Origin of the sequence: Neptunicoccus cionae, assembly GCF_002860325.1 — a bacterium.
In the GTDB taxonomy this organism is placed as follows: domain Bacteria; phylum Pseudomonadota; class Alphaproteobacteria; order Rhodobacterales; family Rhodobacteraceae; genus Amylibacter; species Amylibacter lutimaris.
The window spans coordinates 1134954-1192624 of sequence record NZ_PKOJ01000001.1 but is presented as its reverse complement, the minus strand read 5'-3'; the positions used below and the strand labels follow the sequence as shown (position 1 = coordinate 1192624).

At 56.0% G+C, this 57671-nt stretch carries 52 protein-coding genes and 2 tRNA genes (2 of these 54 cut by a window edge); 22 read left to right on the top strand and 32 right to left on the bottom strand.

The genetic code is table 11. The annotated features are described in order from the left end of the window. From C0U40_RS05760 to C0U40_RS05750, 3 genes are all read right to left on the bottom strand, one after another. Positions 1–1382, bottom strand: partial view of an SLC13 family permease gene (locus C0U40_RS05760; protein WP_286134798.1) — the 5' portion only. It extends 397 nt beyond the left edge of the window; the window shows 1382 of its 1779 coding nt (coding positions 1–1382); it begins with the start codon at positions 1380–1382; the stop codon falls past the left edge of the window. 91 nt (positions 1383–1473) lie between these two features. Beyond that, on the bottom strand, positions 1474–2289 hold the full coding sequence (locus C0U40_RS05755; RefSeq protein WP_101654726.1) for a TIGR00282 family metallophosphoesterase: 816 nt from the start codon (positions 2287–2289) through the stop codon (positions 1474–1476). A 38-nt stretch (positions 2290–2327) separates the two neighbouring features. After that, entirely contained in the window at positions 2328–2891 is a 564-nt protein-coding gene (locus C0U40_RS05750) for a 5-formyltetrahydrofolate cyclo-ligase (RefSeq protein WP_101654725.1), read from the bottom strand. A gap of 377 nt (positions 2892–3268) precedes the next feature. Between C0U40_RS05750 and C0U40_RS05745 the strand changes: the two genes are divergently transcribed. After that, complete coding sequence (locus tag C0U40_RS05745) at positions 3269–3721, top strand: MmcB family DNA repair protein (protein WP_101654724.1); 453 nt, start codon at positions 3269–3271, stop codon at positions 3719–3721. A 220-nt stretch (positions 3722–3941) separates the two neighbouring features. Here C0U40_RS05745 and C0U40_RS05740 read toward each other — a convergent pair whose 3' ends face one another. From C0U40_RS05740 to C0U40_RS05675, 14 genes are all read right to left on the bottom strand, one after another. Further along, entirely contained in the window at positions 3942–5585 is a 1644-nt protein-coding gene (locus C0U40_RS05740) for an FAD-binding dehydrogenase (protein WP_101654723.1), read from the bottom strand. Positions 5586–5686: 101 nt separating this feature from the next. Continuing rightward, positions 5687–7822: a calcium-binding protein gene (locus C0U40_RS05735; protein ID WP_101654722.1), complete on the bottom strand. Its 2136-nt coding sequence runs from the start codon at positions 7820–7822 to the stop codon at positions 5687–5689. A 206-nt stretch (positions 7823–8028) separates the two neighbouring features. Continuing rightward, positions 8029–9216, bottom strand: a complete 1188-nt coding sequence (locus C0U40_RS05730) for a type III PLP-dependent enzyme (protein WP_101654721.1) — start codon at positions 9214–9216, stop codon at positions 8029–8031. Positions 9217–9508: 292 nt separating this feature from the next. Next, complete coding sequence (locus C0U40_RS05725) at positions 9509–10288, bottom strand: succinate dehydrogenase iron-sulfur subunit (RefSeq protein WP_101654720.1); 780 nt, start codon at positions 10286–10288, stop codon at positions 9509–9511. A gap of 113 nt (positions 10289–10401) precedes the next feature. Beyond that, on the bottom strand, positions 10402–10731 hold the full coding sequence (locus tag C0U40_RS05720) for a hypothetical protein (RefSeq protein ID WP_101654719.1): 330 nt from the start codon (positions 10729–10731) through the stop codon (positions 10402–10404). Next, complete coding sequence (locus C0U40_RS05715; RefSeq protein WP_145991890.1) at positions 10728–11015, bottom strand: hypothetical protein; 288 nt, start codon at positions 11013–11015, stop codon at positions 10728–10730. Before C0U40_RS05715 ends, C0U40_RS05720 begins: the two co-directional genes overlap by 4 nt. A 28-nt stretch (positions 11016–11043) precedes the next feature. Then, entirely contained in the window at positions 11044–11358 is a 315-nt protein-coding gene (locus C0U40_RS05710) for a hypothetical protein (protein WP_145991889.1), read from the bottom strand. 6 nt (positions 11359–11364) lie between these two features. Further along, on the bottom strand, positions 11365–13170 hold the full coding sequence (gene sdhA / locus C0U40_RS05705) for a succinate dehydrogenase flavoprotein subunit (RefSeq protein ID WP_101654716.1): 1806 nt from the start codon (positions 13168–13170) through the stop codon (positions 11365–11367). 15 nt (positions 13171–13185) lie between these two features. After that, the gene (gene sdhD / locus C0U40_RS05700) at positions 13186–13566 is read right to left on the bottom strand and encodes a succinate dehydrogenase, hydrophobic membrane anchor protein (protein ID WP_101654715.1); all 381 of its coding nucleotides are present in this window, start codon (positions 13564–13566) and stop codon (positions 13186–13188) included. 12 nt (positions 13567–13578) lie between these two features. Then, complete coding sequence (gene sdhC, locus C0U40_RS05695) at positions 13579–13965, bottom strand: succinate dehydrogenase, cytochrome b556 subunit (protein ID WP_101654714.1); 387 nt, start codon at positions 13963–13965, stop codon at positions 13579–13581. Positions 13966–14278: 313 nt separating this feature from the next. After that, positions 14279–15313 carry a MaoC family dehydratase gene (locus C0U40_RS05690; protein WP_101654713.1) on the bottom strand — a complete coding sequence of 345 codons (1035 nt, stop codon included), beginning with the start codon at positions 15311–15313 and terminating at the stop codon, positions 14279–14281. 1 nt (position 15314) lies between these two features. Beyond that, positions 15315–15518: a DUF1737 domain-containing protein gene (locus C0U40_RS05685; RefSeq protein ID WP_101654712.1), complete on the bottom strand. Its 204-nt coding sequence runs from the start codon at positions 15516–15518 to the stop codon at positions 15315–15317. Next, positions 15515–16087: an NnrU family protein gene (locus C0U40_RS05680; RefSeq protein WP_101654711.1), complete on the bottom strand. Its 573-nt coding sequence runs from the start codon at positions 16085–16087 to the stop codon at positions 15515–15517. The genes C0U40_RS05685 and C0U40_RS05680 overlap by 4 nt, the downstream gene beginning before the upstream one ends. Before the next feature lie 12 nt (positions 16088–16099). Continuing rightward, positions 16100–16972 (bottom strand): HpcH/HpaI aldolase/citrate lyase family protein, encoded by an 873-nt coding sequence (locus tag C0U40_RS05675; RefSeq protein WP_101654848.1) that lies wholly within the window; start codon positions 16970–16972, stop codon positions 16100–16102. Positions 16973–17323: 351 nt separating this feature from the next. Here C0U40_RS05675 and C0U40_RS05670 point away from each other — a divergent pair, with 351 nt between their 5' ends. Beyond that, positions 17324–17635, top strand: a complete 312-nt coding sequence (locus tag C0U40_RS05670; RefSeq protein WP_101654710.1) for a hypothetical protein — start codon at positions 17324–17326, stop codon at positions 17633–17635. A gap of 276 nt (positions 17636–17911) precedes the next feature. Beyond that, positions 17912–18874 (top strand): malate dehydrogenase, encoded by a 963-nt coding sequence (gene mdh / locus C0U40_RS05665; protein WP_101654709.1) that lies wholly within the window; start codon positions 17912–17914, stop codon positions 18872–18874. Positions 18875–18993: 119 nt separating this feature from the next. On the opposite strand, the gene upp is transcribed toward mdh, so the two are convergent. Further along, entirely contained in the window at positions 18994–19623 is a 630-nt protein-coding gene (gene upp / locus C0U40_RS05660; protein ID WP_286134795.1) for a uracil phosphoribosyltransferase, read from the bottom strand. Positions 19624–19781: 158 nt separating this feature from the next. Between upp and C0U40_RS05655 the strand changes: the two genes are divergently transcribed. Continuing rightward, positions 19782–22193 (top strand): GcvT family protein, encoded by a 2412-nt coding sequence (locus C0U40_RS05655; RefSeq protein ID WP_101654846.1) that lies wholly within the window; start codon positions 19782–19784, stop codon positions 22191–22193. Positions 22194–22305: 112 nt separating this feature from the next. On the opposite strand, the gene C0U40_RS05650 is transcribed toward C0U40_RS05655, so the two are convergent. Further along, positions 22306–22494, bottom strand: a complete 189-nt coding sequence (locus C0U40_RS05650; protein ID WP_101654708.1) for a hypothetical protein — start codon at positions 22492–22494, stop codon at positions 22306–22308. Between the two features lie 240 nt (positions 22495–22734). Here C0U40_RS05650 and C0U40_RS05645 point away from each other — a divergent pair, with 240 nt between their 5' ends. Continuing rightward, a complete protein-coding gene (locus C0U40_RS05645) occupies positions 22735–23736 on the top strand; it encodes a TauD/TfdA family dioxygenase (protein ID WP_101654707.1) in 1002 nt (333 codons plus the stop codon). Positions 23737–23991: 255 nt separating this feature from the next. On the opposite strand, the gene C0U40_RS05640 is transcribed toward C0U40_RS05645, so the two are convergent. After that, positions 23992–24825: a helix-turn-helix domain-containing protein gene (locus C0U40_RS05640; RefSeq protein WP_101654845.1), complete on the bottom strand. Its 834-nt coding sequence runs from the start codon at positions 24823–24825 to the stop codon at positions 23992–23994. 116 nt (positions 24826–24941) lie between these two features. Here C0U40_RS05640 and C0U40_RS05635 point away from each other — a divergent pair, with 116 nt between their 5' ends. Continuing rightward, positions 24942–25865, top strand: a complete 924-nt coding sequence (locus C0U40_RS05635) for a fatty acid desaturase (RefSeq protein WP_101654706.1) — start codon at positions 24942–24944, stop codon at positions 25863–25865. After that, positions 25862–26593: a phosphate/phosphite/phosphonate ABC transporter substrate-binding protein gene (locus tag C0U40_RS05630; protein ID WP_219619768.1), complete on the top strand. Its 732-nt coding sequence runs from the start codon at positions 25862–25864 to the stop codon at positions 26591–26593. The genes C0U40_RS05635 and C0U40_RS05630 overlap by 4 nt, the downstream gene beginning before the upstream one ends. Here the strand turns inward: C0U40_RS05630 and C0U40_RS05625 are convergent, their stop codons facing one another. Further along, positions 26594–27076: a PaaI family thioesterase gene (locus tag C0U40_RS05625; protein WP_286134794.1), complete on the bottom strand. Its 483-nt coding sequence runs from the start codon at positions 27074–27076 to the stop codon at positions 26594–26596. It lies immediately after the preceding gene. A 73-nt stretch (positions 27077–27149) separates the two neighbouring features. Continuing rightward, positions 27150–28037: a methylenetetrahydrofolate reductase [NAD(P)H] gene (gene metF, locus C0U40_RS05620; RefSeq protein WP_286134793.1), complete on the bottom strand. Its 888-nt coding sequence runs from the start codon at positions 28035–28037 to the stop codon at positions 27150–27152. A gap of 88 nt (positions 28038–28125) precedes the next feature. Between metF and C0U40_RS05615 the strand changes: the two genes are divergently transcribed. Then, entirely contained in the window at positions 28126–29040 is a 915-nt protein-coding gene (locus C0U40_RS05615) for a LysR family transcriptional regulator (RefSeq protein ID WP_101654704.1), read from the top strand. Between the two features lie 75 nt (positions 29041–29115). After that, positions 29116–29910 carry an inositol monophosphatase family protein gene (locus tag C0U40_RS05610; protein ID WP_286134792.1) on the top strand — a complete coding sequence of 265 codons (795 nt, stop codon included), beginning with the start codon at positions 29116–29118 and terminating at the stop codon, positions 29908–29910. A gap of 15 nt (positions 29911–29925) precedes the next feature. Here the strand turns inward: C0U40_RS05610 and ygfZ are convergent, their stop codons facing one another. Continuing rightward, positions 29926–30678, bottom strand: coding sequence for a CAF17-like 4Fe-4S cluster assembly/insertion protein YgfZ (ygfZ, locus tag C0U40_RS05605; RefSeq protein WP_101654703.1), 753 nt, complete (start codon positions 30676–30678; stop codon positions 29926–29928). A 93-nt stretch (positions 30679–30771) separates the two neighbouring features. Here ygfZ and C0U40_RS05600 point away from each other — a divergent pair, with 93 nt between their 5' ends. After that, positions 30772–31455, top strand: coding sequence for a TIGR04283 family arsenosugar biosynthesis glycosyltransferase (locus tag C0U40_RS05600; RefSeq protein WP_101654702.1), 684 nt, complete (start codon positions 30772–30774; stop codon positions 31453–31455). A 75-nt stretch (positions 31456–31530) separates the two neighbouring features. On the opposite strand, the gene C0U40_RS05595 is transcribed toward C0U40_RS05600, so the two are convergent. After that, positions 31531–33402 carry an ABC transporter ATP-binding protein gene (locus C0U40_RS05595; RefSeq protein ID WP_101654701.1) on the bottom strand — a complete coding sequence of 624 codons (1872 nt, stop codon included), beginning with the start codon at positions 33400–33402 and terminating at the stop codon, positions 31531–31533. Positions 33403–33586: 184 nt separating this feature from the next. Between C0U40_RS05595 and C0U40_RS05590 the strand changes: the two genes are divergently transcribed. The 6 genes from C0U40_RS05590 (at position 33587) to C0U40_RS05565 (ending at position 41779) form a co-directional block, all read left to right on the top strand. Beyond that, positions 33587–34786 carry a pyridoxal-phosphate-dependent aminotransferase family protein gene (locus tag C0U40_RS05590; protein WP_101654700.1) on the top strand — a complete coding sequence of 400 codons (1200 nt, stop codon included), beginning with the start codon at positions 33587–33589 and terminating at the stop codon, positions 34784–34786. Positions 34787–34946: 160 nt separating this feature from the next. Beyond that, positions 34947–37241: a xanthine dehydrogenase family protein molybdopterin-binding subunit gene (locus tag C0U40_RS05585; protein ID WP_286134791.1), complete on the top strand. Its 2295-nt coding sequence runs from the start codon at positions 34947–34949 to the stop codon at positions 37239–37241. 62 nt (positions 37242–37303) lie between these two features. After that, the gene (locus C0U40_RS05580; RefSeq protein WP_101654699.1) at positions 37304–38401 is read left to right on the top strand and encodes a DUF2235 domain-containing protein; all 1098 of its coding nucleotides are present in this window, start codon (positions 37304–37306) and stop codon (positions 38399–38401) included. Between the two features lie 91 nt (positions 38402–38492). Further along, positions 38493–39149 (top strand): protein-L-isoaspartate O-methyltransferase family protein, encoded by a 657-nt coding sequence (locus tag C0U40_RS05575; RefSeq protein WP_101654698.1) that lies wholly within the window; start codon positions 38493–38495, stop codon positions 39147–39149. A 46-nt stretch (positions 39150–39195) separates the two neighbouring features. Next, complete coding sequence (locus C0U40_RS05570; protein WP_180957625.1) at positions 39196–40611, top strand: TolC family outer membrane protein; 1416 nt, start codon at positions 39196–39198, stop codon at positions 40609–40611. Positions 40612–40681: 70 nt separating this feature from the next. Further along, complete coding sequence (locus C0U40_RS05565; RefSeq protein WP_101654696.1) at positions 40682–41779, top strand: hypothetical protein; 1098 nt, start codon at positions 40682–40684, stop codon at positions 41777–41779. A 51-nt stretch (positions 41780–41830) separates the two neighbouring features. On the opposite strand, the gene C0U40_RS05560 is transcribed toward C0U40_RS05565, so the two are convergent. Next, positions 41831–43294: a cobyric acid synthase gene (locus C0U40_RS05560; RefSeq protein WP_101654695.1), complete on the bottom strand. Its 1464-nt coding sequence runs from the start codon at positions 43292–43294 to the stop codon at positions 41831–41833. Between the two features lie 498 nt (positions 43295–43792). Between C0U40_RS05560 and C0U40_RS05555 the strand changes: the two genes are divergently transcribed. Further along, a tRNA-Cys gene (locus tag C0U40_RS05555) sits at positions 43793–43866 on the top strand. Between the two features lie 61 nt (positions 43867–43927). On the opposite strand, the gene C0U40_RS05550 is transcribed toward C0U40_RS05555, so the two are convergent. The 3 genes from C0U40_RS05550 to C0U40_RS05540 all read right to left on the bottom strand — a co-directional run bounded on the left by C0U40_RS05550 (position 43928) and on the right by C0U40_RS05540 (position 48853). Next, positions 43928–44938: a tyrosine-type recombinase/integrase gene (locus tag C0U40_RS05550; protein WP_101654694.1), complete on the bottom strand. Its 1011-nt coding sequence runs from the start codon at positions 44936–44938 to the stop codon at positions 43928–43930. Further along, positions 44925–45149: a hypothetical protein gene (locus C0U40_RS05545; protein ID WP_101654693.1), complete on the bottom strand. Its 225-nt coding sequence runs from the start codon at positions 45147–45149 to the stop codon at positions 44925–44927. Before C0U40_RS05545 ends, C0U40_RS05550 begins: the two co-directional genes overlap by 14 nt. A 719-nt stretch (positions 45150–45868) precedes the next feature. After that, positions 45869–48853, bottom strand: a complete 2985-nt coding sequence (locus C0U40_RS05540) for an RNA-directed DNA polymerase (protein WP_101654692.1) — start codon at positions 48851–48853, stop codon at positions 45869–45871. Between the two features lie 485 nt (positions 48854–49338). On the opposite strand from C0U40_RS05540, the gene C0U40_RS05535 reads away from it, so the two are divergent. Continuing rightward, positions 49339–50124, top strand: a complete 786-nt coding sequence (locus C0U40_RS05535) for an HAD-IIB family hydrolase (protein ID WP_101654691.1) — start codon at positions 49339–49341, stop codon at positions 50122–50124. Between the two features lie 10 nt (positions 50125–50134). Continuing rightward, positions 50135–51352: a glycosyl transferase gene (locus tag C0U40_RS05530; protein ID WP_101654690.1), complete on the top strand. Its 1218-nt coding sequence runs from the start codon at positions 50135–50137 to the stop codon at positions 51350–51352. Between the two features lie 27 nt (positions 51353–51379). Here the strand turns inward: C0U40_RS05530 and C0U40_RS05525 are convergent, their stop codons facing one another. Both C0U40_RS05525 and hemE read right to left on the bottom strand, forming a co-directional pair. Then, positions 51380–53128 carry a sugar phosphorylase gene (locus C0U40_RS05525; RefSeq protein ID WP_101654689.1) on the bottom strand — a complete coding sequence of 583 codons (1749 nt, stop codon included), beginning with the start codon at positions 53126–53128 and terminating at the stop codon, positions 51380–51382. Between the two features lie 189 nt (positions 53129–53317). Then, the gene (hemE, locus tag C0U40_RS05520) at positions 53318–54358 is read right to left on the bottom strand and encodes a uroporphyrinogen decarboxylase (RefSeq protein ID WP_101654688.1); all 1041 of its coding nucleotides are present in this window, start codon (positions 54356–54358) and stop codon (positions 53318–53320) included. A 115-nt stretch (positions 54359–54473) separates the two neighbouring features. Here hemE and hemC point away from each other — a divergent pair, with 115 nt between their 5' ends. From hemC to C0U40_RS05505, 3 genes are all read left to right on the top strand, one after another. Beyond that, positions 54474–55400 carry a hydroxymethylbilane synthase gene (hemC, locus tag C0U40_RS05515; RefSeq protein ID WP_101654687.1) on the top strand — a complete coding sequence of 309 codons (927 nt, stop codon included), beginning with the start codon at positions 54474–54476 and terminating at the stop codon, positions 55398–55400. Between the two features lie 68 nt (positions 55401–55468). Continuing rightward, positions 55469–55554 (top strand) — tRNA-Leu (locus C0U40_RS05510). 181 nt (positions 55555–55735) lie between these two features. Beyond that, positions 55736–56185, top strand: coding sequence for an H-type lectin domain-containing protein (locus C0U40_RS05505; protein ID WP_101654686.1), 450 nt, complete (start codon positions 55736–55738; stop codon positions 56183–56185). 121 nt (positions 56186–56306) lie between these two features. On the opposite strand, the gene C0U40_RS05500 is transcribed toward C0U40_RS05505, so the two are convergent. Together C0U40_RS05500 and C0U40_RS05495 are read right to left on the bottom strand one after the other, a co-directional pair. Continuing rightward, positions 56307–57143, bottom strand: coding sequence for an NAD-dependent epimerase/dehydratase family protein (locus C0U40_RS05500; protein WP_435673787.1), 837 nt, complete (start codon positions 57141–57143; stop codon positions 56307–56309). A gap of 78 nt (positions 57144–57221) precedes the next feature. Continuing rightward, positions 57222–57671: the final stretch of an NAD(P)/FAD-dependent oxidoreductase gene (locus C0U40_RS05495; protein ID WP_101654684.1), read on the bottom strand. 777 nt of this gene lie beyond the right edge of the window; 450 of the gene's 1227 nt are visible here — the last part of the coding sequence; the start codon falls outside the window, past its right edge; its stop codon occupies positions 57222–57224.

Genomic DNA, 57671 nt, shown 5'->3' with positions numbered 1-57671 from the left:
ATCCCGAGCATGGCAAAGATCAGCGCCAGCAAACGGCCGTCAATCGAGCCGAAGGCCTCGTCCGCATCAATGCAGCGCAGCATCAGAACAACAGCAACCGCGACAACGGACAGCGCAAAGATCGGGGCAACACCAAGGGCAGAGAGGATCACCACACCGGCAAGCATGAGGATCACGATGGGCGCATAAGCACGGCGGAAAGGCCGCGCTTCGGGCATCGCCAGATCCACCAGCTCCATCTCCTGTGCCAGACGCTGGATGTCATTCGGGGCGCCTTCCAGCAGGATGGTATCGCCAACTTCCACTACAATATTCCCCACCTCGCGGCCAAGGTTCTGGTTCCGCCGGTGCACCGCCATCGGGTAAACCCCGAAGCGGCGCCGCAGGTTCAAAGAGGACAACCGCCGCCCGATCATCCGGCATCCCGGTGTAATCAGCGCCTCTACGGTGGTGGTTTCGCGGTGGGAAACCTTGTCAGCAAGGATCACTTCCTTGTTTTCCTTCAGGCCGAGAAGTTCGGTTATACGCGTGCGCAGCACAACGCGGTCCCCAGCCTCCAGAGTCACGTCGGGAAACTGGAAGCGCAGGGTATTGTCATTGCGCAGCACGTCGATCACGCGCCCCCCGTCCCGTTTGAAGGCATCCACCTGTAGCGGGTTCTCCCCGATGAGTGCGCTCTCCTCGGGAACAACCACTTCCGTGATGAACTTCATGTTGGTCTTGTCCCGCAACATCTCGGCCATCGTTTCACGTTCGGGCAGCAGGCGGGGGGCCATGATGCACAGATAAATCGCACCATAGATCGCAAGGATGACCGCCATCGGAGTAACTTCGAACAGGGAAAACGGCGCAAGCCCGTTGGCCCGTGCCACGCCGTCAACCAACAGGTTGGTCGAAGTACCGATCAGTGTCAGCATCCCGCCAAAAATTGCCATGTAGCTTAGCGGAATGAGAAGTTTGGAAGCTTTCACCTTCATCATTCGCGCCATCTGCAAAGCGACGGGTATCAGCACAACCACCACGGGGGTGTTGTTCATGAACGCACTGGCAAGCACCGTGAAGACGCCAAGTCCGGCCAATACGGTTTTAGGCCGGGTGGCCCCCACCGTTGTGACCCAATTTGACAGGCTGTAAAGCGCACCCGTCCGCACCAACGCACCGGACAGAATAAACATCGCCGCAATAGTCCAGGGGGCCGGGTTTGAGAAAACCTCTATGGCTGTCGCGTAGGGAAGTGCCCCGGTAAGCAACAGGAAAGCAACACCACCAATGGCAACCACTTCAGTGGGATAGGTTTCCCGCACGAAGAGGATGAACATGACCACGACAACCCCCAACGAAAGCCATGCGTGCCAGGCCTGCGGGATGAATTCTTCTAGCATATGTTAAGCCTTTAAACTGCTGCAAAGCAGTGTGACCGAAGGGGGCAATCCGCTCAAGCCTGTTCTTTGGGCAACGGACAAATGCCGCCGATCAGACAGGCACGGACTGGGACAGGGTTCCGCCTACGCGAATCTGGCATACTTTGGTGGCAGCACCGGTACGATCATCCGTTTCGACATAGACGCCGGACAGGGTCGCTTCGTCATTGGCAGGGGTGAAGCGCTCCTTGACCATTCCCGTCACAAACCGGCGCAGGGGTTCGGTTTTCTCCATCCCGATCACCGAATGATAATCGCCACACATACCCGCATCGGATTGAAAGGCAGTGCCTTTGGGCAGGATCATCGTATCGGAGGTTGGCACATGTGTATGTGTCCCCACCACCAGAGAGGCCCGACCGTCGAGCCAGTGACCCATGCCCATCTTTTCCGAGGTGGCTTCGGCGTGGAAATCCACAATCACCGCATCGGCCATCCCGCCCCGCGGCGCAGTCTTCAGCGCCTGATCCAGTGCGGAAAACGGGTCGGCAAAGGGTTTCTTCATGAACACCTGACCAAGCGCCTGCGCCACGAAAACCTTTCGCCCGTTCTGCGCCGTAAACAGCCTTGCGCCTTTACCAGGTGCCTGTGTTGCATAGTTCAGGGGGCGGATGATGCGGGGTTCCTGTTCGATGAAGGACAGCATTTCCTTCTGGTCGAAAGCATGATCCCCAAGGGTCAGGCAATCTGCCCCTGCATCCAGAAGCGCACGGGCATGGGCGGCGTTCAGCCCTGCCCCGCTGGTTGCATTCTCGCCGTTTACCACAACGAAATCCAGTTTCCAGTCGGACCGCAGACCCGCCAGCCGTTCCAATACGGCCCGGCGTCCCGCACGGCCCATAACATCGCCTAAAAAGAGTAGTTTCATAAGGCTATGCGATACTGCCAGTACACCGTAAGTGCAAATTAAAAACGCAGCACTTCGGACTCTGTTACAATGGCATCGAGCCGGTAATCTGTCGGCTCGACAGGCACTTCGCTGACGTGCTGGGCACTATAGGCGAAACCGATCCCGATTACTGGTTTTTCATTACGAAGCGCCTCGAACGTACGATCATAAAAGCCGCCTCCATAACCGAGTCGGTAGCCGCGGGAATCAAACGTCAGCAGCGGAGAGATTACCAGATCGGGCAGCAGACGATCTCCGTCCGCCGGTACTTTAGCCCCGAATGTGCCGTCCACCATTTTTGCATCCGGCGTCCATTCCACGAACACCAGCGGCCTGTCCGGACCTTCGATCACCGGCACACATATCCGCTTCCCCTGTTCGAACAAGGCGTTCATCGCAGCCGCCGGATCAATTTCCGTGCGCATGGCCATGTAGGCGGAAACAACACCCGCTTCGGGATAGCGGGCGATTTCATCCAGCAAGTTCCGGTTCGCGGCGTCATCAAGTCCGGTGTTATGGACGTTCGCCCGCGCCGCGAAGGCCGCTTTACGCGCCTTTGCCTTGATCTGTGAAATATCCATTGGCCCCTCGTTTCAATGTTCCCGAAATACTCTCGCCGAAGGCGCACGTCTGCACCAAAAACGAAAACCGGAAGGGAAAAAGCGGCGGGCCCACTAGACCGCAGGGCGGCACAACCGTGGAAGGATGGGTATTCCCGAGAGCCTGTACAAAACAGGTGGGCACCGGGTGCGATAGACCAGGGTCAGTCACAGAGCCAGCTCCCTCAAGAAACTTATCGGCCACTGGAATAGATCTTCAGCACGAGAAGGGCAGAACCCGCCTCCACACAACCTAGGTCTTCCGCAGCGGGGGGACAAGGGCCATCGGAAAATAAACCGGCAGGCGGCAATTCCGCGCCCTCTTGACGAAATGTTCACGTATTGTTCATACTGGCGCAATGGAATCGCTCCCCCCTCTTCAGGCCGGTCAGTTGATCGCCCGCGGCACAGCCCGCCACCTGCGCCAGCATGATTTCTTGTGCATTGAGGAATTCGTGCCGGTGTCCGGTTTGCGGGTGGACCTTATGGCCTTGGGGCCGAAATCAGAGCTTTGGGTAATCGAGTGTAAATCGAGCCGTGCGGATTTTATGGCGGACAGCAAATGGCAGGGTTATCTGGAGTGGTGCGATCGGTTTTTCTGGGCGGTGCCTCCGGATTTCCCCATTGAACTGTTGCCTCAGGAGACCGGCCTGATCATCGCAGACGCCTATGACGCCGAGATCATCCGCCCCGCCCCCGAAACCAAACTGGCGGCGGCGCGGCGCAAGAAGATGGTGCTGAAATTTGCCCGCAATGCAGCGGACCGTTTGCGCCGCTACGTGGACCCGAAACCGGGCCGGACTTTTACCTGAAACCTTTAAATATCCGACTTGTGGCAGAGCGTCAGGCTTGTCTTTGGCTTGGTCAAGGTAATAACTGGTGCGTCCGCTCCGATCCCGATCACCCTGTATTTATGAAGCTTCATATAAGAAGCTTGTTTATAGAAGCTTCATTTAAGAAGCTTCATACATGCAGTATGTTAATCCGGTTATCCATTTAGCTTCAATGGCTTACAAATTCTCACGAAGGCACTCAGGCATTTTCACCAGCCAGTTTACCTGAAAAGATACAGCCCCCCAGAAACGTTCCTTCCAGAGCGTTATACCCGTGATATCCGCCCCCGCCAAAGCCGCACACCTCTCCTGCGGCGTAAATCCCGTCGATCACCTGTCCCTGCCCGTCCAGCACCTGCGACTTCAGGTTGGTGTGCAGCCCCCCCAGCGACTTGCGGGTCAAAACGTTCAACCGAACTGCAATCAGCGGACCGGCTTCCGGGTCAAGGATCCGGTGCGGCTTTGCCGTCCGGATCAGTTTATCCCCAAGATACCCCCGCGCGCCGTGGATCGCTGTTATCTGCGCATCCTTGCTGAATTTATTCGCTATCTCGCGATCCCGCGCTTCGATCTGTCTGCGGATTTTGCGCCCGTCCAGCGGCACATCAGGGGTCAGCGCGTTCATACCGTCGATCAGGTCTTCCAGTGAATCCCGCACGACAAAATCCGCACCATGTTCCTTGAAGGCTTCAACCGGCGCTGTAGCCCCCTTGCCAAGGCGGGACTTCAGGACTTCCCGCCACCGCCCGGAGGTAAAATCGGGATTTTGCTCTGAACCGGATAACGCGAATTCTTTTTCGATGATCTTCTGGGTCAGGATAAACCAGCTGTGTTCATGACCGGTGGACAGGATCCGTTTCAGCGTGCCAAGCGTGTCAAACCCTGGTAAAAAAGGCGCCTCCATACGCTGCCCCAGCGCGTCAAACCACATGGAAGACGGGCCTGGAAGGATACGAATGCCATGATTGGGCCAGATCGGATCCCAATTCTGCACGCCCTCGCAATAGTGCCACATCCGGTCACCATTGATCAGGCCTGCTCCGGCTTCTTCGGCCAGCCGTTGCATCTGCCCGTCCACATAATCGGGCACACCGGCCACCATTTTCTGCGGCGGCGGGCCAAGCCTGTCCTGAGGCCAGTACCGGCGCACGGCGTCGTGGTCGCCGCCGATTCCACCACTTGTTATGACGATGCTCTCGGCACGGGCTGTGAAATCGCCCACAACCTTGCGCGATGTGGACACGCCTCGGGGCGCGTCTGTCGGTTCCAGAATCTCGCCGTTCAGCGTTTTCGCCTTCAGGTCAATGCCGCTGACACGGTGCCGGAAGCCAAAAGTGATTTGCCCCCTGCTCTGGGCCGCAAGACAGGCGTTTTCGAACGGCGCCACAACGCCGGGTCCGGTTCCCCACGTAAGATGGAACCGGGGCACAGAATTGCCATGCCCGTCAGCCTGTCCGCCGCCACGCTCGGCCCAGCCGACAACGGGAAACCAGCGCATTCCCAGACTGTAAAGCCACGGGCGCATCTCGCCAGCTGCGAAATCCAGATAAGCTTGGGCGAAAGCTTCGGGGTTAGCATCCTCCGGTCGGTCAAACCGGGCAGAGCCGTACCAGTCCTGTTCCGCCAGATCGCGGCTGTCGCGGATCTTCATCCGGCGCTGTTCGGGTGTATCAACCATAAACAATCCGCCAAGGGACCAAAAGGCCTGCCCCCCGATGGATTGCGCGCCTTCCTGATCCAGCACCAGCACCTTGCGCCCGCGCGCCGCCGCTTGAGAGGCAGCGACCAGTCCGGCCAGCCCGCTGCCAATCACGATCACATCCGTCTGATAGGTTTCGCCCATAAAATTCCTCCCGCTTCACAGCAGCCTAAAAGCAAGCTGTCTGTGAAGAAAGAAAAACCGAAAGCGCCCTAACGTCAGCTTGGTGTTCTTAGAAGCTGCGGTCAGACAAACTGGATGTCATCTACCAGTGCGTTCAAATCAGTAACGCCTTGTAACGTCAAAGTATCCGATCCAAACGTGAAGACCACGTCCGTTCCAACGACCGCCGCGTGATCATCGATCACCTCTTTTTTGGTCTTACTGCCGGACCAGAGGTCCTCATCAAGTCGCAGCTTCTCGCGCGCAAGGGCGTTGAAATCGGTGATCACGTCATCGCCGGATCCCTCCATAAAGACGAAGTGATCGTTTCCGTTCTGGCCGCTCATCGTATCATTACCGCTCCCACCATCCAGAACATCCCGACCGCCGCCACCCCTGAGCAGATCAACGCCAGAACCGCCTGAAAGGCTGTCACGCCCGCCGCCACCGGAAAGAAGGTCTGCCCCGCCACCGCCGCTCAGAGAGTCGCTTCCGCCGTTGCCGTCAAGTGTATCGCCGCCTCCGTTGCCCGTCAGTGTATCTTTGCCCTTGCCACCGCCCAGATAATCGCTCCCTCCTCCGCCGAACAACGCGTCAGAACCTTCCTCTCCCCACATGCTGTCTGCGCCACTGCCACCTTCAAGGCGATCATCCCCCAGAACACCGAACATCTGGTCCCTGCCAGCACCTCCGAAAAGCGCGTCATCGGAAAGCCCGCCATCAATAAAATCGTCACCGCCCTCGCCGAATACGGTGTCCCGACCGCTGCCGCCTTCCAGCGTGTCAGCGCCCTTTCCGCCACTGATGACATCCTTGCCGGTCCACCCGCCCAGAAAATCTCCGGCTTTGGTGCCCTCCATCCGGTCGTTTCCAGCGGTGCCGATTGTGGATACATCAAGCCGCTGCATATAGACGCCATTGCCGGATCCGTCCTGAAAATTGGACTGCCAGGTAACAATTACATCGCCGTCATCGCTAACGGCGATCTTGGGGTCCAACTGAGCATTTCCGGTGGTGGTATTGACCGGATATTCCACCTGAGACGGCGGGCCGACCGGTGTGCCATCTTCGGCATGGCGAACAATCGCGATATCGAGCGCAGTGCCATTACCTGTCGTGAATGCGGTCACAAAGCCGCCTTGTGGAAGAACGTGAACTTCGGGAAAATTCTGTGTGCCGGCTGTTACGGAATGGACCAGTCCCGTGTTTACCGTACTGCCGTCAGCTTCCAGTACGCGGTAATGCAGATCGTTGCCAAAGCTGCCCGGACTGACCCAAACCACCACGTAGCGGTTGTCCGGCAGGGCCACCAGATCAAATATCATATTGTTCTGGCTGCCAACACCTTCGGAGATATGAGCCAAGCTTGAAGGAACTTCCGCGCCTGTGTTGATAAACGTTTTGGCATAGACTTCCTGACCAGCGAAATAGGCTACGACAAACCCGCCGCCGCTGAGAGCGACAATCTGCGGTCGGGTTTCGTGAATACCCACCTCATCCGCGACAGTGATGTCGCTTCCCACAGGAGTTGAAGTGTTTGAAAAGTTCCTGAGGTAGATCCCTTGTTCGCTGACTGTGCCAATCTGCCCCTGGCTCTGGAACGCCGTGAAGACCGTTCCGCTGTTCAACTCTGCCGTATCCGCGTTGCGCTGACCGCCATCGGTCTTGTCATTGACGCGGAATTCTTCCCACTCCTTGATACCGTTAAACATAAACCGTTGCGCGTAAACGCCGACACTTGTTGTGCCGAGCGAGGCATCACTGGCCTCCCACGTAACGATAAAATCGTCGGATGCGAATTTTGTGATCTTGAAATTCGATGCAGACACAGTTTCGTTGAGTTGCAATTCCCCAACCGGTGAACTGCCGTCTTCTTCAACAATCCGGTACCAGATGTCTCCCCCCGCCCTCCAGACCACCATCGCCCGACCGTTATCGAGCGCTACGACTTGTGGATCGGACTGGTCCCCCGACGTCGTAACATTCATCCCGAGATCACCGGTCAGTTCAGTACCGTCTGCTGAGAAAAGCTTGGCAAACACCCCCAGTCCCGATCCATCCTGAAGGTTGGATTCCCACGTGACGATCGTGTTTCCGTTGGTCAGGGTTGTGACCTTGGCTTCGTGCTGGTTGGATGCTGTTTCGGTGTTGACCCGGGTTTCGACACCCAGATCGACAAAGCTTCTAATATATCCTCTTTGGGCAGGATATGCTGGCATGGCCTTAATCCTCCTTAAAAAATATCAACCAACATGAAGCAAAAATGGCAAAAAATCAATAAACTTGAACACTGCGGATCGCACAGTCGCCTTGCGGCGTCACGAGTTTCAGTAGAAGTTGATTTTTTTCAAAGTGTTGTGACAAACTAAAAACAGCGGCCCGAAAGCCGCTGTTCTGCTTATCTTCCCGCTTTGATTGCGGTGTATCAGATCACCACAACGTCCAGTGGGGGAAACCCGTTAAAGCCGATGCTGGCATAGGTTGAAGTATAAGCGCCGCAGTTGCGAATGATGAAACGGTCGCCGGATTTCAGACCCAGCGGCAGGTTCACAGGGCGTTTTTCGTACAATACGTCGGCACTGTCACAGCTTGGCCCTGCCAGAATACAGGGGCCTGTTTCCTCGCTGTCGCGGTCGGTCAGGAACTGGTAGCGGATCGCTTCGTCCATGGTTTCGGCCAGACCGGAGAATTTACCGATATCAAGGTAAACCCAGCGGTGCATGTCACTGTCGGATTTGCGCGATACCAGCAGCACTTCGGCGGCAATCATACCAGCCGCAGCAACCAGACCACGGCCCGGTTCGGCCATCAGGCGGGGTACAGCGCCAAAACGGGCACGGATCAGGTCCATCACACGGGCCGCATATGGGGTCGCTGCTTCGATTTCTTCACCGTAAAAGGCTGGAAAACCGCCACCGATGTTCAGCAACGACAGGTCGAACCCCTGCGCGCGTGCCATGTGCCAGATGCCTGCGATCTGGTCGAGTGTAGTGGTCCACATCTCTGCACGACGGGTTTGAGAACCAACATGGAAAGAGAACCCAACTGGATCCAGCCCCAGATCACGGGCATAGCCCAGCAGCGCCAGCGCCTTGTCACGGGCGCAGCCGAATTTGCGGGACAGCGGCCAGTCGGCCTCGGATGCGTCCACGATCAGACGGATGTATACCTGCACGCCGGGGGCATGTTCTGCAATTTTTTCAAGCTCTTCTTCCGCATCGGCCGCGAAGAGGCTGATGCCCGCGCCATAGGCGAAAGCAATGTCAGAGGCTTTCTTGACTGTGTTGCCAAAGGAAATCCGCGCAGGGTCTGCACCGTGGGACAGACACATTTCGATCTCGGCCCGCGAAGCCGCGTCAAAACCGGATCCAAGCTGCACCAGCCGCGCCAGAATAGCGTCAGCCGGATTTGCTTTGACAGCATAATGGATGTGCGCATCGCCAAGACCGGCGGCCAGTGCGTGATACTGGGCTTCGACCTGATCAATATCAAGAACAAGGGTCGGGCGCTCGAACCGCGCGGTGCGCAGGAAGGTTTCCAGACGCAATTGTCGGTGAACAGAAGGGGCAGTTACAGGTTTAGCGACCGCGAAGTCGGCGACAAAAGCATTCATGATGCATCTCCACTAGAACCGGCCATCTATGGCCGCTCATTTCCAAAGGAGACGTTACCGTCGCTACATAACCGTGCGGTCAGACCATCGTGCCAGAGGCGCGTGCGTTGGCGTCTTAAACGCGCATATGGGGCCAAAATTGAGTCTTGACAAGAAAAAATTTCAGCCAGCTTAACTTTTTTCTGCGCCTTCCTGACCACCCTCAACCAAGCCTTTGTATTAAATGAAAAAAGGGCTGCCCCATATGGGAAGCAGCCCTTTCAATCCGGTCCGTAACGGGTGTCTTCCCCTGTTACATTGTGCGTTCGACCATAAGTTTTTTGATCTCGCCAATCGCTTTGGCAGGGTTCAGACCCTTCGGGCAGGTCTGGGCACAGTTCATGATGGTGTGACAGCGATAGAGCTTGAATGGATCGTGCAGGTCGTCCAGACGCTCTCCGGTGGCTTCGTCACGGCTGTCGATGATCCAGCGGTAGGCGTGCAGCAATGCTGCCGGCCCGAGGTATTTGTCGCCGTTCCACCAGTAGCTCGGGCAGGATGCAGAGCAGGAGGCACACATCACGCATTCATACAAACCGTCAAGTTTCTTGCGGTCCTCGATGGACTGGCGCCATTCCTTCTGGGGACGGTTGGTCTTGGTTTCCAGCCATGGCATGATGCTGGCGTGCTGGGCATAGAAATGGGTCAGATCGGGGATCAGATCCTTTACAACCGGCATGTGGGGCAGCGGATAGATTTTGACCTCGCCCTTTACCTCGTCCAGACCATAGATACAGGCCAGCGTGTTGATCCCGTCAATGTTCATTGCACAGGATCCACAAATCCCTTCACGACAGGAGCGACGGAAGGTCAGGGTCGGGTCGATCTCGTTTTTGATCTTGATCAGCGCGTCCAGAATCATCGGGCCGCAGGTGTCCATATCAAGGTAATAGGTATCAACGCGCGGGTTCTCTCCGGTTTCCGGATCGAAGCGATAGATTTTGAACGCCCGCACATTGGTGGCGCCTTCCGGTTTTGGCCATGTTTTGCCAACAGTCATTCGGGAATTCTTGGGAAGGGTGAGTTCTACCATTTTATACGTCTTCCTAACTGCGCGTTCGATCTTCGCGTGCGTGTCGTTATTTTAACATTTTGGCTGGGAAGGGTTCCAGTCCGTCTTCATTGGTCTTGTTCAGGTCAGGTCTACTAGCCATAGGCCGGCAGGCTGGGAATGTCATCCGGCACAGGCGCGCTCTTGGCAGGGCGGTTGCGGAACTGGGCGCGGTAACAGTCTTTATAGTATTGGTTCACAGCATCCTGATCCGGAAGCACTGCCTGCAACCCGATCTGGATTCGCCCGGTCTCATCTGCAATCACCAGCGGCCGTCTGGCATAGTTTTTTGCTTGTTCGGTGCAATAGGCCTGAACCTGCGCCTGTTTCTCGGCTTTAGAAGCGTCCGGTGTCTGGTCCTGTGTTACCGGAGTACAAGCCATCCCCAGAGGAACGAGGGCTACCGCCCCAAAGAATCGCATCATTTTATCAGGTTCCTTAAAACTGTGGGAGCAGGATCGCGGTATTCCACCGGCGCGTCCGGATATTGCTTGGCATAAGCCCAGACACAGGCACGGTAGTCACTTTGTACACGATAGGGCGGCGGTTCGTCTCCAAACAATCCCCAGGGTTTCCGTCCGAACTTCACAGCCCGTTCGGTACAAACTTCGACAGCTTGCTCCAGCGTCATTTGCGCCTGACGGGCTATTGCCCCCTGCCCTGCGCCAAGGACCACACAAAGCAGACCGGCGGTCAGTGACTTTTTCATCCCGTTTCCCATACGATCAAGCATCCTGTCAGTCCCGCACCACGATACCCAGCGTTGCCGATCCCGAAATCCGCAAACCCGGTGCCACTTTGGGCTGCGGCGGATATTGGCCGGACTTTGCGTAAACGCAGGTCCGGTAGTGGCGGTTCAGCTTTTCACGGGACGGGGTATTCGCCCCGCCATCCGCAAGCTGGCGGCTGTAGCGCAAGGATTGCGTGTCACATTGTGCAATCGCGGCGCTCAGAGGTATCCGCTGGCGGGACTCCGCCATGCTGGCAAGTCCGAGGCTCAGGCAAAACCCGATCCCCAAACTGCGCAATACTGGATACCCTTTGCCCACCATATACTCCTAGTATACCCGCGCTTTAGGCGCGATTTTCTTGAGATCGATACCACCGTCCTTTTCAGAGGTCAGCGGATCGACGTGCACATTACGATAGGTCAGTTTCACTTCATTACCAGACACCCGCGCCAGCGTATGCTTGCGCCAGTTCTTGTCGTCACGATCCGGATAGTCCTCATGGGCATGCGCGCCACGGCTTTCCTTGCGGGCTTCGGCGCCGACAATCGTTGCCAGAGCGTTTGGCATCAGGTTGTCCAGTTCCAGCGTCTCCATCAGGTCGGAGTTCCAGATCAGCGAACGGTCGGTGACTTTGATGTCATCCATCTTGGCCGCAACCGCTTTCATCTTGTCCACACCTTCGGCCAGTGTTTTGTCGGTTCTGAACACCGCCGCATCCGCCTGCATGGTCTTTTGCATCTCAAGACGCAAATCCGCTGTCGGGATCGACCCGTTTGCATTGCGCATGGCATCAAAACGATCCATTGCCTTTTCAACCGAAGCCATGTTTAGCGGGCGGTTGCTTTCTTTCGGATCAACGATCTCACCCGCTTTGATAGCGGCAGCACGGCCAAAGACCACAAGGTCGATCAGGCTGTTAGAACCAAGACGGTTCGCCCCGTGAACAGACGCACAACCCGCCTCACCCACAGCCATCAGGCCGGGGAAAATCTTGTCGTGGTTGCGGCTGGTCGGGTCGAGCACTTCGCCCCAATAGTTGGTCGGGATACCGCCCATGTTGTAGTGTACGGTCGGCAGCACCGGAATCGGTTCTTTCGTCAGATCAACACCCGCAAAGATACGTGCGCTTTCCGAAATACCGGGCAGACGCTCGGCCAGGGCTTCGGGTGGCAGGTGGTTCAGGTGCAGGTGGATGTGATCCCCGTCCTTGCCGATCCCGCGCCCTTCGCGGATTTCCATAGTCATACAGCGGGACACAACATCGCGGCTGGCAAGGTCTTTATAGGTGGGCGCATAGCGCTCCATAAAACGTTCGCCTTCAGAGTTGGTCAGATAACCGCCCTCCCCCCGTGCGCCTTCGGTGATCAGACAGCCCGAGCCGTAGATGCCGGTCGGGTGGAACTGAACAAATTCCATATCCTGCAATGGCAGCCCCTGACGGGCCACCATACCACCGCCGTCACCTGTGCAGGTGTGCGCAGAGGTGGCGCTGAAATAAGCCCGACCGTAACCGCCCGTGGCCAGAACAACCATCTTGGCGTTGAAACGGTGGATGGTCCCGTCGTCCAGTTTCCAGGCCAGCAGCCCCTGACAGGAACCGTCTTCAGCCATGATCAGATCCAGCGCGAAATATTCGATAAAGAATTCCGCATTGTTCTTCAGCGACTGGCCGTAAAGCGTATGAAGGATGGCGTGGCCGGTGCGGTCAGCCGCAGCACAGGTGCGTTGCACCGGCGGGCCTTCGCCAAATTCGGTAGTGTGGCCGCCGAAGGGGCGCTGATAGATTTTACCCTCTTCGGTACGGGAAAACGGCACACCGTAGTGGTCCAGTTCGTACACCGCCTTGGGGGCTTCACGGGCGAGGTATTCCATCGCATCCGTATCACCCAGCCAGTCAGAGCCCTTAACAGTATCATAAAGATGCCACTGCCAGTTGTCCGGCCCCATGTTGGACAAGGAGGCTGCAATGCCGCCCTGCGCTGCAACCGTGTGGGAACGGGTCGGAAATACTTTGGTAACACAGGCTGTCTTCAAACCCTGTTCAGCCATGCCAAGCGTGGCACGCAGGCCTGCGCCGCCAGCGCCGACAACTACGACATCATAAGTGTGGTCTACATATTCATAAGCGGACATAAATTCGGTCTCCGATCAGCCGGCAAAGGCGATTTTGGCAACAGCAAAGGCACCAGCGGCCCCAAAGAAGTAACAGATCAGGCGGGTTGCAACCAAAGAGATTGTAAGTGTCGCCTTACCGTGGACATAGTCGAGCAGGATTTCCTTCAGCCCGTCAGCAAGGTGTTTGAACACCACCAGCAGGAACAGGATCACGACGATCGCCTTGAACGGGTTTTGGAAAGCCGCAACCACGGCACTGTGGTCCTCGCCGATCAGCGGACCGACAACCCAAAGAAACAGAAGCGTCAGCGGTACAAGAGCAACAGACAGAACGCGGCCGGAAAACCATTCGTGCACGCCCTCATTGGCGGCCCCGAGACCGATAACACGGCCAAGATCAGTTTTGTATGACATATCGTGCGCCCCTTAGATGAAACAGAACAGGCTGATGACGGTCAGCACAAAGCTGCCAATCACAACGCCCCATCCGGTGGAATTGACGGTTTTCAGCTCGTATCCGATGCCGAAATCCATCACCAGATGGCGCAACCCGCCAAGGAAGTGGAACCAAAGTGCCCAGAGAGACCCCACGAGAATCAACAGCCCCAACCAAGAGGTCAGGAACCCGTTAGCCATCTCGTAATATTCGGGGCCCGAGGCCGCGGCCATCAGCCACCACACAACCAGAATAGCGGCCAGCACCATGCCTGCCCCTGTAATCCGGTTCGCAATGGACACGAACATGGTAATGCTTAGACGATAGATGGATAGATGTGGGGATAGCGGGCGATTGCCACGGTTCACGTCTGCCATGAGGCACCTCTTGATCAGCTTGCTGGGGCTTTGTTAGCAAAGAATTCTGCAGAGTCATAGGGAAGCGCGCAATTATTTGCGCTTGTGCCGTGCGGTTTTTTGACCTTTTGCCACGGTTTTCGCGTTTTTGTGATCACAGCAATATTTTCGTGATCACAAACCCGACTCCCTGTGCCGCACGGTCGCGCATGCGCCTTCGGCGAGGATATTTGAAGAAAATGGAACCCTGCCGACTCTGTTACGACCGGCAGGGCTCTTTTTGGGGAAAATATCCAAATCCCGACCGTACCCCGTGCAGAGCCGGTGCGGGTCTTCAGGATGGCATCAGCGCCCAATAATCCAGATCAAGCAGCACGTCGGGACGGTACTTTCCATCTGTGTCGCGAAGTTCCATATCCGCGCTGTCGCCTTTGGTAGCAACCAACCGCAGGCGGATTGCGCTGGCCCCTTTTGCAGAGGTTTCGGATTTATCCAGCACCTCGGACCATGCACGGATTGTATCCCCTGACAGACAGGGGTTGGCATGGGCGCCTGCGTTGATCCCGGCGATCATCTGCGCATTGGCCAGACCGTTGAACGAAAGGGCGCGGGCCATGGAAATCACGTGACCGCCATAGATCAGCCGCGTACCATCCGGTCGGGCCGATGTATCGAAATGCACCTTGGCCGTGTTTTGCCACAGGCGCGTTGCGATCATATGTTCGGCTTCCTCGATCGTGACGCCATCCACATGGTTGATCTTCTCGCCCACCTTATAATCCGCAGCGCGGTGGGGTTCCCCCGCAAGGGCATAATCGTAAGCGCTGAAATCCAGCCCCTCCGGAATGGTCAGATCGTCCGCATCAATGACACTGCTCAGTTCAGGCAGGACGGTTTCGGGCGCTGCGGCATCCAGATCCCGTTTGCGCACCATCACCCAACGTTTGTAGTCGATTACAACCTCGTCGCGCTGGTTAAAGCCTTTGGAATGGACCCAGACAACACCGCTTTTGCCGTTGGAATTCTGCTTGAGCCCGATCACCTCGGATGTTGTGCGCAGTGTGTCGCCAGCATAGACCGGCTTCAGGAAATGCCCCTCTGCATAGCCAAGATTGGCCAGCGCATTCAGGGACACATCCGGCACGGTTTTGCCAAAAACAACGTGGAAGGCTGCCAGATCGTCCAGCGGCGCAGCGGGCAGACCGCTGGCGCGGGCAAATTCATCCGAAGAATAAAGCGCATGGCGGGCCGGATAGAGCGCGTGATACAGTGCGCGTTCCCCCCCAGAAATCGTGCGGGGCACAGCGTGCCGGATGGTTTCCCCGACAGTGTAATCTTCAAAAAAGCGGCCTGCGTTTGTCTTCACCATCTTACGCCTGCCCCAGTTTCATGTCCGGCGAGTATTCCTGATCGCTTTCTTTTGTGACGGCCTGCGCACAGCGCATCACGCCATTTGCGCCGTCAAACGCATAGGAGGGAGAGCCATGTAGCGACCAGCCTTTGGACAGGGCCTCGGTCACGCGGTGGCAGAATTGCGAGGTGTCATCCTCGGTGATCAGACGGTAAACAATCATGCGTAAGTTCCCAGAAACGGATTGTGGCCCAGTGCAATGTGAATGCCGGCAATGATGGCATAAAGCACGAGCGAGATGACAAACAGGCGGATGTCGCCCTTGATCGGTCCGGGTTCAGGCCGGGACCAGGTCGGTTCAGCGCGGTTGATGAGTATGATTTCGGCCACAGCCCAAAGCGCCATAGACCCGAACAGCACTACAGAGGCGTAATCGCCATTCACCAGAAGGTGGGCAAAGGACCAGACGATCACGCCCAGCAGCATCGGATGCCTGAACCAGCTGCGCATTTTTCCTTTGGAAGATCCGGCCCCCAGTAGCATCACGGCCGCAATCATCAGCAGATTATTCAGATGGCCCATACCTGCAATCGGTGCATAAACCGGATCATAGGGTTCGGCGCGATAGCCGATTACCATCAACGCAATGGAAATAACCAGCAGAACAGCAATTACCCCTTTCGCAGGCCCCTGCCCCATGGCGCGGTCCATCCCCGAACGTGCCTCCGGTGCGATCCGCTTGAAAAAATGAACCAGAATCCAGATGGCGATGCCAAGGTAAAGAAGCGTCATTGCGGGTGTCCCTCAGGTTTCACTGGCTGCGATGGCATCCGCTTTGGCCAACAGCGCGCGTGCGGTTACGATATGCAGATTCTCTACTATCTTGCCGTCCAGCACCGCAATGCCTTTTCCGCTTTCTTCCGCTTCCTTGAAGGCCGCCATCTGGCGTTTCGCCAGTTCGATCTCTGCTTCGGAGGGACGGTAGGCCGTGTTTGTAGGGGCAAGCTGGTCCGGGTGCAGGAGCGATTTTCCGTCAAACCCCATCAAGCGACCGTGGTCGAGCTCGACCTGCAAGCCTTCAACATCGCGGAAGGCGTTATAGACTCCATCTATACAGATCAGCCCGTAGGCCCGCGCGGCCAGCAAACACAGACCGATAGATGCCGCAAGCGCCGTGCGCGCCGGATCGGTCTGCGCGCCCAGATCCTTTATCAGATCGTTGGACCCAAGCACCATTCCCGCCATACGCGGCGCGGCGGCAATTTCGCGCGCGTTCAGCATGGACAGGGGTGTTTCCATCATCGCCCAGATCTTTGTGTGGGCGCAGTTCTCTGCCCCGTCCAGAATTTTCGCCAGTTTCTCGATGTCAGCCGCGCTGTAGACTTTGGGCAGCAGGATCGCTTCGGGACCGGCAGGCAGGACCGCATCCAGATCATCCATCGCCCATTCGGTTTCAAACCCGTTGATACGCACCAACAAGGCGCGGTTACCGTAATCCAGATCCCGCAGGGCGTCCGCCACATGGCCCCGCGCTTCGGCCTTGGCTTCTGGCGCGACTGCATCTTCGAGATCAAAGATAATGCCGTCTGTTGGCAGGGTCTGGGCTTTCTCAAGGGCACGGGTTTTGGAGCCCGGAATATAAAGAACAGAACGGTACGGGCGGTTTAATGGATCCATTTGGGCAGCTCCGGTCAGATGTTGCGTCGTTTTCCGCATCAGGATCAAGCACAGTTGACCGTCTGGCGCAACGGCTTGCGCAATAATAATACCCGAATGCGCCATTGTTACGCAGCATTCTTTCGCGCCCACCTTTAGCATTATCGAAAGACCGGCACGTTAACCATTAATTCTCTCTTTGGCTGGCAGACTGTTTGCACATCTTCACAGGGGTACGGGCTGGCCGGTTGGCCGCCGGATAACGGACCGGAAGCAGCCCTGTGATCACATCTGACCATTTTCGGGTCGTCGGCGTGGATCAACAAGAACAAGGCCGGTTTCGCCACCCCGTTGAAAGAACGGAGAACACATATGCAAAAGATCCTTTTCGCACTGTCGCTGGGGTTCCTCGGTGTCATTCTGGCCCATAGCGCAGCTCATTCCCAACCGGCCAGTTGCGCACAACGCCCGCAGGTGGTGGAACGGCTTGAAACCAAATATGGTGAAACGCGCCGCTCGGTCGGGCTGGCTTCCAACAGCGGCATCGTAGAGGTCTTTGCCAGTGAGCGAAGCGGCAGCTGGACGATCATAATCACCCTGCCAAACGGCATGACCTGTCTGGTCGCAGCCGGCGAATCCTATGAAGCAATAAGTGACGCTGCCCCTGATGGCGAAAAAGCCTGACAGGTGCATGACGCAGAGCCACTCCGGCCGGCGCCGGACGGCTCTGCCGGCTGGAATTGCCTAATTTCGAATCAAATGTATACAACGGCATGCAGGACACTCCCCCAACAGCCGCAAGCACCCTAGCCCTGCATTTACAGAATGTCCCTTGTAGATCAACACCTTACCCATCTACGTTAAGGATAACCCCGTCGAAGCAGCCCAAATGTGCCTTGCTCTGCCCCCCCATTGGCGGTAGCACACGGTCGAGTTTCACATCACACGGGAGTTTGAAACATGGCGAGAGCAAAGATTGCATTGATCGGCGCAGGCCAGATCGGCGGCACATTGGCCCACCTGGCAGCCCTTAAAGAGCTGGGCGACGTTGTCCTTTTCGACATTGCCGAAGGTATTCCACAAGGTAAGGCGCTCGATATCGCTGAAGCCGCACCGGTTGACGGCTACGACGCGGCCATGAGCGGCGCAAACGACTATGCAGATATCGCTGGCGCAGATGTGTGCATCGTAACAGCCGGTGTTGCCCGCAAACCCGGCATGAGCCGTGACGATCTGCTGGGCATCAACCTGAAAGTCATGAAATCCGTTGGCGAAGGCATCGCGAAACATGCACCGAACGCCTTTGTGATCTGCATCACCAACCCGCTGGACGCCATGGTTTGGGCGCTTCGCGAATTCTCTGGCCTGCCGAAAGAAAAAGTCTGCGGTATGGCAGGCATTCTGGACAGCGCCCGTTTCCGTCACTTCCTTGCTGACGAGTTCAAAGTGTCCGTTAAAGACGTAACTGCCTTCGTACTGGGCGGCCACGGCGACACGATGGTGCCGCTGACACGCTATTCCACCGTTGCGGGTATTCCATTGCCGGACATGGTGAAAATGGGTTGGACAACACAGGACAAACTGGATGCGATCGTACAGCGCACCCGTGACGGCGGTGCGGAAATCGTTGGCCTGCTGAAAACCGGTTCTGCCTTCTACGCACCTGCGGCATCGGCTATCGAAATGGCCGAAGCCTATCTGAAAGACCAGAAGCGCGTCCTGCCATGTGCAGCAAACGTCGAAGGTGCTTACGGGCTCGACGGTATGTATGTTGGCGTCCCGACCGTAATCGGCGCCGGTGGCATTGAAAAAGTCATCGAAATCGACATGAACAAGGAAGAAAAAGCCATGTTCGACAAATCCGTCGACGCGGTCAAAGGTCTGGTAGAAGCCTGTCAGGGGATCGACTCCTCTCTCGCCTAAGTTCTGCGAACACTAAAGAAAAAGCCCCGCACACTATTGCGGGGCTTTTTTTATGGAAGGTGCCTCCGGCAGGAGTATTTCGGGAACATTGAGGGGGGGGGGGTATTCCCCCCGGCCTTTTACTTTGTGCCGAACATCCGGTCTCCGGCGTCGCCGAGGCCCGGAACGATGTAGCCCTTCTCGTCCAGCCGCTCGTCCAGCGAAGCAGTCACAATTTGCACGTCGGGGTGGGCTTCTTTCATCCGGGCAACACCTTCAGGTGCCGCCAGAAGGCAGAGAAATTTGATGTTTTTCGCGCCGGATTCTTTCAACAGGTCAATCGCTGCCGCAGAGGAATTGCCAGTGGCGAGCATCGGGTCCACGGCGATAACCATACGCTCGTCCATACCTTCTGGTACTTTAAAATAGTACTGAACCGGCTCCAGTGTTTCTTCATCGCGGTAAAGCCCGACAAAGCCGACGCGGGCCGAAGGGATCAGTTCCAGAACCCCGTCCAGCAGACCGTTGCCCGCGCGCAGAATCGAAACCAGAGCTAGCTTCTTGCCGTCCAGCATCGGCGCGTCCATCGCACAAACCGGCGTCTCGATACGCTCGGATGTCATAGGCAGGTCACGTGTTACCTCATAGGCCAGCAAGTGGCTGATTTCACGCAACAATTGCCGGAACTGGTTGGAAGGCGTAGACGCGCGGCGCATCACCGAAAGTTTGTGTTGAACAAGGGGGTGGTCGACAATGGTGAGGTGGTTCATGACAGCTGCCTTTCGCGATTTGCCCCCTTTTCCCATTCTGCGCAAAGTTTCACAAACAAAAACCGCATCCATCGGAAAATCGAAAACTGTCAGTGGACGTTGACGCAGACGACACGCTTTGGCCTATCTACAAAAAAGTTGAGACGGAAGAGGTTCCCATGAAATCCACCACCCGCGTTGTTGTAATCGGCGGCGGCATTGCCGGTTGTTCGACTCTTTATCACCTGACCCAAGAAGGCTGGAGCGATGTCGTTCTGGTAGAGCGGGATGAACTGACATCCGGCACCACATGGCATTCGGCGGCGCAAGTGACGAACTTTGGCATGAACCAGACCATGATCGGGCTGAAAAGCCACTCCATCGCGCTGTATCAGGAATTGGCCAATGATCCGGATTATCCAATCAACTACCATCACGGGGATGGTGGTATCCGCCTTGCCAATACTCAGGCGCAGATGGACGGCTACGCCCATTTCCGGAGTGTTGCCAAAGGCATGGGCGTGGACTTCGAGATCATCGACGCAGAAGAGTGCGCCCGCCGTCATCCGCTGATTTCCACTGACAACCTGCTCGGCGGGCTGTGGGATCCGATGGACGGGGACATTGATCCGGCACAACTCTGTCAGGCGCTGGCGCGACGGGCGCGCAAGGCCGGTGCCGAGGTCTATCGCAACACGCCGGTGACAGGGTTGACCCAGCACAAGGATCACAGTTGGACCGTGCACACCGAGAAAGGCGATATCGATTGCGAAATCGTGGTGAACGCCTGCGGGTATCGCGTGAACGAAGTGGCGTCCATGATGGGGGTGCAGCATCCCGTGACCTCGATGGAGCACCAGTATTTCCTGACCGAGGAAATCCCCGCGATCAAAGAGGCCGGCCACAGGATGCCGCTGCTGCGCTGTCCGATCAGCGATTACTACTGCCGTCAGGAAAAGAACGGGCTGCTGGTCGGCTTTTACGAACAGGACTGCAAGACATGGGGTATGGAGGGGATCGACCCGAAATTCGTCAATGCGCTGTGTCCGGATGATCTGGACCGCGTGACAGATGTGCTGGAAGGCGCATTTGCTCGGATGCCAGCGCTGATGGAAACCGGAATCCACACGGTCGTGAACGGGCCGATCACCTATACGATCGACGGTGCGCCGCTAGTGGGGCCGATCCCGGACAAGCGCAACGCATTTTGCATTATCGGCCTGCGGGCCGGTATTGGCGAGGGCGGCGGCCACGGCTGGCTGCTCGCCCAGCAGATCGTGCATGGTGCGGCCTGCTATGACACATGGTGCATCGACCCGCGCCGCTTTACCGGCCATGCAAATGTGGAACTGACTGCATTGAAAGCAATTGAGGATTACCAGAACGAGTTCCGCTTCCATTTCCCCCATGAACACCGCCCCGCCGGCCGTCCTGCAAAGACTACGCCGCTGACCCCGATCCTCGCCAGCGAAGGCGCGGAGTTTACAGTGGTGAACGGATGGGAGCGGATGGACTATGTAAAGCCAACACCGGATTTCAAAGAGACCCACGGCTATCATTTCAATGAAACTTTTGATGTAGTCGCCGCCGAAGTCAAAGCCGTACAAACCAGCGTTGGCCTGACGGAAGTCAACGGATTCAACCGGTTCGAGCTTTCGGGCAATGATTTGCGGGCGTTTCTGGACCGGATGTTCTGCGGCAGGATCACTGCGAAGGCTGGGCGCGTCGGGCTCGGCTATCTGCTTGACCATCAAGGCAATGTGAAGGGCGAGGCAACCATTGCAAACCTGCCGGACGAACGGGTTTGGTACGGCTCTGCCGCCGCCTCCGAATATCACGATATGGACTGGCTGACCCAGAACATTGCCGAGGGAGAAGATGTTCAGATCCGCAGCCTGACCAACGAGCACACTATACTCGTTCTTGCAGGTCCCAAAGCACGGGATGTGCTTGGCGATGTGTCCCGCGGCGACTGGTCAGCCGAAGCCTTCCCATGGCTGTCAGTGCGCAGCGCTTTTATCGGTTTTGCCCCCGCAGTGGTGATGTCTGTCAGCTTTTCCGGCGAACTGGCCTATGAAATTCACGTTCCGAACGCCCAGCTTTACGCCGCCTATCTTGCGCTGCGCAAAGCGGGTGAACAACACGGGCTTACCCTGTTTGGCGCCCGAGCGGTGGACAGTATGCGGATGGAGAAAGGGTATCGCCACTGGAAAGCCGACCTGATCACCGAGTTCGACCCGATTGAATCTGCACTGGAACGCTTCGTAAATCTGAAGAAAGAAGACTTCATCGGAAAAGCTGCGGTAGAGGCACGTACAGCAACCGGCCCGCGCCGGAAATTCGTTACCCTGACGCTGGATTGCACCGATGCCCCTGCGCAACCCGGCGATAGTGTGATGCAGGGTGGCAAGGTCGTCGGTACCGTGACCTCAGCGGATTGGGGGCACCGGACCGGCAAGAACATCGCGATGGCGTTTATTAAACCGGATCTTACCGGCGCGCTGGAAGTGGAGGTGATTGGCAAACCGGTCGGCGCAACTATCGTTTCCGCCTGCCTTTACGATCCCGAAAACACCCTGCCACGCTCCTGACTGCTCTTTTTGGCGAAATATCCCCGCCGGAGGCATCGGACCCTCCGGCACCTCGAAACCCTTGCAATCCTGCGGCGCTTTCCCGTTTTCAACCGGCTCGACAGGGGAGCGATTACTTGTTCTTTGCCTTGTACTCGTCCAGCAGCGCAGCGATTTCCGCAGGGCTTTCACGTACATCGTAAGTAATCCCTCCACCCAGAACGATCAGTGCTCCGGTACCCGTCGCGCCTGTGATTGCCGCCTGCAGGCTGGTCACACCGACCATGATTGTTTTGCCGTTTTCCAGCGTCAAATTGATCATCTTGTCTGTCCTGTCCGTTTTTCCGACATAGAGCGTAAAGCGGACGTGCCGGTCAACCCCGACAGGGGCGCGAGTACGGTAGGACTCTGCAATTTGCCATTGAAATGCAGCCTGTCTGTCACACTCCTGCGATGTAACTGCGCTACAAGGGGGGCAGTTTTGATCGCAAGGCGGCCGAAGTCGCCACAGATCGAACGAGGCAGGATTTGTGAAAGTCTCAGTTTCAAGAGGAGGCCGGAGATGGACGGCATTGTAACAGTATCGGCAACAGGGGATCACCTGACGCTCCGCTTTCCGGATGGGGCGCAGCATCGTTTTCACGCAGTGTGGCTTCGTGACCATATTCCGGACTCTGCGAGCCAGCAAAGCCTTTGCGATGTTCCGGTTGATGTGCGCATCCAGTCAGCCAGAGCGCTGGACGGAGAAGTAAGAATTGACTTTGCACCGGACGGTCATTCCGCAACCTATTCTGTTCTCTGGTTAAAGCGTTATGCTTACGATGCCGATCAGGGAACCGGATTCCACCTGCCGGAAGAGGTTTTCACATGGGATAAATCATCCACCGATTTGCATCGCCATGCGCAACTGTCCGACAGGGAAAGAGCAATCCGCCTGAAGCATTTGGGCGTAGCTTTTGTGCAAGACGGCTGGAACGGCTCAACCGATGATCTGCCTTCGGCCGCGCCTGGAACTGTGCCTTATACCGCGCAACCCTATCTCGCCAGCCCGCCGCGCTACAGTGTGGTTCACCTGCCTGAAACCGCGACAAAACCGGCAACCCTCCGGCTTGTGGATGGATTCCGTCTGGCCGAAATGCAGCGGGACAAATCCCTTTCAGGGTTCAATCTGTTAACCAAATATCCGCTGCGCTATCGCGGAGAGCAAGAGCAAACACACGGTGCATCGGGCCCGCTGTTGCGGATCGCACCGGACGGGCAGCTCCGTTCCATCCGCTATGACAGTCGCCACATCGCTCCGGTGGTGGACGTTCCGTTCCCGAGACTCCTTCCTTTTTACACCGCTTACCGGCAATTCCTTGATCTGGCAGCACGCCCGGATTTTGCAGTTGAGATCACCTTGCAACCGGGGGAAGGCGTGTTGCTGGACAATCACCGCATCCTGCGCTCTCAGCAACCGGCGGAACAGGGCGCCAGTCCGCATCTGACAGAGTACCAGCTGGGCAAAAGCGATTTTAACGGACAGAACCCCGAACCGCAGAACTGGCTCCAAGCCGCCGAGTAACTGGATGACGGCCAGCAAGCTGACTGTAAGGGGATTGAACAACCCGAGTTAACGATACGCACTCTACGTTCCCCCCGAGGGTACAAGTGTGCATTAACATACATTTACCAATCGGAAACGAGATTAATTTGAATCGGGGTATTCCTTGCCTTTAGTGCAGTCGCCTGACTGTTTCCAGACCAAACCAGTTGGCGGGCGAATTCGAGCGGGCGGCGTTTAGGCAACCGTGGATCACCAAAGGAATGTTTACACCTATCACCGCGCAAGATTGGATACGAAATCAGCTACTTCATGGGCGTGAACTTCGGCTGCGCGGACGAGATTGTCGAAATGCCCGACCATCGTGGTGATGGTGTGGGTGGCGTTCAGCAGCAGGTAGATTTCTCCGGCGTAGATCGCCACGCGCTGATAGCCGAAGATGGTGTAGGGCATGGAAAATCGCGCACTACCGTCAAACAGGTACAAACGGAAACCCGGATAAAGTTCCCGCAGTAATTGTTCCATATGGTCAAGCTGGCCTTGCCGTTGGTCTCGCGCCAACCCCGACCAGATGCCGTGACCTGCTGCAAAACTTTGAAGGGTTTGCAACGGCATGGCGACTTCCATGTCAGTTTCCGGCAAGCGGGCATAGTCGCGGCGATAACCGTCCTGCAGCTCTTGCGTGGCTTCCTGCACCACAGTGGCGCGATGTTCGTATTGTGCAATCGGACCATCACGCAGCAAGTCCGGCAGCCCCGCCGGAACATAGCGGATTTTGGTGCCCCGCGCCTCCTCGTGCCACTTCACCAAAGGGGATCGGTCGAGACTATCGGCGCCGCCAGCGATCTCGAGCATGTCACGGGTTTCAGATGTGACCCCGCGATCTTCGGACAGCCCCAGAAGCCAGTCCACCGAAACCTGATGAGTGCGCGCCAGCGCGACCAGCGTGTCCGCACGGGGCAACCGCGCCCCTGCCCCGCCGAGCAGTTGCGACAGCGCCGACCGGTCGATCCCGAGCTCTGCTGCAAAGGCAGACTGGCGCAATCCGCTCTGGCGCTGGAGTTCGCCAAGCCGTGCGCGGAATATGTCTGATGTTTCCCTGCGGTCCATGATTACATTCAACAGGTTTGTTTACAAAATACAACAAAACTCTTTCTTTGTTACCATTCTCGCGTTGCCCGCTTCCTCGGCTCCGATTTAAATGGGGCAAAAACAAGAGGTTTCAGATGCCCACCAAATCTTCCCGACATAACGCCCGAATAGAATGGCAAACGCTTTGCCTGATCCTGCTCACCTACGGTCTATGGCTGTTTATCGGCGCAACAGTCTACCCGCTTTACCCGGCTACTGCGCTGTTTTTGCTCGCAATTCTTAATGCACTGCATTCGTCTGTGGTGCATGAGGCACTGCACGGCCACCCGACCCGAAGCCGCATTGTGAACGAACTGCTGGTGACAGTGAACCCCGGACTGATCTGGCCCTACCGCCGGTATCGCACCATGCACCTGCGCCATCACGCGGACGAGCGGTTGACCGATCCGTTCGATGATCCCGAAAGCTACTATCGCGCACAAGGATACTACGCAGGTTTGCCCCGATGGGTGCAGCGCGTCTTGGGCTGGTCCAACACATTACTCGGGCGATTGATCTTCGGGCCGCCTATGTCTGCCTTTGCCCTGATCGCAGGTGATCTCAAGGCGCTGCGGGAAAAAGAAAATGGCGTGGCAAAAGCGTGGGTTTTACACGGGCTCGGACTGATCCCCGTCCTGTTCTGCCTACACTTCGTTTTTCAGATTCCGTTGTGGCTGTATCTTGTGACAGCCTGCTGGGGCGGTGCGGCGCTTATTTCCCTGCGCACCTTTGCAGAGCACCAATGGCATGAAACGCCCGAAGGGCGCACCATCATCGTAGAGAGATCTCCGTTCAGTTTTTTGTTTCTGAACAACAACCTGCATCTTGTACACCACAAACACCCGACGGCACCATGGTATCAGTTGCCTGCACTTTATGCGCAGGACAAGGCGCGCTGGAACCAACTGAACCACGGGTATGTCTTTCCAAATTACTGGAAATTATTCCGAACCTATGCTCTGATAGCCAAAGAACCCGTCGTCCATCCCGCCTGGCACCGGAGCAAGGAGGCAGAGTGACCCGATACCGCGCAGCCCTACCAATGTACGATCTGCCTGAATTCAGGGCGGAAACGGATGCGCTCTGGCAGAACCTGCTGGCGGGGCTTCACAAACGGGGTGCGGATCTGTTGGTGGATTTCTACCGTCCCGGCACGGATCACGACGCGGATGAATTGCTGGCCCATCCCCGCCTGCTACTGTCCCAGACCTGCTGGGGACCGATCTCCTGTGGGGTTGCGCCGGATCTGCATATCCTTGCCCAGCCGGATTATTCCGATTGCACCGGTGGACAGGGGCCATTTTACCGTTCTGCTGTGATAGCGACCGGACAAGGCACAGACGCCTCTCCGCCCGAGGATCGCAAGGCAGCACTGCCGGTTGAAGCGCTTGGAGGCAAACGACTGGCATTCAACGATCGCGCCTCCCTATCGGGCTATTTGTCGATCACTGCGGACATGACCGCTGCCACCGGCCAGCGCAAGGCGTTTTACAGCCACGGCGAACACTCCGGCAGCCACCGCCATTCCGTGCAGATGGTGGCGGAGGGCAAGGCCGATATTGCCGCAATAGACTGCCGCAGTTGGGCCATGTTGCAAAGCTGCGAACCTGCCGCGAAACAGGTTCATGTGATCGGCTGGACGCAGGCGCGCAAAGGGCTGCCCTATGTGTGCAGCCCCAAGATCGCGCCGGAATTGCAGGAAATCCTGTCAGAGAGTTTGCAAGAACTCGGCGCTCACGCCGCCTGATTAGCTGCCCACCCGCAGACAGGTGGTTGAGCCTGTTGCATAAAGTTTTCCATTTTCCACGCCGCGCAATTCCGCATCAGCCACCCCTGTGGCCCGGCCGACGTGGCTCGCCACGCTGACCGCTTCAACCTCCATGCCTTCGGGCACGGGGCGGATGATATTCACCTTATATTCCAACGTGGTGTAAAGCTCGCCCTTCCCCGTTTTGGACATGATCGCACAGGCCATAGCACTGTCTAGGATTGCGCCGTACCAGCCGCCGTGGGTCGTGCCACCGGGATTAAACGCGGCGTATTGCGGAATACCACGAAACACAGCACGCCCGAATTCGACAGCTTCCAGCCGGAAATTCATCAATCCGGCGATTGGCGGTGCTGCGACCTCGCCCGCCAGTGTCTTTTGCAGGTATTCCAGCCCCGTCCATTCCAGTTGCTCCGGTCCGGGCAGATCGTCAGGGGTTTTCGCATATTTCAAATCGCGCATGGCAAAAGGCTCTCCGGTTGATTGTGATCAAACCGTAGAGCCTTGAGAACCAGTGCTTCAAGCGTTCAACCGCTCAGGCAGAGGCTTGCAGTTCCAAATGACGTGGCGTTCTTCCGATGGCGCGGCAGACATCTGCTGTCAGGGTCGGGTCATTCAACGTGTAGAAGTGCAATCCGTCCACACCCTCCCGCAGCAAGGTATCGCAAGCCTCGGTGCAGATGGCGGTTGCGAACAGGCGTTCTGTGTCTGCTGCGGCTGCATGGCGGAAGCCTTCCTCCATCCAGTAAGGGATCGGGATCGCGCAAGGCGCCGCAAACTTTTTGGTTTTCGCCCAGTTTTCAATCGGCAGAACCCCCGGAATGATCGGCTTGGTAATGCCTGCTGCCACGCAACGGTCACGGAAGCGCAGGAAATCTTCAACCTCGAAAAAGAACTGCGTGATAGCACGATCGGCACCCGCGTCGAATTTAGCTTTAAGATGGTCCACATCGGAAGTGTCGCTGGTGGCGTCAGGGTGGCGGTTCGGGTAGGCCCCGACCGCAATGTCAAATCCGCCCAGATCGGCAAGCGCCTTCACCAGTTCGACTGATCCGGAAAACCCGTCTTTTACAGGCTGGAAACCTGCTTCGGGATCAGAGGCATCCCCGCGCAGGGCGACCACGCGGCGCACGCCTTTGGCGGCATAGCCGCGGGCCACGGACAGGGTTTCTTCACGGGTGGCATCCACACAGGTCAGGTGCCCCGCAACGGGCATACCGTAGTTCTGGGCAATCACGCCCGCCGCAGAGCAGGTGAGATCCCGTGTCGAACCACCGGCGCCATACGTAATGGACACGAAATCGGGGTCGAAAACTTGCAGGGTTTCCACTGCAGACCACAGCCGAAAACTGGCCGCCAGAGATTTTGGCGGGAAAAATTCAAAGGAGAGATCGAATTCTTTGGTCATCACAGGTGCTTTCATTTGTGTTCCTCCTTAAGATAGGAGTTTGCAACTTGAAGCAAATTCATATTTCTAATAATAATAACGCGGATCATTCATGTAGGCTGTCATGTACCTCGAATTTCGCCATCTCCGTTCTATCCGCGCCATTCACCAACAAGGCGGGCTCGCCCGTGCAGCGGAGGTGCTGAACGTTACCCAATCCGCCCTTTCCCATCAAATCAAGGCGCTGGAAGAACAGGTCGGGATGGAGCTGTTCCTGCGCCGGTCCAAACCGCTGAAACTGTCCAAGGCCGGGCACAAGCTGCTGCAACTCGCGGATAAGGTTCTGCCCCAGATTGACGCGCTGGAACAGGATTTTGCAGAACTGATCACGGGAAAATCGGGGCGGATGCACATCGCGATTGAATGCCACGCCTGTTTTGAATGGCTGTTTCCGGTTCTGGAAGATTTCCGCAAAAGCTGGCCCAACGTAGACGTGGATATCCGTCCCGGTCTGGCGTTTGATGCCCTGCCTGCCCTGCAACGGGAAGAAGTCGATCTTGTGGTTTCAGCAGATCCGGAAACTATTGACGGCGTTGAGTTTATTCCCCTGTTTGACTATGCGCCCACTTTTGTCTGTGCGCGCTCACACCCGCTGGCTGCCAAGCCGTTTATAGAGGCCGAGGATTTCCGCGAAGAGGTTCTGATCACCTATCCGGTGGACAAATCCCGCCTTGATGCCTTTACCCAACTGCTGACACCGGCGCGGGTTGAACCCCGCTCCATCCGGCAGGTGGAACTGACTGCGGTAATCATGTTGCTGGTCGCTTCGGGACGCGGTGTCAGCGTGTTGCCTGACTGGGTTATTGCCGAGGAAAAATACGGACATGACTTTGTCGCCCGCCCGATAACAGAGCACGGGTTGAACCGCAGGCTTTATGCGGCAATCCGCACCAGCGAGGTGGACAACGCCTATATGCGGGATTTCGTGATGATCACGCGGGACAGGCAGGCCGATGCCAATAATACGCAAGTGGCCTGAAAAACGTCCGAATCCCCTTGGCAATAAGGAAACCAGCGCCTAAACAGCAAAATTCCACCACCAAGGATGCACCCCATGTCGCAAATGTCTGCCAATATGAACATTATGATCAAAGCCGCCCGCCGGGCCGGCCGGTCCCTGATGCGCGATTTCGGCGAGGTGGAACATCTTCAAGTCAGCGCCAAAGGTCCCGGAGACTTTGTGTCCCGCGCCGATCTAAAGGCAGAAGAAATCCTAAAGGAAGAGCTGACCGAGGCCCGCCCGAACTATGGCTGGATGGCCGAGGAAAGCAAGGTAATCGCCGGTGAGGATCCGACCCGCCGCTGGATCGTTGATCCGCTGGACGGCACCACCAACTTCCTGCACGGCCTGCCGCACTGGGCGATCTCCATCGCACTGGAACATAAGGGTGAAATCGTCGCTGCGGTTATTTTCAATCCTGCGGGCGAAGAACTGTTCGCGGCAGAAAAAGGGGCCGGTGCATGGCTCAATGACCGTCGCCTGCGTGTGTCTGGCCGCCGCGAGATGATCGAAATGATTTTCGCCACCGGCCTGCCCTTCGGTGGCCGTCCGGACCTGCCGGATACATTGCAGGATCTGGCCCGCATCCTTCCCGGATGTGCCGGTGTCCGTCGCTGGGGTGCAGCTGCGCTTGACCTCGCTTATGTGGCAGCCGGACGTTACGACGGCTTCTGGGAACGCCGCCTGAACGCATGGGATGTAGCCGCAGGCATACTGTTGGTGAAAGAGGCCGGTGGCTTCGTGCAAAGCATCAATCCCGAGGCCAACCCCGTAACGGATGGTTCTATCATCGCCGCCAACGATCAGGTGTTCGACCGTTTCGCCAAACTGGTACGCAACAACAAATAAGATGCGAAGCGGGGATTACCCCGCTTCCGGCAGGGTGACAATCGCGTCACCCGCTTGCATTTCGCCCTTCACCCGATCAAACCGCAGATAGGCAATGCCCTGTCCGCCGCTTTGGGTGTAAAGCGTGCCAGCCGCCTTGCCATCAATGTACAGGTCAGTCCCGACAGGCGCCGAGCCGTCCACATTTACCGTGGCCAGCCCCTTACGCAGCTCGGTTTTGTGCTTCATCCGCGCAGTCACTTCCTGCCCCACATAGCACCCCTTGCGGAAATCGACACCGTTAAGCCGCTCAAAACCGCATTCCAGAATGAATGACCCATCCGCAATCAGTTCAACATCTGTTTCCGGTACGCAATGGGCCACACGCAGAGCGTCCCAATCCACGGTGTCCGCTTCTTGTGGTGTTTCTGAATACATGCGCCAGCCAAGGGCTGGGTGGCGCGGGTCCGCCATTGCACCGTCTGGGAGCTCGCCGATCCCGCGATGCACGAAAAGACCGGCATCCGCGATCCCTACATCTGCCCGCAGCTTGTACATGCTCAACCGCTGCACCAACCCGTCAGCACGCCCCGCGTCCACATCCAGCAGGATGCTTTCGCCGTCTGCGGCCAGAAAGAAATCAAACAGGTATTTCCCCTGCGGCGTCAGCAATGCGGCATAGACAAGACCACTCTCTAGGCCCTTCAAGTCATTCGTCACCAGATCATTCAGGAATCGCGACCGGTCGGCCCCGGTAATACGCAATACGCGGCGTGTTTCCTCACTCATGGCATCACATCCTTCAATTTTATTCGCCCTTTGGCGGTTAACAGTTTATGTAGCCTGCGAACCCGACCGTGACCAGAACCATTCCGACACACCATGACTGCACCGATTACCGTTATCATCCCGACCCTGAATTCCGCCCATACACTGGGCCCGACACTGGCGAGCCTCTTTGACGGGGTGGCCGCAGGGCTCGTGCATCAGGTCATCTTTGCGGACGGCGGGTCCACGGACGGGACTGATCACATCGCGGAAGAGACCGGTGTCGACTTCCACCCTTCTGCCCCAGGCCGTGGCATCCAGATGGCGGGTGCTGCGCGTACCGCCACAACCCAGTGGCTTTTGTTCCTGCACAGTGACACGGTGTTAAGCGAAGACTGGACATCCGCAGTCCGCTCCCATGTGGAATCCCGCACCGGTGCCGCATACTTCCGACTGCGCTTTGACAGTAGCGGCCCTGCCGCAACACTGGTAGCCGCCTGGGCGAATCTGCGCGCAAGCCTGTTCGGACTGCCCTATGGCGATCAGGGTTTGCTGCTGCCCGCCAGCCTTTACAGCAAGACCGGCGGCTTCCCCGAGATCCCGCTTATGGAAGATGTCGCGCTCGCCCGAAAATTACGCGGCCAGTTATCCGCACTTGATGCTACGGCAACGACAAGTGCCGTGAAATACCGCGAACAAGGCTGGCTGAAACGGGGCACGCGCAACCTGACCACCCTTGCGCTCTATTTTCTGGGCATGGCACCTGAAAAACTGGCACAGCGCTACGCGCGCCGCTGACCGTACCTTCTTCTGGCCCGAAATATCCCGGGGGGACTGCGCGCAGCGCAGGGGGGCAGCGCCCCCGCTCCGCACCTAAAGCGGGTTGTTCTGGTTGCCCATCCCGACAAAGCGGCTGACCATTTCCATCAGCCCCCGCTTGCGCTTGCGGGCAGCAAAAGAGCGGGGCCGCTTACGCTTGCCCCCTTCGGCTTTCATATCGAATTGAAGGTTGAACAGATCGGCGTAGATACCGCCCCGTTTCAACAATTCCTCATGGGTACCCTGATCCACGATGCGCCCCTGATCCATTACAACAATCTGGTCCGCATCAAGGATTGTGGCCAGACGATGCGCAATCACCAGCGTGGTTCGGCCTTTGGACAGGGCATCAAGCCCCTTGCGGATCGCAGCCTCGGATTCCGCATCCAGCGCAGAGGTCGGTTCGTCCAGCAGCAGGATCGGTGCATCCCGCAACATGGCACGCGCAATGGACAGGCGCTGGCGCTCGCCTCCGGAAAAACTGGATTTGGACGGGTCGATCCGCGTGTCATAGCCCTGTGGCAACGCGCTGATGAATTCATCCGCAGCGGCGGCTTTGGCGGCTTGGATACAGGCCTCCCGTGTCGCGCCTTCCCGCCCGAAACCGATGTTTTCCAGAACTGTGCCGGACAACAGCACACTGTCCTGACTGACGACTGAAATCTGGTTGCGCAGGGATGTGATCTGATGTTCTGTCAGGTCATGCCCGTCGATCAGGATATGGCCTTCGCTCGCGTCGAAAAGGCGCGGCAACAGATTGAAAATAGTTGATTTACCGGCACCTGAACGCCCGACGAATGCAAACGTCTTACCTGCCTCGATGTCCAGATTGATGTCATGCAATGCTGCATAGCCGTCAGGATAGGTGAAACCGACATTCCGGAATTCGATATGGCCTTCGGGCTTGCTGCCTTCCGGATAAGTGAAATCTCCGTCCGAAATATCATTCTTGGTGTCAAACAAAGCGTAGACACGCTCCAGTGCAGCCATGCCCTGCAGACCTACCGCATAGGCGCCGCCCAGTTTGCGAGCCGGATTTGTTGCAACGCCCAGCGCAGTGATCAACCCGATGAAACCGGCAAGATCAATCGCACCCGATTGCATACGCCAGGCCACCAGAAACAACAGCACAGCAATAGCAATACCGGCCAGGACCTCAATCATTGGCGTAATCAGGGCCTGCCATTTTACCAGTGAAATCCGCAAACCCACCAGCTTGTCGAACACATGGTTCGAGGTTTTCTTCAGCGATTCCTCCAACTGGTAGGTCCGCACCATGCGAATACCGGTCAACCCTTCGTTAACCGCTTCGGTCATATGCGCAATTTCGCTCTGGGTGCTTGCCGAAATACGCCGGATGCGTGCACCGGCGATGCCAATGGGTCCGAAAGCCAGTGCAAAGACCAGCACCAGCCCGATGGCCATAGCCCAGTCAATGGACAGCATGACGATGATTGCTGCAATCAGGGTCAGCACATCCCGCACCGACCCAAAAACCGTGATCGAAGCCTGCCGCACCAGTTCGATGTCCGCCGAAAAACGTGCCGCCAGTGCCGCCGGCGCCTCGGCCAGCAGATAGGCCAGATCCATGTAAACCAGCCGGTCATACATGAATTTCTGCATTTCCGCCTGTACGCGGCTTAGCACACGGTTTTGCACGACTTGTTGCAGGTAATGGGCGATGCCCTTGCTCAGCGTGAGCGCGACAATCCCTGCAGGCCCCCACCAGATCACCGAGGCATCCTTTACCTCGAGCGCGGAAATGACCCATTCCATAAATTTTGCATAGCCCGCTGTTGCCAGCGCAACGATCAGCATGAAAAACGTCGCCAAAAGCATTTTGGGCCAGTGGGGCGCCAGCCACTCCCGCCAGAGGCGGCCATAGGCGGCACGTGCATTCAACTGCGGTGTATCAGTTTCGCTCATAGAGACCTTTGCATGTTGCGGCCACTGGCCTGCGGGCCGACCTTGTACCATCTACACCCCTGCTGTCCATGCCCTGCTTGCATTGCCCGATTGTAGCGCGCTTGGCTGGGGGCAATTTGCTTTTGACCTTTCCCGAAGGCAGGAGTACGCCTTGTGCCGAATACTCCAATGGAAAGCTCTCTATATGTCGCTCAATTTCGGCCGCGCCCAACTCTCCATTCCCGGTCCTTCCGTCATCCCCGACCGAGTGCTGAACGCGATGCACCGCGCCTCCCCCAATATTTACGAAGGGGAGCTGATCGACATCACCGCCAGCCTTTACCCGGATCTCAAAGCCGTTGCGCGCACGAAACACCACGCTGCGATCTATATCGCCAACGGGCATGGCGCATGGGAAGCTGCACTGGCAAACACCTGTTCACGGGGGGACAAGATACTTGTACTGGTCACAGGTCGGTTCGGTCAGGGCTGGGCAGATGTGGCAGGTCGTACCGGCATCGAAGTGGAAACGATGGATTTCGGGATGCAGGACGCGGTTGATCCGCAACGTCTTTGCGACCGGTTGAAGGCGGACAACACTCACGAAATCAAGGGCATCCTAACAGTACAGACCGACACGGCTTCATCCGTGCAGAACGATATCCCCGCGATCCGCAAAGCCATTGACGACGCGGGACATCCGGCTCTGTTTTATGTGGATTGCATCGCCTCTCTCGGGTGCGACCGGCACGAAATGGACGACTGGGGCGTTGATGTGATGGTAACGGCCTGCCAGAAAGGTTTGATGACTCCCGCAGGCATGTCTTTCGTTTTTTTCAACGACAAAGCCGCTGCCGCTCAGGAACATGCGGATCTGGTGACTAACTACTGGGACTGGCATCCCCGTGCCAATCCCAAACAGTTTTACCAGCAGTTCGGGGGCACCGCCCCGACCCATCACCTTTTCGGATTGCGCGAGGCTCTGACTATGCTTGTGCATGAAGAAGGCATCGAACAGGCATGGAAGCGGCACGACACCAGCGCCCGTGCCGTTTGGGCCGCTGTTGAAACCTGGGGCTGTCTGCAACTGAACATCGCGGATCCTTCCAGACGATCTCGTGCCGTAACAACTGTACGGTCCCAAGGGGATGAATGCGGGCGCCTGCGCCACTGGTGCGAACATCAGGGCGGGCTGACATTGGGGATCGGGCTCGGCTTTGCGGAAAAAGGCCAGCCGGTTTGGGAACAGGTTTTGCGCGTCGCCCACATGGGGCATCTCAATCCGGTCATGCTGATGGGAGCCCTCGGGACCATGGACACCGGCCTGAAGGCCCTGGGCATTGCCCATGGCAGCGGCGCACTGGACGCGGCAAGCACGGTTCTTGCCAATCACAGTGCTGTCTGAACCCGGCTGGCACATAACCAAAGCGGAACGGCATCGCGCAACACCTGTGCGATGCCGCATTTAAAGGAAAAACCGCTACGTTCCTGCGCCTTTGCCCTAGACCTGCCCGTCAGAAGCAATACCCTTGGGGTAACACTGTTCCTGCAAAGGCAAGTATTCCATGAACACTCCGATTTCAAAGTTCGGCATTTCACAATCTGCCACCCGCGTTGAAGACATCCGCCTGCTGACAGGTCACGGACGCTATACCGATGACATTGCACCCGAAGGGGCGCTGCATATGTATGTGCTGCGCGCACAGATGGCCCACGCCAACCTGTCCGGCATTGACACGGCAGAGGCAAAATCCGCCCCCGGCGTGCGTGGGGTCTTTGTGGCCAGTGATCTGGAAGGCGTGATGGAAAATTCCATGAACGCTATTCCGGTCAAGAACCGCGATGGCAGTACGGCTGCAGTGCCACACCGCCCTGCCCTTGCCATTGATCGCGTGCGCTTTGTCGGGGAAGCCGTCGCCGTGGTTGTGGCGGACACCCTACAACAGGCCCGTGATGCGGCGGAAACGATCCTTGTGGACTATGACGATCTGCCCGCCACCACCGAACTGGAATTCGGCGGCCCCGAAATCCACCCCGAAGCGCCGGAAAACCTTGCCTATGACTGGGCCCACGGCGATGCGGAGGCCACCGAAGCTGCCTTCCAATCTGCGACCCATCGGGTAAAGCTGCGGGTCCATTCGAACCGTGTGATTGCCAATTCGATGGAGCCCCGCGCCTGTTACGCGGAAATGGAAGGCGACCGCCTGCACGTGTGTTTCTCCGGTCAGGGGGTCTGGGGGGTGAAACGTCATCTGGCGGGTTCTTTCAAGATGGCCCCGGAAGAAATCCGCGTCACCAACCCTGATGTGGGGGGCGGTTTCGGGATGAAGGTTCACGCCTATCCCGAATATTTGCTGGCGGCTTTCGCAGCCAAAACGCTGGGCCAGCCGGTCCGCTGGATGCCCGATCGCAGCGAATCCATGCTGACGGACAACGCCTGCCGCGATCTTTATTCCGATGCGGAAGCGGCCTTTGACGAAAACTACAAACTGGTGGCATTGCGGGTGAATGCTGTGTCCAATCTCGGCGCGTATAGCTCCGGTTTCGGGCAGAATATCCAGTCGGAACTGGCACTGAAAGTCTTCCCTGGTGTTTACGACGTGCAAACCGCCTATTTCGGGGTGCGCGGAATTTACACCAACACCACGCCCGTTGATGCCTATCGCGGCGCCGGACGGCCAGAGGCGATTTACGTGCTCGAACGGTTGTTCGACCATGCCGCACGCAGCTTCGGGCTGGATCCCTCCGACCTGCGCCGCCGGAACTTTATCCGTGCAGAGCAGATGCCCTATAAGACAGCTGCCGGAGAATTATACGACGTAGGCGATTTTGACCGCGTCCTGACACGGGCCGAAGCAGAAGCGGATGTTGCGGGATTTAGCGCCCGCCAGCAGGCCAGCGCGGCAGAGGGTAAATTGCGCGGGCTGGGGCTGTGTTTTTACATCGAAAGCATCCTTGGCGCGCCGCAGGAAACCACGCGGATCGAATTTGCCGATGACGGGCGGCTGAACCTTTATGTGGGCACTCAAAGCAACGGTCAGGGTCACGAAACGGCTTATACGCAACTGCTGTGCGAAAAGACCGGATGGGATCCGGCAAAGGTGCGCATCATTCAGGGCGACAGCGATGCCATTCCGACAGGCGGTGGAACGGGTGGATCACGCTCTGTCACGATGCAGGGCAATTCCATCTACAAAACCTCTGATCTGATGATCGACCGGCTGAAACCGCTGGCCAGTGACGAACTGGAAGTCCACCCGCAGGATGTGGCGTTCGAAAAAGGCGCGTTCACAATTATTGGCACTGACCGTCGCATCACCCTCCCCGAAGTGGTGGAAAAGGCGCGCGAGACCGGACAGCGGGACCTTCTGGACCACTCCATCGAATACGATCTGCCCGCCCGCAGCTATCCCAATGGCGCGCATTTCTGCGAAGTGGAGATCGACCCCCAGACCGGCCTGACAGAAGTGGTGAAATACACAATTGTCGATGACTTCGGTCTGCTGATCAATCCCATGCTGGCGGAAGGACAGGTCCATGGCGGCGTCGTACAGGGCATCGGACAGGCCATATCCGAACATGCGATTTATGATGAGACCGGACAGTTGCTGACGGGCAGTTTCATGGATTACGGCATGCCCCGTGCCCGTGATATTCCGCCGATGGCATTTCACACCGAGCTGGTACCCTCCACCGCCAATGAAATCGGTATGAAAGGCTGCGGAGAGGCCGGAACAGTTGGCGCAATGGCCGCTGTAATGAACGCAGTGCAGGATGCCCTGTGGGATCGCGGCATCAGGCAGGTGGATATGCCCGTTACCCCCCTGCGAATGTGGGAATGGCTGCAACAGGCGAAGTAGGCTGACGGAGCCTCGGAATATAAGGAAAGAGCCGGATTGAAAAAGGCAGAGGCAAACAACGAATGAGAGGCGACAACGGCACAGAAGGCCTTTGGGGCAAGCTGGTCGCGCGGCTGAAATCCACGCTGCGTTTCCCCCGCAGCGATGCGATGCCTGCCGCTCCTCTGCGCAAGCCGAAATCCCATATCTTGATTATCGACGGCACCCAAAGCCGCCTTCACGACGGCGAGGAAACCAATGCGGGACTGCTCTACAAGCTGTTAAAGGAAACCCATGATCCGCATACATCCACCCTGTGGTATCATCCGGGCATTCAGGGTCACGGTTTCCGTAACTGGGTCACGATTGCTTCGGGCTGGGGGATTAACCAGCTGATTTTTGACGGCTACGCCCAACTGGCCGCGCACTATCAGCCCGGTGACCGGATATACCTGTTCGGCTACTCCCGCGGGGCCTATGCGGTACGTTCTATTGCAGGGATGATCGGACGCGTGGGGCTGGTGCGGCAAACCAATGTCAACAAGGCCAACCTGCGCTTTGCCTTTCGCCTGTATGAATCCCAGTCAACCAGACAGGCCCGCGCCGCCTTTAAATCCATCCATTGCCATCCGGACACCCCCATCGAGATGATCGGAGTCTGGGATACGGTCAAGGCGCTTGGAATCCAGTACCCCCTGTTAACCTATCTTGCCCCCATGGCGACCGAATTTCACACCACGACGATCGGCGGTTCGGTCAAGGCGGGGTATCACGCACTGGCACTGGACGAAGACCGCCGCGCCTATGCCCCTGTGATGTGGGACACCGAACCGGGATGGTCGGGCCATCTGGAACAGGTCTGGTTTCGCGGGGCACACGGAGATGTGGGCGGGCACGTGTACCGCTATCCTTACGCGCGACCGCTGGCCAATATTCCGCTGGTGTGGATGTGTGAGAAAACCGAAGACCACGGACTCACCCTGCCTGAAGGGTGGAGAACCCGCTTCCCGACCGATCGCAACGCACAGGCAATGGGCGCACGCGCGGGCATCGGCAAGTTCTTCCTGCTCCGCGCGCCCCGCGAACTGGGCAAGAAACCAGGCGAGTCGATGCATATCTCTACCGGATCGGCACGCCCCCTCTCGCCCTATAGTGAAGCCGCAACAGCCAACGGTGCTTGACCCGATTTTCGCAATGTCTGCGTTGCAGCCCCTTGACGATTGTGGCACTACACGATTCAACTGTACGCAATTCCAGCATGAAGGCTTTGCCATGACCGATTTCTCAGCAGCCCGCACCACAATGGTGGACTGTCAGGTCCGCCCGTCCGATGTGACGAAATATCCGATCATTGATGCACTTCTGACGGTCGAGCGCGAGGAATTCGTGCCTACAGCAAAACGGGGCATCGCCTATATGGGCGAGCATATCGAACTTGCGCCGAATCGTGTTCTGCTGGACCCACGTACTTTTGCAAAAATGCTGGACGTAGCGAACATCCAGCCCAACGAGCTGGTTCTCGATCTGGGCTGCGGCTATGGCTACTCCAGCGCAGTGATCGCACGCATGGCAGAAGCTGTCGTCGCGGTTGAGCCGGACGAGAAAATGGCCTCCGAAGCTGCCGAACTGCTGTCAGGCAGCGGCGTGGATAACGTCATGGTGGAACAGGGCGAACTGACCGAAGGTGCGCCGAAACATGGTCCTTATTGCGTGATCATGCTGCAAGGCGCTGCCGAACAGATCCCCGCGGCCATCACCGACCAACTCAAACCGGGTGGCCGGATCATTGCGATCCGCCAGTCGGGCAACACCGGTCACTGCAAGATCGGACATAAACACGACCACGGTATCGACTGGCGCAATGCGTTTGACGCAACGGCTCCGGTCCTTCCAGGGTTCAACAAAGAGCAAGAATTCACCTTCGGTTAGGTGGAGGGGCATCTGCGTAGCAGACGCCAGAAACACAGGACAAAGCATGTTTGGACGCCTAAAACGTACCGGTATCGCTGTTGCGATCAGTCTCTCGGCCCTTCCCTCCCATGCGACGACCCTCGCTGACGCGCTGGCACAGGCCTATCAGACCAATCCCCAGTTGCTCGCTCAACAGGCAGCGCTCAGGGCGACAGATGAAGGTGTTATTTCGGCAAGGGCAAATCTGCTGCCCACCCTGTCCCAGACGCTGACTGTCAATCGTACCACCGACTACAACACACCCAAGGTGTCACCGTCCCCTCTATTGCCATCTCGCAACCCGACGACCTTCTGGAACCACAACACCCAACTGACCATTCAGCTGTTTGACGGCGGCGCTGACCGTCTTGGGGTCGAAGCTGCCCGTATGACAGTGCTGGCCGGACGGCAGGCCCTGCGAGAACTGGAACAGGTTATTCTGTTCAATACCGTGCAGGCTTTCATGAATGTGCGCCGCGACCAGCAGTTCGTGCGACTCGCCCGCAATAACGTGCGCGTGCTCGGTGAACAGGTGCGTGCCGCCAAGGACCGTTTTGCGGTGGGCGAAGTGACCCGTACCGATGTGGCACAGGCCGAGGCCCGCCTTGCAGCCGCCCGTTCCCAGCTTGAAACCAATCTGGGGAACCTGCGTTTCTCTGAAAGTGCTTATACCGCAGTGGTCGGCACACCGCCCCGCGACTTGCGCAACCCGCCGCCGGCGCCTGTATTGCCAAATTCTGCGGACAAGGCCGAAGCTGTGGCCCTGCGCAAACATCCCCGCATCATGCAAGCCCAGTTCAACGCCAAAGCCGCAGAACTGACCGCACAAGCCACCACCAAGAACCGCCATCCTACAATCAGCGGCCAGCTGGACTATGATTTCGGTGCAAGGGCCGGCGGGAACGAACTGAGCACAGACGAACTGAGCGCAAGCATTGTCGGACAATGGACCCTGTATCAGGGTGGCCGTCTGGACAGTAACCGTCGGCGTGATGTGGCGCTGCTACAGCAAGCGCTTTCAAATGTGCAGCAGTCCGGCTATCTGACCCGTCAGGGCCTGCGGGATGCTTACACCAACTGGCAGGTTGCCAGCGCTTCGATCCAGTCCAACCGTGAACAGGTGCGCGCCGCCCAAGTGGCATTTGACGGTGTCCGCGAAGAAGCAAAACTCGGCGCCCGCACCACGCTGGATGCGCTGGACGCAGAGCAGGAACTGCTTTCCGCGCGCTCCCAACTCGTGACCGCAATTCGCGACCAGTATGTGGCCCAATATCAGGTTCTCGCCGAGATGGGATTGCTCACCGCAGAACATCTCGGACTTGGCGTTCCGATCTACAATCCGGATGTGAACACCGCTGCATCCAATCACCAGCAACTGGGCATTCTGGGTGACAAGCGCATCAAACTTCTTGAAAAGCTGAAAAAAAGAAAGGGCGACTGACAGTTAGTCAGCAGTTGCCCGAATCCGCGTTCGCCAGTAAACTCCGTGCCGAGGCAAAAGGAGTGGATAAATGTCCGAAACAGGCAGAAAGATGGACGTCGAAGACGTCCTGTCGTCTATCCGCAGGCTCGTATCAGAAGAGGCGCGCAGCGCTCCGGACACGAAAAAACCTGCGGCATCCCATGAACCAACCGTTGCAGAAACGCGACAGGACAATGCCCCGAAAGGGCCTGACAAGCTGGTCCTGACTCCTTCTCTACGGGTGAGCGAGGCCCTTTCCCCGACACCTGTTGCAGCGGAAATCGAACAGCGCATCGCGGATATTGAATCCCTTGTGATGGCCGAAGCTGTGGAATCCTCAAAAGAAGAGATCGCCCGTGCCGTAGAAGTGCAGGACATGGACGATAACGACGATTACCACGACGATCCGGCGGCCCAGATGGCAGAGCTGGTCGGCGCGGCCCCGCAACGCCCGCAAACTGTCCCGCAATCCAGAGACAAAGCTGCACTGGAAGCTGCCGCCGACAACGCGATGGAACGGCTAGATTTGCCCAGACGGGACCATACCCGCAAGGAACCGCCGCTTTCGGCCAATCTTGCCGAAGCACCGCGACAGGCACCCGCGGATGAACCCGCAGCCGAACAACCCGCCCCGCTGCGGCCCCAGACCTCTACCGAAGAACCAGAGAATGCCCCCGTCAGCGAAATGATGGAGGGACTGGTCAGCTTTGATTTTGTTGAAGCCGAAGCCGGTGAAGAGGACGATCTGGACAGATTTGATTCCGATGTCGCTACGCAATCAGACGACATGCCGGACCAGCAGGCCAATTTCCCGACCGGTTCCGCTTTTGCGGCAAAGAGCGCAATGCCGGATGAACCCGTAAAGGCAGAGACAATCGTAGACCGCGCCGAACCAGCGCCTGAACAGGTTGCCGGGCGCGATGCTGCGCCAAGCCGTCCCCATGCGGACAGCGCCCTGTTTGACGAACCTGTCGACTATACCGAAGGGGAAGACGGTTTCCTTGACGAGGAAGCGCTGCGGGAAATGGTCTCGGATATGGTCCGCTCCGAGTTGCAAGGCGAATTGGGCGATCGTATCACCCGGAATGTCCGCAAACTGGTCCGGCGTGAAATCCACCGCGCTCTTGCCTCACGCGAGTTCGAATAAAACCAAAGGCACGGGGGCCCTTTTGCCTTGGCCCCCTGCCCTAACGGCGGGCTAATCCGGCTCTGCGATATCTGCCGCCAGCATCCAGATCATCTCCACATCCAGATGGGCCTCTATATGGTCCGCCAGCGCGTCCAGCGTTTGTTCCACCACATCCTCATAGACCAGATTGCCCGGCGTCACCCCCATCGTCGCGAGATAACCGCGCCGGAATTCATCCGCGATGAACAACCCGTGCACGTAACAGCCCCGAACCAACCCGTCCGCCGAAGTTGCCCCTTCTTCCCGTCCGTCGATTTCAAGCCAGGGGCGGCCGCAGTCCGGCCCTGATGTCTCTCCGATGTGGATTTCATAGCCGGAAACGCCCGACCCTGATCCGATATCACTGCCAACCACCGAGGCTAGCCGCTTGTGCTGGGTCATCAAGGTAGACACGTTCAGCAATCCCAGCCCCTGAACCTGCCCTGCCGGACCTTCGATGCCGTCGGGATCCATGATCGTGCGCCCCAGCATCTGATAGCCGCCACAAATGCCCAGCACTTGCTTGCCTCTCTCGACGTGGCTCATCAAATCGGCGTCCCAGCCCTGTTCACGCAGGAAGGCCAGATCTCCGATGGTGGACTTGCTTCCCGGTATCAGAACAAGATCCGCATCCCGAGGCAGTCTCTGGCCCGGCTCCACGATCACGACAGAAACACCCGGTTCCAGCTTCAGCGGATCGAGATCATCGAAATTGGCGATCCTCGAAAGCTTCGGAACGGCAATTTTGAACGCGCCCTCTCCGCCACTATCAATATCCGCAGCATCCTCGGCCGGCAGCTTCCCTGCGTCCTTGAACCACGGCAACACCCCGAGTCCGTGCCACCCCGTATGATCCACCGCGATTTGCAAGCCTTCGTCAAACAAAGTCGGATCGCCGCGGAATTTATTGATCAAAAAGCCCTTTATCAAGGCATTATCCTCTGCATCCAACAGCACATGGGTGCCCACCAATTGTGCCAGTACCCCGCCCCGATCAATGTCACCGGTCAGGATCACGGGAACATCTGCGGCCCGCGCGAACCCCATGTTGGCGATGTCCCCCTTGCGCAGGTTAACCTCCGCCGGACTGCCCGCCCCTTCCACCAGAACAAGATCCGCATGGGCGCAAAGCCGGTGAAAGCTCTCCAGCACCTTGGGCATTAATTGCGCCTTCATCTTTCCGTAATCTCTGGCCTTTAAAGTGGCGACACGCTTGCCCTGAACCACGACCTGCGCACCGGTTTCGGTTTCGGGCTTCAGAAGGACGGGATTCATATCGGTGTGGGGCTGCACATTACATGCCCGCGCCTGCAACGCCTGCGCACGGCCGATCTCTCCGCCGTCCATAGTGACAGCGGCATTGTTGCTCATGTTTTGGGGCTTGAAAGGCAACACCTTCAAACCGCGCCGCACAAAAGCGCGGCACAAACCGGCCACGATCATGGACTTACCGACGTTTGATCCAGCCCCCTGGATCATAATGGACTTCGCCATTGCTCACCCTATTGTCATCGTCACAGGCGAACACCTGCAACGCACCCGAAGCGTTTCTTGATCTGTCAAAACACACAAGGCACCGCCGCCCGAACCGGAGCACGGCAGTCCCGCAAACAGCCCTCATGTGGGATTAATAACAGATTGTAAAAGGTATTGCCTGTAGTTTTGGCACAGGTTTGTTCAAGGGGCGTCAAGAAAAAGGAAATGCGTCCAACCCGGCACCGTGTTTCGGACACATTCAACGCGCGCTCCCTCATTCCTGCCGCAATTGATCCCTCACGACAGCCGGATTTTAACAGACCCGGGGTAAATCCACCATTTCCAAGGCCGGTGCCGCACCGCTTTGATCCAAACTTACAGCATGTTTCAAAACCACGTTACAAAGCTGTCCTTCAATCACAAAACCGGACTGGACAACCCCCCAAAAAACCGCAATAAGGCCCCTGAACGAAGATAAAGGCAGGTGAACACACCACACACTTGCCCCGTTCCTAAGGCGAGTTGGCGGAGTGGTGACGCAGCGGATTGCAAATCCGTGTACACCGGTTCGATTCCGGTACTCGCCTCCATTTGTTTTCAATGACTTAGAGGATTTCTCGCTAGCACGAGAATCAAAGTCTAAACAAATGTCTAAACATTCTGTTTTTGTTCTGTTCGTTTTTGCTGCGCTTGAATCGCTCTGATCTTTTGGCGAACCTTCTTTGTATAATGTTGCACCATGGCCGGACTTTGCCCCGTGACAGATGCAACCAAGTCGTCGCCGCAGCCAGCCTCAACAAGTTCACAAGCAGCGTTATAGCGCCAACTATGAATATCATACTTAAGGGCACCAATCGCCTCTCTGACCTTTCTGACGGCCTGAGAAGCCCCACGATAGGACCAACGGTTCGTTCCGCGCTCATTGGTCAGGATAAAGACAGAATGACGGCTAGCCGCGTTGAGCGCCGCCTGAAGCTCTGGAAGAATAGGAACCCAAAGCTCCTTACTCGTTTTATTTTGCTTTACGACAAAGCCGCCTTCCTGAATATCAGACCAGCGCATTTCCAATACGTCGCCGATCCTTTGGCCAGTACCCACGCAAAGCTCCATCACAAGGCGTTCTCTAGTCCCTAGGGCGCATGTAGCCCGATAGACCTCAAGAAGCTCATAGGGCCAAGGTTCGCGCTCTGCTTTCTCAGTCTTAAATTCCTGAACACCCTTTGCTGGGTTTGTCTCACGCCAACCTAAATCGACGCAGTGCTCCATTAGAACGCGCAGGACACGCAAAGAGTAATTAGCAAAGTATATCTTTTCTGCGTTGGTATCCCGTAAACGGATAACATCCTTGCGCTTCATATTGGCCGGATTTGCATCGCCCATGATTGAAAGGAAGAATTCGAGGTACTTGTCATAATCGAGCGCCGTACGAGGCTTAAGCTTTCGGTAACGGGGCGACTTTCGATAATCAGAAACTAACGCCGCAAAGTTGCGGGAAGTAACCCGTTTAGGCTTTTCCTTGCCCGTAAGTATGTCGGCATATTCCATCCAGAATTCCGGCGTACCAAACTCATTCGCAAGCTTCACTGACGGCCAGCCGCGTCTTTGGAAATAGAGACCGTTTTTCTGTTTGTATATATGTTTCGGAAGCTCACGTTTTGCCATGGCGCATATCAATCCCCTCGAACTCGTCAAATTCTTGCTCTTTGGAAAGCACCAGTTCAATCTTTCTGCCCTCTATAGTGACACGACTGACTGTTTTTCCTTCTTTCTCAAATAAGTTAAGTAAGCTTAGCGCACGTTGTTCGATATTTGAAACTGACATTTTCAGCACCCAAACATGATCTGCGACTGTGAATTGCAGCAGGTAGGACATTCACAGGGCGGAAAAGAGGAGGTGATACGCCGCAAAAGCGGCTTGCTGGTGCTATTCACCCCGAGGTTTGGATTGATGATGGATCGGTAAACTTTTACCGGAATGAAACCATTCAATTGCCGAGAAGGAAACCGCGTGATTTTAGCGGCTTGCCCTAGCAAAGCGATTAATCTGTCCAATACCATAACCAGCCCCTTTCACGTTAAGTTTGCGCGTCCAGTGGGACGAATGGGAAAACCCATGCAAACGGTTCTAGGGGCGAAGTTAGGACAGGAGGAGCTATGGTTGCAAATCCGCCGATCACGGGCGGTGTCACTAAACGCATATACCAAACTGTAACAATTGAAATAATTCGTTACCGTTTTTTTAGCACTTGGTGACAATTGTTTATCCAAATCATCAAAGGCGGCCTTCTTTTTAACGCTTAGATAATCTGTTACGAATAGTACTTTGAGGTTCATCGACCAGAGCCAGAATTCACTGTTTAAGTGGTCTCCATTCCCTCTGATGATACTAAAGTCGCTTTTTCTATTTTAAAATCAACAGAGTGTCACAAAGTGCAATAGACTGACTAGGATAGTGGGTATGGTGGGGCCGCCTCCTGCCCCCTCCGATCCTTGCGTCTACGGGGGCATGATGCTTTTGTTTGAATGAACTATGCGAATTTTCATTTTTGATGTTTGGCGGACATACATTAGCCATTAATGAATACTCAAGATTTATTCAGCTTTAGGTAGCGTCTTTCGGCTTGGACTTATCTCAAACCCATCAGGTACTGGCTTGTACGGAAGGTTCGGTGATCTGTGGCTACTTTGAAATTGACGGAGACTTTCAACATCAATTTCGCCGATGACACAGTAGTCAGAAACGCCACCTTTCACCCTCAACAGATCTCTTTTCCAGTTATCTTTGTAGGGAGCGCGAATGCGGCTATCACCATACTGACGATCGTTACATTGAATAATATAGGCTGGGAGGTCTAACGCGGCAGATTCAACGAGTGCATTAAATGTCTCAGTATCCTGATTCCACTCGGGAACAAATAGAGCATCAATGTTACCCGACAATTCAGCACGATGAGATATATTTGTTAACTCACTACAAACTAATATGGCAAAACGAAATTTGCCATGCTGAATGATGGGGGGCGTTTCCCACTCCGTTTCAGGGGATAGCCTTAAGCCAGCTATTCTCTGTAGTTCTTGTTCCTCATGGAATGCGGGCCGCTGCTTGTCTTGGCGGTAGATCATAAACGAAGGAAAGCCTAATCCGTCGTGAGATAGTGCCGCCCATACTTGATTGCGCACAATTCCTTTACCAGCGTGCAAATATTCGACACCAGATAATAGTGAAATACGCCTACCATGCAGCTTGCGTGCAATCCGCAAAAACCAGTTTGCTGGCAATGACAGTTCGGGCAGAATGAGATAGCGGCAATCAGATGGTTCGGATAACAAGTGATCAATGAAATTATTGAGTCGAGTGTAACGATCAAAGTCATCGCCAGTCTTATTAACCACAGCTTTGACCCAACTATCGATACTAGTTTTCCAGCTAGATACCCCAATGCGGCATTTCATTGTAAGTGAGCTATCAGATACTTGTAGTACACCTTCATCATCAAAATACGGCATTCGGTCAGTTACAGTAAAACCACGCAATGAAAGTACAACTTTATTCAAATCTTCAAGTTCTTCACCCGAATAAAGTTCCCGCCTTAATAAAGAGAGCTCTGCGAGACTGAACGGTCTTGTTGCAAACAAAAATCCATTTGGAATTGCCTCGAATTTGAGCCATTTTGTAGATAAAATAGTTAGTCCGTCAATCACTGAGCTTGGAAGAAAAGGCAGAGTATCTTCGATAGGATGGATATTTTCCACCACAGGTAGACTTCGTATCGCTAATACCTCATTGGGAAGTGAAGCAAAACGGAAAGGCATGTGAGCCAAGTCATAGGAAAAGAGTCGTTGTTGGGCCGTTTTCATATCTTGAACTGTCAAATTAGGTTCCGATTGGAATAGTTCAATCCATTTTTTTTCAGCTCTTCGTGACAATTGCGAAGGGAATGCAGCTTTCACACTAGACCAAAAGGATTCTTTTAATTGCTGTGGCCACCCAAAAACTACTGAGATTTGATCTGTAACCGCAGAAACATCAGGACATGCCTTGATTGAAATTTCACAGGTACTAGCAATCAAATCACAAATTTGATCGATAGTGATCAACATTTTTTTCAATAAATCAAAGTCTTCACATGAAGTAGCCAAAGCTACAACACGAGGAAGATATATAGCTAAATCAAAAAATTGGGGGAGAACCAAAACATGCTGAATAAATGCGCCCAAGAACGCCTCACGGTGTTCTCTCCATGAATCTGGAAGTAGATCACGTTCAAAGGCCTCCATATCGCGCAATCTCATAGCAAATTCCGCACGGCGTATCGCCAGTGAATCGACTGTCCTAAGCCCGTCAGTAGCCTCTCCAGTAAGCTGTGCGGCGGAAAGCAAGTTTGCCCCTACGTCGCTTGCCGAACGAGGTATATGAGGCATTGAGCGCCACTCACTTGCTCTTTCTTGAATTTGCTGAGCAATCGAACCTAAAAGGGCTCTACCCTCATCGCCTGAAAGTAAAAATATCTTATTTTTCGAGTTTGAAAAACATACCCTACAATTCAAAACCTCCAAATAAGGTGGGCAATAAGTTACATCTCTATTTTTCTCGCCACCCCATTTAAGAAGACCCCGACTCTTATGGAATAACCACTCCCATACATCAGAGCTGGATTGAAAATTGGCGCCTTTTTCCATAACCAGCATTATGTCATCGACGTAGCGTCCATAATACAATGGCACAACCTCAGTTTCCATTGCTCGATCCAACTCAAACAAGGCAACGTTTGCAATAACAGCTGAGGCAGGAAGCCCTACTGGGAGACCCTTCTTTAATGGCGTTGCGTCTGCCCAAGCTTTTAAGGCGGAAACAAATAGTCGGTTTAACTTCGTTTGCCATTCATCTAACTGTACCCCCAATATCTTTTCAGTAAAACGAGTACTCAACATGAAACTGGCATCCAGTTCATGGTAAAAAGAATTCACATCCGCTGTAACTGCAACAACGTTTTTTTCAGCATCAAGCGCGTCCCGTATGGTATCAATGCCAGTATCACGCCAATCCCGAAAGGGTTTCAAATAAGGTTCGAAAGAACCTAAGGAAAGCTCGTTAATTTCTTGCCCATCTGTTGACCTCCGAAGGCGGTTTCCATATGCGCACACTGTCAACTTTTGATCAAATAAATGGCCTACTTCGATCATCCACAGTGAAGATAGGATGTGAAAATTCATGCTGCACTTCGACATCAATCGAAACTCAGCGGTTGGCTTTTCCACACCACTTGTTTGGTGAAAACGATTCTTCCACTTGTCTGATGGTGAAGAAAAATAGAGACTGTCAGAGTGATCTTCTTCTTTTTCCTGCGGAAGTTTAATTGCTTTGGGCACAAGCATCCATGAACCAACAAACTCTCTATGCTTCACCCACTCCTCGTTGTCACCATTGATCAAAGTGTACAATTCACGAAGATTTTGGTTAAGCGCATCCTCGTAATCAGCTATAAGTTCTAAGTCTGAGTGGGTAGAATAGTAGAGATCAACCTTGGCCTTACGAAAGGCCAGACCGAGATGTTCAATTCGTTCAAGGGAAATCATCAAATACCTTTATTGTAATGAAATTAAATTTGGAACTACCGATATCTTAGCCTTGTGGAAAGCTAATTATCCCTAGGCAATTTGAGGAAACTAACTTCGAACCGCATACGCAAAGACAATATCGATACCTTAAGAAGCCTCAATTGTTCAGTCTATCGAAAATCGACCACTGACTAAAACTCAATCAAAACAGTTAAGCAAAAATGCTCTAGACCTTACCTCTAATGGTAACTTTTAATCAACGAAATCTCCTAAACATTCTTGATATGTTCCAATCAAATTTCTACCATATCTAGGCAAAAAAACGCTTTGGATCAAATACATGCCTAGTCTTGCAAATCCGTGTACACCGGTTCGATTCCGGTACTCGCCTCCATTTACTTCCCCCCGCCAACTCCACGAACCTGTCATCGCCCCGGCTATTTACTGCAGTCTGGCGCTTTGTGGCTCTTGTGCCTGTTTGGGAACTCGTTCAGTATAAAATTATGAATTCCCAATGTAATTTGATTGTGTTCACCGATCTCGATGGCACTTTGATTGATCATCACAGTTACAGGTTTACGGCCGCTCTGCCGGCTATTGCCAGGATTAAGGCCGTTTCGGCCGGACTTGTGCTGGCAAGCAGCAAGACTGCGCCGGAGATATCGCGCTTGCGGGCCGAGATCGGCTGTGAGGACTGGCCGGCAATTGTGGAGAACGGGGCCGGCGTACTTCCCCCTTTTGTGGATGCGGTGCCGGATGACGGGGATTACCGGTCCATCAGGAATATTCTGGCTGCCCTGCCCGCTCAATTGCGCAGCTGTTTCCGTGGCTTCGGGGATGTCAGCACCGCGGAGATTGTGGAAATGACCGGCCTATCACCAGAAGCGGCCGCACTTGCGCAGACGCGCAGCTTTTCCGAACCCGGATTGTGGAGCGGTAGCGCTGTGGAACTGGATCGCTTTCTTGCAGCCCTGGCAGAGCACGGGGTCTCTGCCCAACAAGGCGGGCGATTTTTAACCTTGTCGTTTGGCACGAACAAAGTAGATCAAATGGCAAAGATCAATGAAACATACCGGCCCGCCCATACAATTGCGCTTGGGGATGCTCCGAACGATATTGCAATGCTGGAACATGCAGACCACGGGGTTATTATTGCAAACCCCTCGCGCCCGCCCTTGCCCGAGCTTGAACCCGAGGCTTCGGGGCGGATTACGCGCACCCTAGAGGCAGGGCCGGCTGGCTGGAATACAGCAGTGCTCGACCTGATTACGCAGCTTGGAATAAAATAGGAAAGTAAACATGTCCGACTTCCATCAGAACGGAAACATCACGACACTGCACAATCTTCGCGTCCGCGAGATCCGTGAAATGGAAGCAGAGCTGAACGCCTTTGCCACAACCCGCAAGATTGCACTGATCCTGCCCTGCCTTTACTCGGAGCTTGAGGGGGATGCGATGCCTCACATTCTTGAGGAGTTATCCAAAGTAAACTACCTCCATCGCATAATCATCGGTTTGGATGCCGCGAACGAGGCGCAGTTCCGCCATGCCAAAGAGTTTTTCCGCGGATTAAACCAGAACCATATCGTCATCTGGAATGACAGCCCCCGTATGCTGGCGCTGGGGGAACGGCTGAAGGAATTGGGACTTGCACCAAGCGAACAGGGCAAGGGCAAGAATGTGTGGTCTTCGCTCGGCTATCTGATCAGTTGTTCTGACAGTGCGGTGATGGCGATTCACGATTGCGATATTCTGACCTATGACAGGGAAATGCTGGCCCGTCTGGTCTATCCGGTTGCGAACCCTTCTTTCCCCTATCAGGTCGCCAAAGGCTATTACGCGCGGATCGGTGGCGGCAAGCTGAACGGACGTGTCTCCCGCCTGCTGGTCAGCCCGCTCCTGATTGCGTTGAACCGTGTGATCGGATCGCGGGATTACATCGATTACCTGCGCAGCTTCCGGTATCCGCTGTCCGGCGAATTCGCGATGCGTACGGCGATCCTTCCGGACTTGCGTATCCCGTCGGACTGGGGTCTGGAAATCGGCGTTTTATCCGAAGCCTGGCGCAATCTGGCCCCCAAAGCCGTCTGTCAGGTAGAAATTTCCGACGCGTATGATCACAAACATCAGGACCTCAGCCCTGATGAGGCAGGCGCAGGGCTGAACCGCATGTCGACGGATATCTGCAAGGCGATCTTTCGCAAGCTGGCCGCAGATGGAACAGTCTTTACCCCGAACGTGTTCCGCACGTTAAAAGCGACCTATTACCGTTCGGCGCTGGATTTGCTGGACGGCTATTGCAGCGAAGCCAAGATGAACGGACTTGATATTGACCGTCACTCCGAAGAGCGGTCGATCGAAATGTTTGCCGAAAACATCATGCGGGCGGGACAGGTGTTTCTGGACAATCCCCATGAAACCCCTTTCATCCCGACATGGAACCGTGTCCATGCAGCAGACCCGAGCTTTCTTGCGGATATGCACGCAGCAGCCAAGGCAGACGAGGCGGAGTATTAATCCCGCCCGTCTAGCGGCTAGAACCCGTCAGACGGCTGTGTAGTTTGTGATCCACCGGCACTGGTACGGCGCAAGCGTGACGTTTTCCTGATCCATATCGACCGTTTCACCGCTCAACAGGTCGACCCACTCGACATCCTCAATCAGGTTCATCGAAAGATGGGACAAGGACACGGTTTTATTGCTGACGTTATGCAGCGCGAAAATCGACTGGCGGCGGTCAAGGCTCTGGCGCCACACGCCGAACACGTGATCGCCGAGCGGCATGGTGAACTGGGTCGCATTGGGATGGAATGCCGGCTGCTTTGCGCGAATGCGCAGCCGCTCTGACAAGGCTGTCAGCACGCGGGACTGCGCCGAACTGGGATCGTCAAGACGGGCGTTCAATTCGGGATAGCCCCAACGATGGCGGTTGATCGCTCGGTTCATCCCGCGGTGCGCAACCTGTTTATGGTCATTCGGTGTTGCCAGCATCGAATGGATGTAAAACGCAGGAATGCCTTCCAGCGACATCGGAATTGTCTGGGTGCAGATGAAACGATCGAAGTGGTAGTCGTCCTTGCCCTCAAAGGTTTGCGATGTGGCTTCATAGTAGGTGGTGTTGATCTCATACGGGGCCTCTCCTCCATCGGGCAGAGAGCGCATGGATATAAGGCCACCGATGTCCCTGATCGTGTCAATCATGCGCGCCTGTTCTTCGTCTGGCAGAATCCCTTCGGCAGGACGCATGCCAATACCGTCGTGACTGGCCGTGAAATTCAGATAGGCACAGCCCATCGGCGCAGGGGGCATACCGCTTTGCCAGCGGCGCAGATAATGGGCAGAACCGGACATGACTGCGTGCAGGATCAACGGCGGCAAAGGAAAGTTGTAGATCGCGTGGGCTTCGTCGTGGTTGCCGAAATAGCTGAGGTTTTCGGCTTTGGGCACATTGGTTTCGGTCAGTAGAATAATTGTTTCTTCTGCATAATCACACAGCAACCGCATCAGTTTGATAATGGCATGAGTCTGGGGCAGATGGATGGAGGCGCTTCCTGCCTCTTTCCACAGGAAAGCCACCGCATCGAGCCGGATGATCTGCACGCCATTGTCCACATGCAATCGGATGATCCGAAGGAATTCCAGCAGAACTTCCGGATTACGGAAATCCAGATCGATCTGGTCGTGGCTGAAGGTGCACCAGACGTGACGCGGACCATTGACGGTTTCGATTTCCTGCAACAATGGTGTGGTTCGGGGCCGCACAACAGTGCTCAGGTCATCTTCGGGGCTTGCTTCAAAGAAGTAGCGGTCATATGGCGCCTGCCCTTGACGGTAACTGTTGAACCACTGGCCCTGACTGGACACATGGTTCAAAACAAGATCGGACATCAGAGAGAAGCTCTCTCCGATGCGGTTAATGTCAGCCCAGTCCCCGAGTTGCGGGTTCACCGCGCGAAAATCGGACACAGCAAAACCGTCGTCAGACGTATAGGGAAAGAACGGCAGGATATGGACGCCGTTCAGCACGCCTTTCATCCTGCGCAATAAGAAATCATATAGCAGGTCCAGCGGCTTGTGCGCACCGTCCACAATGGAGTTGCCATAGGTGATCAACAGGGCATCCTGCTCTGTCCACAGGTCATTGCTCGGAGCGCGGCCCTCGGGCCGTTGTGTGGATCCCTGCGGCCAGAAGGCTGCGATAATTTCCTGCGCCAGCACTTCACTGTCAGCGGCAGGATAAATCTGGTGGATGAAGGTATTCAGTTTGTTCTGGAAAATTTCTTTGTGGTCCATCCGCTCCGGCCTTGATCAACACTCTGCACTTACGTGGCTTCTTACCTTGAAAGCATAGTGACGCAGAAGGGGCTGGAAAGATCAAACTGATCCGGCAGACAGGCTTTGCCCTGTGTTGCGGCAGTTCTGCCCTCATTCGGGCACCCCCTGCCGACCGATTAGGCGTCCGGCAAGGGGAATTTAACGGTTTCAGCCTTCGCGGACCGCATCAATCATGCGTTTGACGTTGTCCGGATCTGCGTCCGGTGTGATCCCGTGACCAAGGTTGAAGATATGGGGCCCACCAGAGAAAGCTTTGACGATCCGCTTGGTTTCGGAGACCAGACGCGGGCCGCCTTCCACAAGAAGCCCCTGATCCAGATTGCCCTGAACACAAACAAAGGGTTGCAGGTTTTCTACCGCCCAAGCGGCGTCTGTTTCGCTGCCGATAGCCAGACCGTCTACCTCTGTGTGTTTCGCATAAGCGGCGTAACCGTCCGGTGTCGCTCCGCGCGGGAAACCGATGATGGCCAGATCGGGCCAGCGTTCACGCAGGCGGGAAACGATTTTGGCCGTGGGGCGGATGCAATATTTCGCATAAGACAACCCGTCGAGCGATCCGGCCCAGCTGTCAAACAGCTTCACCACTTCCGCGCCGGCCTCAACCTGTTTGGACAGGTAGTGGATCGTGGCTTCGGTGATCCGATCAATCAGCTTTTCAAACAAGGCTGTATCTTCTTTCATCAGCGCATGGGCCGGTCCCTGATCGGGCGTGCCCTGCCCTGCAGTCATATAGGTTGCTACGGTCCAGGGCGAACCTGCAAAACCGATCAGCGGAACCTCTGCTGGCAGGCTCTCACGCAGGTTGCGGATGGTTTGATAGATCGGCGACAGGGTTTCGTGAATATCCTCTGCCGGACCCAGCTTGGCGAAATCGGCTTTCGTTGTGACAGTCGACAGACGCGGACCTTCACCAGTGACAAACCACAAATCCGCCCCCAGCGCCTGCGGCACCAGCAGAATATCGGCGAACAGGATTGCAGCATCGAACCCGAACCGGCGGATCGGTTGCAGGGTCACTTCTGTGGCCAGATCAGGATTGTAACACAGGGACAGGAAATCACCCGCTTCGGCGCGTGTGGCCTTGTATTCGGGCAGGTAGCGGCCCGCCTGACGCATCATCCAGATCGGGGGCACTGGCAGGGTTTCTCCGCGCAATGCGCGCAACAGCAGCTTGTCTTCGGTTTTCATCGCGCAGCCTTTCGTGCAAACTCGGCCCGCTATATCCCGCCACCGCCTTCGGGGGAACCCGTCCGCGACATTTTCCCGTTTGCTTATAGGGGATCGCGGCCTTAAACCGCAACCTATGACCTATTCTGCTGATACACCGATGAACATTGGCACCAGAGGCTCTCCTCTGGCGCTGGCGCAAGCCTATGAAACCCGCGACAGGCTGATGGCCGCGCTGGACCTTCCCGAATCTGCTTTCAGGATTCATGCGATCAAAACCACGGGCGACCGCGTACAGGATCGCGCCCTGAGCGAGATCGGCGGCAAGGGTTTGTTTACAAAGGAAATCGAAGAAGCGATGCTGGACGGTACAATCGACATCGCAGTGCATTCCATGAAGGATATGCCTGTCGACCTGCCTGACGGTCTGGTGATCGACTGTATCCTGCCCCGTGAAGATGTGCGGGACGGATTCCTGTCCCCCAGTGTGACAGGGATCGCAGAACTGCCACACGGTGCGGTTGTCGGCACATCGTCCTTGCGGCGGCGCGCGCAATTGCAACACCGCAGGCCCGACCTTCAAGTGGTTGAATTTCGTGGCAACGTGCAAACACGGCTGCGGAAACTTTCCGAAGGGGTGGCGCAGGCAACCTTTCTGGCAATGGCCGGATTGAAACGGCTGGACATGCCAGCAGACACCGCCACACCGATTTCACCCGACGACATGCTGCCCGCCATCGCGCAGGGTGCCATCGGGATCGAACGGCGCAAGGATGACGAGTCCGCCGCCGCTGCGCTGGCCCTGATCAATGATGCCGACACACAAACCCGCCTGTTCGCGGAACGTGCCTTGCTGCGCGGGCTCGACGGATCCTGCCAGACGCCGATTGCGGGGCTGGCCCTGCTCGACGGCGACCGGATTACCCTGCGCGGTGAGGTATTGCGTCCCGACGGCAGCGAAAGCCTGACAGAGACCCTCTCTGGTGCGCGTACCGAAGCCGCAGAGATCGGGGCCGAGATGGCCTCCCGCCTGCGTCCCCGCATGGGAAACAATTTTTTCTGAAAACCGCGAACGGAGGCGCTTTACAATCGCGGCTCAAACCGCAATTGTGCGCCTCCAGTCAGCCGGTTGCGGGCGTGATGGAATGGTAGACATAACAGACTTAAAATCTGTGGGCCTTTGTGCCGTGGGGGTTCGAGTCCCCCCGCCCGCACCACCTTTTTTCTTAATAACCGACAGTGCAAACCTGAAACCCTGACGAATTGGTTCAAATTGCACGCGCTTTCGTTCTGCCGGTTCTGTAGCAGTAAACGTTTGTTAGTAATCGCGCGTCTAACCTCCTCTTAACCGCTGCGGACCGATGCCCGCATGTTCAACCCTGTTTGGCGAGAGGAACCATGCTTTTTGAGAGCGACCAGATTGTAGAACCGCCTTCACTTGTGGCTTCACCGGTCAAAAATAAGCGCGACCCCATCTGCGAGGAAGCGCATCAGTTTGATGTTTTCAAACAATCCTATCGCCAAACGGTTTTGCACCTGCCCGCTGGTATGGTTCTGGTTTCTGGCGAACAGGAACTTTTCAACCACGTAGATCCCAACGATTTCATGTGGACGGGCCACGGAGAGCGATCGGTTTCCAGAATGATCGTGTTTCAGCACCCTTTTTGCGGCACACCGGGGGTTTCATGCAGCCTGAGCAGTTTTGATTGTTCCAAGGCACAGAATTTGCGTTACCGGCTGGAGGTGGACAGAGCCGGCCAACAAGGCTTTCGCATCGCGATCCACACTTGGGGGGATACAAAAATAGCGCGCTGTACGATCCGCTGGCAGGCTCTTGGCGCTGGTTGATAAGGCGCTTGATGCGATGCCGCAAAATAATCAGGGTGATTAATCTGCTCGGAAAAACAGGGCGGCGCCAATGGCACCGCCCTTACTGATCAATTTAATATGAATTGCGGATCTGTGCTGATCAGGTGATCTTTTTGTCGTCTACAATGTCCATACTCGCCAAGCCGCTTTGCCCCAGCTCAACCGATGCAAAAGGCCCGCCCAATCTGGAATGGCCCACATCGGTTGGATCCATTGGCGGTGCATCTTTGAGGATTTCTTCCGCAAACACTTCCGCATTATCCTTCGGCTTATACCCCAAATGCCGCGCCTTTGTGTTGTCCACAGGTGCACGGTCATTGTTTGACACGCCGTAGATCACGCTCCACTCCACAACCGGTGTCTCAATGGCGCGGGTGACGAGTTGGATCAGATCGTCATAAGACAACCAAGTGCCCAACGCCCGTGCGCCGGTGACTTGTGCCGCCGAAAGAATCCGCAGGTGAACCGATTCCATCTGGCGTTTTTCCCAATACATCCGCCCCAGATCTTCGGTAAAGCATTTGGCCAGACCGTAAAAAGTGTCAGGACGATGAGGCGCATCCACGCCAATATTGTCGCGGGAATGATGCATCCCGACCGCGTGGATCGAACTTGCATATACGATGCGGCGCACACCGTGCCGGTAGCCGGCCTCCCAAACGTTGTAAGAACCCACAAAATTCGGCCCCCAAATCTCCTCAAAGGGAACTTCATCCACAATGGCGCCGAAATGGATGACCATATCGGCCCCTTCCATCAGCGGTTCCACGTCTTCAAATTTGGAAATATCAGCACGAACAAACCGCTCGTTGCCATAAAGATTGCCCACACCTTCAGCGATGTCCGTAGACACCAGTTCTTCGCACATCTTTGACAGCGGCTCTCGCAGATAAGACCCGAGCCGTCCCGCAGCACCCGTTAAAACCAGTTTTTTCAGCATGTTATCCTCGTAACTTTCATTCTTTTAGTCGGCTCATTCGCCACAACGGGCGAGTCGCGTTGCGGCGTCAGCGGTTTAAATCACCGCTTTTTCGTCAAAGCTTTCATTGTTTTCAATCCGGTCAAACCCGAAATGTGACAGATCGAGCGAGCGGTATTCCCCGTAGGTAATCAGTTCGGCCACGCCCCGCCCGAGTGCGGGGGATTGTTGCAAACCATGGCCGGAAAATCCGTTGGCAAATACAAAATTCCCGACGCGGGGGTGCCGCCCGACCACTGCATTCTGGTCCAGCGTGTTATAGGCGTAATGCCCCACCCAACTGTTCACCAGTTTGATCGCCTCGAACTGGGGAACGCGGTTGGCAATAGCAGGCCAGACCTTGTTTTCCCACAAACCGTGATCAGCAATAAAGTCATCCGGCGCGACAGCAATGTCATCTTCGGGTTCCGGCGGGCACCCGGCCATATAGTATTTCCCGTCGGTGCGGAAATGCACGCCGCTGGGATCAATCGTGAGCGGCAGATC

What these genes read in the sequence shown, in the direction of transcription:
- sdhA (WP_101654716.1), bottom strand. Translation starts at nt 13,170, where the DNA reads ATGTCCGCTTATGAATATGTAGACCACACTTATGATGTCGTAGTTGTC.
- C0U40_RS05535 (WP_101654691.1), top strand. Translation starts at nt 49,339, where the DNA reads ATGAATTCCCAATGTAATTTGATTGTGTTCACCGATCTCGATGGCACT.
- C0U40_RS05715 (WP_145991890.1), bottom strand. Translation starts at nt 11,015, where the DNA reads ATGAAAAAGTCACTGACCGCCGGTCTGCTTTGTGTGGTCCTTGGCGCA.
- C0U40_RS05560 (WP_101654695.1), bottom strand. Translation starts at nt 43,294, where the DNA reads ATGGCGAAGTCCATTATGATCCAGGGGGCTGGATCAAACGTCGGTAAG.
- C0U40_RS05730 (WP_101654721.1), bottom strand. Translation starts at nt 9,216, where the DNA reads ATGAATGCTTTTGTCGCCGACTTCGCGGTCGCTAAACCTGTAACTGCC.
- upp (WP_286134795.1), bottom strand. Translation starts at nt 19,623, where the DNA reads ATGAACCACCTCACCATTGTCGACCACCCCCTTGTTCAACACAAACTT.
- C0U40_RS05740 (WP_101654723.1), bottom strand. Translation starts at nt 5,585, where the DNA reads ATGGGCGAAACCTATCAGACGGATGTGATCGTGATTGGCAGCGGGCTG.
- C0U40_RS05625 (WP_286134794.1), bottom strand. Translation starts at nt 27,076, where the DNA reads ATGCGCGATTTGAAATATGCGAAAACCCCTGACGATCTGCCCGGACCG.
- C0U40_RS05710 (WP_145991889.1), bottom strand. Translation starts at nt 11,358, where the DNA reads ATGGTGGGCAAAGGGTATCCAGTATTGCGCAGTTTGGGGATCGGGTTT.
- mdh (WP_101654709.1), top strand. Translation starts at nt 17,912, where the DNA reads ATGGCGAGAGCAAAGATTGCATTGATCGGCGCAGGCCAGATCGGCGGC.
- C0U40_RS05575 (WP_101654698.1), top strand. Translation starts at nt 38,493, where the DNA reads ATGACCGATTTCTCAGCAGCCCGCACCACAATGGTGGACTGTCAGGTC.
- ygfZ (WP_101654703.1), bottom strand. Translation starts at nt 30,678, where the DNA reads ATGAGTGAGGAAACACGCCGCGTATTGCGTATTACCGGGGCCGACCGG.
- C0U40_RS05635 (WP_101654706.1), top strand. Translation starts at nt 24,942, where the DNA reads ATGCCCACCAAATCTTCCCGACATAACGCCCGAATAGAATGGCAAACG.
- C0U40_RS05545 (WP_101654693.1), bottom strand. Translation starts at nt 45,149, where the DNA reads ATGTCCTACCTGCTGCAATTCACAGTCGCAGATCATGTTTGGGTGCTG.
- C0U40_RS05735 (WP_101654722.1), bottom strand. Translation starts at nt 7,822, where the DNA reads ATGCCAGCATATCCTGCCCAAAGAGGATATATTAGAAGCTTTGTCGAT.
- hemC (WP_101654687.1), top strand. Translation starts at nt 54,474, where the DNA reads ATGACCTATTCTGCTGATACACCGATGAACATTGGCACCAGAGGCTCT.
- C0U40_RS05680 (WP_101654711.1), bottom strand. Translation starts at nt 16,087, where the DNA reads ATGACGCTTCTTTACCTTGGCATCGCCATCTGGATTCTGGTTCATTTT.
- C0U40_RS05565 (WP_101654696.1), top strand. Translation starts at nt 40,682, where the DNA reads ATGTCCGAAACAGGCAGAAAGATGGACGTCGAAGACGTCCTGTCGTCT.
- C0U40_RS05525 (WP_101654689.1), bottom strand. Translation starts at nt 53,128, where the DNA reads ATGGACCACAAAGAAATTTTCCAGAACAAACTGAATACCTTCATCCAC.
- C0U40_RS05595 (WP_101654701.1), bottom strand. Translation starts at nt 33,402, where the DNA reads ATGAGCGAAACTGATACACCGCAGTTGAATGCACGTGCCGCCTATGGC.
- C0U40_RS05745 (WP_101654724.1), top strand. Translation starts at nt 3,269, where the DNA reads ATGGAATCGCTCCCCCCTCTTCAGGCCGGTCAGTTGATCGCCCGCGGC.
- C0U40_RS05675 (WP_101654848.1), bottom strand. Translation starts at nt 16,972, where the DNA reads ATGGATCCATTAAACCGCCCGTACCGTTCTGTTCTTTATATTCCGGGC.
- sdhC (WP_101654714.1), bottom strand. Translation starts at nt 13,965, where the DNA reads ATGGCAGACGTGAACCGTGGCAATCGCCCGCTATCCCCACATCTATCC.
- C0U40_RS05580 (WP_101654699.1), top strand. Translation starts at nt 37,304, where the DNA reads ATGAGAGGCGACAACGGCACAGAAGGCCTTTGGGGCAAGCTGGTCGCG.
- C0U40_RS05550 (WP_101654694.1), bottom strand. Translation starts at nt 44,938, where the DNA reads ATGGCAAAACGTGAGCTTCCGAAACATATATACAAACAGAAAAACGGT.
- C0U40_RS05725 (WP_101654720.1), bottom strand. Translation starts at nt 10,288, where the DNA reads ATGGTAGAACTCACCCTTCCCAAGAATTCCCGAATGACTGTTGGCAAA.
- C0U40_RS05750 (WP_101654725.1), bottom strand. Translation starts at nt 2,891, where the DNA reads ATGGATATTTCACAGATCAAGGCAAAGGCGCGTAAAGCGGCCTTCGCG.
- C0U40_RS05645 (WP_101654707.1), top strand. Translation starts at nt 22,735, where the DNA reads ATGGACGGCATTGTAACAGTATCGGCAACAGGGGATCACCTGACGCTC.
- C0U40_RS05505 (WP_101654686.1), top strand. Translation starts at nt 55,736, where the DNA reads ATGCTTTTTGAGAGCGACCAGATTGTAGAACCGCCTTCACTTGTGGCT.
- C0U40_RS05530 (WP_101654690.1), top strand. Translation starts at nt 50,135, where the DNA reads ATGTCCGACTTCCATCAGAACGGAAACATCACGACACTGCACAATCTT.
- sdhD (WP_101654715.1), bottom strand. Translation starts at nt 13,566, where the DNA reads ATGTCATACAAAACTGATCTTGGCCGTGTTATCGGTCTCGGGGCCGCC.
- C0U40_RS05685 (WP_101654712.1), bottom strand. Translation starts at nt 15,518, where the DNA reads ATGATTGTTTACCGTCTGATCACCGAGGATGACACCTCGCAATTCTGC.
- C0U40_RS05600 (WP_101654702.1), top strand. Translation starts at nt 30,772, where the DNA reads ATGACTGCACCGATTACCGTTATCATCCCGACCCTGAATTCCGCCCAT.
- C0U40_RS05650 (WP_101654708.1), bottom strand. Translation starts at nt 22,494, where the DNA reads ATGATCAATTTGACGCTGGAAAACGGCAAAACAATCATGGTCGGTGTG.
- C0U40_RS05690 (WP_101654713.1), bottom strand. Translation starts at nt 15,313, where the DNA reads ATGGTGAAGACAAACGCAGGCCGCTTTTTTGAAGATTACACTGTCGGG.
- C0U40_RS05585 (WP_286134791.1), top strand. Translation starts at nt 34,947, where the DNA reads ATGAACACTCCGATTTCAAAGTTCGGCATTTCACAATCTGCCACCCGC.
- C0U40_RS05610 (WP_286134792.1), top strand. Translation starts at nt 29,116, where the DNA reads ATGTCGCAAATGTCTGCCAATATGAACATTATGATCAAAGCCGCCCGC.
- metF (WP_286134793.1), bottom strand. Translation starts at nt 28,037, where the DNA reads ATGAAAGCACCTGTGATGACCAAAGAATTCGATCTCTCCTTTGAATTT.
- C0U40_RS05655 (WP_101654846.1), top strand. Translation starts at nt 19,782, where the DNA reads ATGAAATCCACCACCCGCGTTGTTGTAATCGGCGGCGGCATTGCCGGT.
- hemE (WP_101654688.1), bottom strand. Translation starts at nt 54,358, where the DNA reads ATGAAAACCGAAGACAAGCTGCTGTTGCGCGCATTGCGCGGAGAAACC.
- C0U40_RS05670 (WP_101654710.1), top strand. Translation starts at nt 17,324, where the DNA reads ATGCAAAAGATCCTTTTCGCACTGTCGCTGGGGTTCCTCGGTGTCATT.
- C0U40_RS05570 (WP_180957625.1), top strand. Translation starts at nt 39,196, where the DNA reads ATGTTTGGACGCCTAAAACGTACCGGTATCGCTGTTGCGATCAGTCTC.
- C0U40_RS05540 (WP_101654692.1), bottom strand. Translation starts at nt 48,853, where the DNA reads ATGATTTCCCTTGAACGAATTGAACATCTCGGTCTGGCCTTTCGTAAG.
- C0U40_RS05615 (WP_101654704.1), top strand. Translation starts at nt 28,126, where the DNA reads ATGTACCTCGAATTTCGCCATCTCCGTTCTATCCGCGCCATTCACCAA.
- C0U40_RS05640 (WP_101654845.1), bottom strand. Translation starts at nt 24,825, where the DNA reads ATGGACCGCAGGGAAACATCAGACATATTCCGCGCACGGCTTGGCGAA.
- C0U40_RS05755 (WP_101654726.1), bottom strand. Translation starts at nt 2,289, where the DNA reads ATGAAACTACTCTTTTTAGGCGATGTTATGGGCCGTGCGGGACGCCGG.
- C0U40_RS05590 (WP_101654700.1), top strand. Translation starts at nt 33,587, where the DNA reads ATGTCGCTCAATTTCGGCCGCGCCCAACTCTCCATTCCCGGTCCTTCC.
- C0U40_RS05720 (WP_101654719.1), bottom strand. Translation starts at nt 10,731, where the DNA reads ATGATGCGATTCTTTGGGGCGGTAGCCCTCGTTCCTCTGGGGATGGCT.